Genomic DNA, 57441 nt, shown 5'->3' with positions numbered 1-57441 from the left:
AGAACCGCGCATGCGTCACTCGATGGAACTCGATCGATAGTTCAATGCGAACGTCCGCAGTTTTACACATGCCATTCCGCAAAACTGCACCCCCCTATGCGGACTCGCTCACTTAGAATCCTCCGCATGCCGATGACTTGCGGTTGTCCTCCAGCCCCCCTGTCAACCGTCTCTCGCAGGCCATCGGCTGAATTCCAGCCAACCCATTCACTCCACGAGGACCGAGTAATGAGCATCCAAGCCATCGCCAAACCCGCTGCTTCCCTTCTGAGCCCCAACGACCACGCGCTGGTCCTGATCGATCACCAGGCGCAGATGGCATTCAACACGAAGTCGATCGACATCACCAATCTGCGCGCTAACGCAGCCATTCTTGCTCACACCGGCAAGGGCTTCAACGTGCCGACGATCATCTCGACGATCTCGAAGGACAGCTTCGCTGGCCCGCTCTTCGACGAAATCACCGACGCGTTTCCGGATGCGGAAGTCACCGACCGCACGACGTCCAATGCATGGGAAGACGAGAACTTCATCGCCCGTATCAACGCAACCGGCAAGAACCGCCTGGTCATCGCCGGCCTGTGGACGTCGGTTTGCTGCAACGGCCCCGTGATTTCCGCGCTCGAGCAAGGCTTCGAAGTCTATGTCGTCACCGATGCATGCGGCGACGGCTCGGTCGAAGCGCATGAACGCGCAGTCGCACGGATGATCCAGGCCGGCGCGCGTCCGATCACGGCACTCACCTATCTGCTCGAACTGCAACGCGACTGGGCACGTACCGAAACGTACGACGTGACGACCGGCATCGCCATGAAGTTCGGCGGCGCATTCGGCGTGGGTATCGAGTACGCGAAGGCGATGCTCGGCGCGCACTGATATCGCCAACGTCAAGCTTGATTTCCGCTTGATGACGGGGCCGCGTCACGGCCGCACGCCTGCACGAAGCAGCGCGCGCGGCGCGCGATGCGGCCCCGCTTCCGTCAGCGCGCCTTGAATCAAGGTATCGATTCGATGCACTGGCTCAAGCATTTATTTGAACATTCATCTGGACGATAAGCCCGCCTGCGGCAAAGTCGTTCGTTCATCGAAACACCGCGGCAAGCATTGCATGAAATCCTATCTCCTGTCGCTCGCTGCCGGTCTCCTCGTGGGCCTCGTCTATTCGCTGCTGAAAGTGCGCTCGCCGGCACCGCCGCTGATCGCCCTGGTCGGCCTGCTCGGCATCCTGATCGGCGAACAGGCGCTGCCCACCGTGAAACGGCTGATGTCCGAATCCAGCGCCGCGACGAGCGTACACGCCCGTAGCGAGCAGACAACGTCGGGGCAGGTGACAGGACTTGCGCCGCGCCCGACGCGCGCGAATGAAGATACCGCTGGCCAGCACCAGCCTTGAACCGGCTTTGACCCAGCCTTGACCCGCAACGAGACCCCATCATGAATACGGCTGCCGATTCGCCGCTCAGGATTCCTATTTTCAGGGCGCTGTGGATCGCCACCATCGTTTCGAATATCGGCACGTGGATGCAGGATGTCGGCGCGGGCTGGCTGATGACGTCCCTGTCGCGCGACCCGCTGCTGGTGGCGGCGGTGCAGGCCGCGACCACGCTGCCGATGTTCGTGCTGTCGATGCCCGCCGGCGCGCTCGCCGACATCGTCGACCGCAGGCGGCTGCTGCTCGCCACGCAATGGTGGATGGTGGCCGGCGCGGCCCTGCTCTCGATCTTTACGTTCGCCGGCCTGTGCACCCCGTGGCTGCTGCTGGCGATGGTCGCGGCAATCGCCACCGGCATGACGCTCAGCGCACCGGCTTTCCAGGCGACCATCCCCGAACTGGTGCCGCCCGCGAGCCTGCCGCGCGCGATTGCGCTGCTCAGCCTCGGCATCAATATCGCACGCGCGATCGGGCCGGCCGCGGGCGGCCTCGTGATCGCCGCCGCCGGCGGCCCGGCGGCGGTCTTCGCGCTCAATGCGCTATCCAGCATCGGCGTCGCGGTAGTGCTGCTGCGCTGGCAACGCACGCCGCGCAAATCGGGCCTGCCCGCCGAACACTTTCTCGGCGCCTTGCAAGCCGGCGTGCGTTACACACGGCAGTCGCCCGCCATGCTGACGGTACTGCTGCGCAGCGCGGCGTTCTTCGTATTTGCGAGCGCGCTCTGGGCCTTGCTGCCGGTGATCGGCCGGCGCGATCTCGGCTTGAGCTCCATCGGCTACGGCGCGCTGCTCGCCTGCCTCGGCTTCGGCGCCATCGCCGGTGCATTGCTTCTGCGCGTGCTCTCCGGACGGATTTCGTGCAACGCGATGATGCTCGCCGCGTCGCTGCTGTTCGCGGCGGCGACTGCATTGCTCGGCATGGCCTCGACCTTTGCCATGGCCGCGCCGGTCATGTTCGCGGCGGGCGTCGCATGGATCACGATCATGTCGTCGCTCACCGGCGCGGCGCAGATGGCCGCGCCCGCCTGGGTCAAGGCGCGTACGCTCGCGCTCTATATGCTCGTCTCGCAAGGCACGATGACCGCGGGTTCGACCTTCTGGGGATGGGTCGCCGCGCATGCAGGCGTGCAAGTAGCACTGCTCGCGGCCGGCGCGGCGCTCGGCATCGCGCAGTTGCTCGCCTTGCGTTTCCCGCTCGACGCCGCCGCGAAGCTCGACCTCACACCCGCGGCCGACTGGCCCGCGCCGCATGTGGAAGGCGACATGCAGAACGATCGCGGCCCGGTGCTCGTCACGATCGAATATCGCATCGCACCGGCGAGTTCCGCCGACTTCACGCTCGCGATGGCACGGCTGCAAGCCAGCCGGCGCCGTGGCGGCGCCCTCTCCTGGGGGTTGTATGAAGATGCGGCGCAGGCGGGTCTGTTCGTCGAGACCTTCGTCGTCGAGAGCTGGATCGAACATTTGCGCCAGCACGAACGTGTCACGCGCGCCGACCGCGAATGCGAGGAAACCGCCCGGCAATTTCATATCGGCACCGAGGCGCCGCGAATCCGTCATCTGATTGCGCCTGCGTGACGGATGGCTCCGGCGTTTCGATAGGGAATCCGAAGCTCTCCCGACATCGGCATGAAGCTCGCGAATACCGTTTTGGTGTTTCAGGATCAGTACGATTCAATTCGCACAAAAGCGTCGATCAGACCCATGAAAGCCGGGAACCACCCGGCGACGGCGAAGCGCCAACCGAATGTCCCCGATAGACGGCCCTGCCCTCGATCAATTCGCGCCGCCCGATGATCGCCTCGGCGCAGTGCGCCATAAACGCGCTCACCCGGCCGGATTTGCGGATGTCGGGATGCGTCAGAAGCCACAGCTCGTCATACACCTCGGGTATCACGGGGCTCAATCGGGTGATGCCGGTGACCAGGTCGCCGTACATGCAGGGCAAAAGACCGATGCCGATCCCCGCGGTAATGGCGGAGACCACGCCGATAATAGAGTCGCTTCGATAGACGATATTACAGGGGTCGACGTGTTCATCGATAAAACTGAATGCCTTGAGCCCGCTCAAGTCCCGGCAATAGGACACCCACGGTCGACGATCGATGATGTCGCCCGCGGGAGAGCCGTTCGCGCTATCGGCCGCGCGGCCATAAATCGCCCATGCGACGGTGCCGAGCTTGCGTCCGAACAGGTTTTCCGGCGGCGCCAGCGTGGCTCGAATCGCAATGTCGGAGTCGCCGCGCGCGAGGTTCAGAGGCTTGTTGCCGACCATCATCTCGATCTGCACACCCGGGTTGCGAGTGCGGAAATCCGCAACGATCGGGATAACGAAATCCCGCACGAGCGCATCGCTGGTCGTAATGCGCAGATTGCCTTTTTGACTGTCGGCGTGGCTGGACACGCGCTTCGTCATACTAAGAATATCCAGCTCGATACGACTGGCCAACGCAATCACTTCTTCACCCGCCGCGGTCGGCCCGTAGCCGCTGCGGCGCCGGTCGAACAACACGGCGCCCAAGGCCCGTTCGACCGCGGAGAGCCGCCGGGAAACCGTCGAATGGTTGAGCCCGAGCGCTGTTGCGGCGGCAACGAGGCTGCCGCCCTCTGCGATAGCTTTGACGATACGCAAATCATCCCAAAGTGGATTCGCGGAAGTGTCTGTCACAATGGTCCTTCAGATGCGTTCTGGAGAAACCGCGGTCCGCGACGAGTTTTCAGTCACCACTTTGCAGCCATACTTCATGCTTCCGGCACCGCATTTCTCTCAACAATGCCTTTGATGTCCGATACACAACATTCATATGATCCAGCGCCGCGGTCTCTCTTCGAATTCGCCGTGGAGCGGGTTTATTATGTGAGGTTACCTGCAAGAAAACAAACGACTAATCTTTCTCGCATCCAGCATTTGTCCTGCTAGACAGATGCGATCATACAGGATCGCATCTGTTTTCATGCGCGACGCATACAATCCGCCTGACCGGCCGGGAACGCGGCAACGTACTGCTTGCTGCCCGCTTCCCGTCGCTTCCCGTTCAAAGCGCCGCTCGCACCGCCACATGCAAGGCATGCACAACAGCGGCAACCGGTCATGACGGCACGCCCCGCCAACGCGTTACTTCTTCTCGCTCGCGAGTCGTGCAAGCGCCGCTTCGATACCCGCGGCATAGTCCGGATCGGCCTTGGCGCAATTGCCGATGTGACGCTGCTGAATGTCCTTCGACACGCCGGCAAGCTGCCGCGCCGTGTTATCGAACAGCGTCTGCCGTTGCGCCGCATTCATGCTTCTGAAGAGAATGCCCGGCTGCTGATAGTGATCTTCGTCGACGCGATGATCCCAATGAGCGGCCGCGCCGTCGAGTTCGAGCGGCGGCTCGTTGAGTTGCGGCTGATCGATCCAGACGCCCTTGCTGTTCGGCCAGTACGACGGCGTGCCGCCGAGGTTGCCGTCGGTGCGCATCGCGCCGTCGCGATGATAGCTATGGAACGGGCACTTCGGCGCATTGACGGGGATATGGTTGAAGTTCACGCCGAGCCGGTAGCGTTGCGCATCCGGATACGAGAAGAGGCGCGCCTGCAGCATCTTGTCCGGCGAGTAGCCGATACCGGGCACGATGTTCGACGGCGAAAACGCGACCTGCTCGGTTTCGGCGAAGAAGTTCTCCGGATTGCGGTTCAGTTCGAAATAGCCGACTTCGATCAGCGGATAGTCGCCCTTCGGCCACACCTTCGTCAGATCGAACGGATTGAACTGGAATGCCTTGGCCTGCGCATCCGTCATGACCTGAATGAGCAAGGTCCAGCGCGGAAAATCGCCGCGCTCGATGCTGTCGAACAGATCGCGCTGATGCGTCTCGCGGTCCTTGGCAATCAGTGCTTCCGCTTCCGAATCGCTCAGGTTCTCGACGCCCTGCTCCGTGCGGAAATGGAACTTGACCCACGTGCGTTCGTTCTCGGCATTGATGAAGCTATAGGTGTGGCTGCCGAAACCGTGCATATGGCGGAACGTACGCGGAATACCGCGCTCGCTCATCACGATCGTGACCTGATGCAGTGCTTCGGGCAGCAGCGACCAGAAATCCCAGTTGCTCTCGGCGCTGCGCATGCCGGTACGCGGATCGCGCTTGATCGCGTGGTTCAGATCGGGGAACCGCAGCGGGTCGCGGAAAAAGAACACCGGCGTGTTATTGCCGACCATGTCCCAGTTGCCTTCGTCGGTATAGAACTTCAGCGCGAAGCCGCGAATGTCGCGCTCGGCATCCGCCGCGCCGCGTTCGCCGGCCACCGTCGAGAAGCGCGCGAACAGCGGCGTCTGTTTGCCGACTTCCGCAAACATCTTCGCCTTCGTGTAGCGCGTGACGTCGTGCGTCACCGTGAACGTGCCGTAAGCGCCCGCGCCCTTCGCATGCATGCGGCGCTCCGGGATCACCTCGCGATCGAAATGCGCAAGCTTCTCGATCAGCCAGACGTCCTGCAGCAGCGCGGGGCCACGCGGGCCGGCCGTCTGAATGTTGACGTTGTCGCTGACGGGAGCACCGGCCGCATGGGTCATGTTCGGTTCCGTCGATTTTTGGACCATGGTTGTTTTCCTTGAAACCCTATCAATGGGAAGCTGCAGCGAAACGACGAGCGGCGATACGCCGCGATCATCATTCGCTGCATCGGATCTACTGCGTGGGGAATCTATACAGGCAAGGCAGGCTCAACCGAAGGAGCGCATCGTGCGAAGGCGCGGGCGCATCGCATGCGATGACGGCCTATCCGTGGACATCTCCGCGAAAAAACCGCCCCGATGCGCTCGCCCGAGCCGACGCCCTTTACTGCCGATGCTCCCGATCGGCCAATATCGATGCGAGCACGCAGCCGCCAATCAGGCCGATATGCTCGAAGAAGGCGTTACGGTCGGTGAAGCGCACGATGGTATCGGGGTCGGCCCAGAACGGATAAGCGATTGCGGCGGCACTGGCGGTGAATACGCCCAGCGCGCCGGCGGCGAGCCAGGTCAGGCGGCTGCTGATGACGGCCAGCGAAGCGCCGAGTTCGATAAAGATCGTCACCGCGATGATCGGTACGGCAGGATGCAGACCCAGGGCGTGAGCCTCGGCCAATGCGCCCTTCAGATTGAGTAGTTTCGCAATACCGCTTGTCCAGTACGGAAAGGTCAGAGCGATACGTGCCAGCAAACCAAACCATCGATTTTCGAGCAGGCGGACAATGGGCGCAGGTGTCAAAGCGAATATCTCCATCAATGCGGCGGCGAGTCCGCGAGTGCGGACTCATGCGAATAGCGGCCCGTGCGTGCGGTGAAAAAAGCGGCGCACAGCGGCCTCGTACCCAACGGGAAATGCCTTGTGGCTTTGCCGATCCGGCGGGCGGTTCAGCGCTATGGGTGCGCTAATTGTAGGGGGACGGCCGTGCGCAAACCGCGCATTCCAACGGAACCGTTCGTGCAAATATGCGGATATGCGCGTGAATGCCGAGTGCCTGCATCGATGCGCGACGAACTCGCGAGAAGCTTGCTCAGCGGGAGAGAGACAGTACTGTCGAACTCAATTTGAATTCGATAAAAGACCGGTTATCAAAGACAGAAAATCTGTATTGACGATAATGCAATGACGTTATGCGATACGCCGCCGCTATCTCCGTCGGAGACGCGAGCGGCTGCCGTCTGCAAGATAGCAAGCCCGCAAGCTCGCGGCGGCAACCGCCAATGCAGCCGCAACGCGGGCGCAACGTAGATGCAAGAAAGCGCCCGCGAAAGAGCCGCCTCAGGCCTGCCGCACGAATGGCAGCGTGCGGCCTTCCCTCGCGCTTTGCATCGCGAGGTCGATCAGCGTCATGACGTCGATAACGTCCTGCGGGCTCACCGGGAACGGCTTGCCTTCGCGAACTGCCGCCGCAAGCGCGCGATACAGATCCGCATAATTGCCGGCGGCATTGGGCACTTCGCGATCGGCCGGCTGGCCGTCGTCGCGCAACACATGCAACTGGCCGACTCCGTTACCTTCGCCGAAACCGGGCTGGCCCGGGTACAAGCCGGCCTTGAGCTGCGCTTCCTGCGCATCGAACCCGTGCTTCAGATAGCTGCCGCGCGTGCCATGAATCGCGAACCGCGGCGCATACGTGGCGAGCGCGCTGGCGTGCAGCACGGCGTCGTGGCTCGGGTAGCGCAACACGAGGTGAGCAAAATCGGGCGCACCCGCCTGCTCGCGACGCGTCTGGACGAACGCGGCGACCGACTCGGGCGCGCCGAACAGCGCGAGCGCCTGATCGATCAGATGCGGACCGAGGCCATAGAGCAGGCCGCCGCTACGCGCGGCAGCCTGGCGCGCGCCCAGGCCGAGGCGGTCGAAATGCGACTCGTAGCGTGTGATGCGGCCCAGCTCGCCGCTCGCGACCAGTTCGCGCACGGTGAGGAAGTCGCCGTCCCAGCGGCGGTTGTGGAACGGCGCGAACACGAGGCCGCGCTGCTTCGCGATGGCCGCGAGCGTGCGCGACTCCGCGGCGCTCAGCGTGACCGGCTTGTCGACGAGTACATGCTTGCCGTACTCGAGCGTGCGGCGCGCGAGGTCGAAGTGCGTGTCGTTGGGCGTCGCGATCACGACGCATTCGACAGCATCGAGCGCGAGCAGCGCGTCAAGGCCGGCGACGATCGCCGCCTCGGGGTAGTCGGCCTGGGCACGTTCGCGCTGGCTCGTCGCGATCGCGGCCAGTCGCGCCGCACCGCTATGCGCGATCACGGGCGCGTGAAAGAACTGGCCGGAGAAGCCGTAGCCGATCAGGCCGATTTGCAACGGTGCAGTCATGGGGCGCTTTCTCCTGTCAGCGGATGGACGGCGCAGCGCAAGCCGCTGCCGCGAATGGTGCGAGTGGCGCAAGCCTGTCATGCAAGGCATGGGCGCTCGCGCGCCACGCCGGGTGTGCAGCCCGCATCGCTAGGCGAGGATCTGGTCGACGATCACCTGATTGTTCAGCGAGCTTTCGAGCGAAAAGGCCACGTCCTCCTGCTCGCCGAATACCGTCCGCGCGAAGTCTTCCACCATCAACTGATACTGATCGACGCCGTCGAACGTGGTGATGTGGGTCTCGCCGGTGCGATCGTCGCGATGCCGCACCACGGACGGACCATAGACGCCCGGATTGAACGGCGCATCGAGACTCATCCAGCCATGAGTGCCATGAAACGCCATTTCCTGCCGGCGCGCTAGCTGGGTTCCGCAGTAGAACTGCATCGAGAAGCCGGGAAACTCCAGCGTGCCGCTCGTAAAGCAATCGGTGCCGAAACGCGGATCGATCACCACATCCGCCTGCACCGAAGTCGGTTCGAGCCCCGTTGCGATGCGCGTCGTGACCACCGGATAAACGCCGATGTCGCGCACGCCGCCGCCGCCGAGTTCGCGGTTGTTGCGAAATGCGTTGGGGTCGTCGTTGAAATAGGTAAAGCATCCTTCGACGCGCTTCAGTTCTCCCAACAGGCCCTGCGCGAGACTGTCGCGCACGAAGGCCCATTGCGGATGATGCGCGACCATGAATGCCTCGGCGCACACGAGCCCCGTCGCGTCGCGCAAGGCGATCAGTTCGCGGACCTCGTCCGCTCGCAGCGCGATCGGTTTTTCGCAGAGCACGTGCTTGCCGGCCGCCAGTGCTTTCTTGCACCACTCGAAGTGATGCGCCGTCGTCAGCGGAATATAAACGGCGTCGACGTCGTCGCTCTCGACCACTGCTTCGTAGCTGTCGAGCACCTGATCGATCTGATGCTGCCGCGCAAATGCTTGCGCGCGCGCGGCATCGCGGCTCGCGACGGCGGTGACGCGGGCGTTGCCCGAATTCCGGATCGCGGGCACCACGCGCTTATCGGCAATTTTCGCGGCGCCCAATACGCCCCAGCGCAAAATTTGAGTCATCGCTATTTCCATTCACTTGAATTGATTACCCGGTAACGAAACGGCGGGCGCGGATGCCTGCGCAGCATCCGCGCCCGCGCGCCCTGGTCAACGAGATGACGGCTGGTCTTTCATGGCTTCGTTTCACGGCAGCGGCTTCACTGCCATGACTCACAGCCATGATTTACTGCCGCGATCCACGGCCGTCATTCACCACAGCCGCCATGCACAGCCTCAATCCAGCTTCGGAATCTCGATCACGCGATTTTCCTTGATGGACTGCTCGGCCGCCAAGCCGATCATCACGGCCTTCAAACCGTCCTGCAACGAGACTTCGACCGGCTTGCCTTCGAGCACCGCACGCTGGAAGCCGAGATGCTCGAAATACGTCGAGCCATGGTGCGCGCCGATGCTGAGCAGCTTCTCGTCGACCTCGACCGTGCGCCGCACCGGCCCCTTCGGATCGCGCGGGCTCACCACCAGTTCGGCCTGCTGCTCGCCGCGGCCGGGCCAGTGCTTGCTTGCGCCCGGCACGAGGCACTCCACCTTACCCTGGTCGCCGACCGCCGCAAAGACTTCCTGCCAATACTCGCCGTCCGCGAACATGCAGAGGTCGAGGCTCGCGCGCCGGCCGCTTGCAAATTCGACGATCACATAGGCGTGGTCGATGATGTCGGGCGTCTTGCCGTCATACCGCTCGTCGCGATGGTTGACGTCGGCGCCGCCCGAGGCGAACACGCGCACGGCTTCGTCGCCGACGACGAGACGCATCAGGTCGAAGAAGTGGCAGCACTTCTCGACCAGCGTGCCGCCCGTGCGCTCGGAAAAGCGGTTCCAGTCGCCGACCTTGGTCAGGAACGGATGACGATGCTCGCGAATCGAGAACATCCGCAAATCGCCGATCGTGCCCGCGCGAATCTCGTCGATCATCGCCGTCATCGGCGGCATGTAGCGGTACTCCATGCCGACCCACAGCGGCGCGCGATGCGCCTTCGCGGCGGCGGCCAGATGCCGGCAATCTTCCATCGAGGTGCACAGCGGCTTTTCGACCAGCGTCGGGAAAGCCTTCGGTGCGGCGAAAATATCGTCGAGCACGGCCCGATGCGTATCGTTCGGCGTCGCCACGACGAGCACGTCGCAAGCGTCGCTCGCGAGCAGATCGCGATAGTCCGCGAACACCTTCACGTCGTCGCGCCCGGCCGCCTGCTTCGCGCCGGCAATCGATTCCGCATGCGGATCGGCCAGTGCCGTGACGACCGCGTTCGGCAGCAGCGCGATATTGCGCAGGTGTTCCTGTCCCATCATCCCGGCGCCGATCACGCCGTATCTAAGCGGTGCATTCATACCCTTCTCCTTGCTTGATAAAAAACGATTCGATGCGCGTTGCGCGTGTCGTCGCGACTTCGCTCAGCGCATGCGAAACTCAGAAAGACGTGCGCAAGCCGGCCGTCACCACCCACGGATCGAAGCCCGGCGTCACCGTCGCATAATTCGGGTTCAGCAGCCCGAACCCCTGATTCGAATGGCTATTGTTCGAGATCATCGAAGCATAGCCATACAGTTGCGTGCGCTTCGACAGGAAGTACACATAGCCCACGTCATAGGCCATCGCGCGCGCATTCGCGCTCTGGATGCGCCGCGAGACACCGAGTTCGATGTCGCCGTGTCCCGCCGGAATCTTCGCGTTGACGAGAAACGCGGACGCAAACCAGTTGGTCGAATCGGTGCGCTTCGAATAGACGTAGTTGGTGCCGATGAAGTTGCCGCCATAGCCATACGTTGCGGCAACGACCTGCGTCAGTTGCGACGACGGCGTCAGCGTGGTCGTGTTCGCGTAGTACTGGTAGCGATTGACCGCGTAGCCGAGCATCATGCCGAAGCGCTGGTACATCACGTTCATGCCGACGTTGCGGCCGTCGGCCGTCTGCCCCGAAGCGTTCTGCGAGCCGAACGAATAACCGATTTCACTCGACAGCCCGTAGTAGTTCGGCGTGCGGTAACGCACGGCGTTCGGATAGAAGCCGCCCGTGCCCGACTTGCCGAGCGTCGACGAGTGTTCCAGCGACATGATCGCGGCCGGGTTCGAAAGACCATAGGTCGAGACGTCCGAAGCCAGAAACACCCAGTAAATCGGCAGATACATGTAGCCCGCGTCGACGCTGCCGTACTGCGTGCTCGACAACCCGACCGACGCGCCGCGATTGAACAGCGTCGAGCCGCCGGCCACACCCGTATACGTGCTGAAGCCGGTTTCGAGCTGGAAGTTCGCCCGGTAGCCGCCGCCCAAGTCTTCGCTGCCGCGAAAGCCGAAGCGCGAGGCCTGCAGGTTGCCGCTCGCGGCCATCGCCGTCGGGCTCACGTTGTCGTTGAATTTGCCGTACTGCAAGGCCGAATCGACGATCCCATACAGCGTCAGCGTCGATTGCGCCCACGCGGTGGAATGCCCCGCCGCAGCAAGCGCTGAGAACATTAATCCATTTCGCAGGCACGAGCGTACCCGCGCGCCCTTTTTCAGGCGCTTTTTCGTGTAAAGCATCAGAGATCTCCAGAGATGTTTATTTTTTACTTCGGGTCTGCTTACCTATTGAACGCACGGGAACCGCCGCTACCCTCCTATCCGACTACCGACACCTGAGCGAGTCCCGCGTCGACGACCAGGTTCTGTCCCGTGATCGCCATCGCCTGCGGGCTTGCGAGAAACAACGCAGCGTCCGCGACATGCTCGGGCACGACGCGATATTTCAGACACTGCAAATCGAGAAACTGCTGATCGGCGGCGGGATCGCGCCACAGCGCCGTCTGCCGTGGCGTGACGACGGCGCCCGGCAGCACCGCGTTGACGCGGATGCCGTGCTCGCCGAGCTCGCGTGCGAGCGTGCGCGTGATCCCCGAAATCGCCGCCTTCGAAGCCGTGTAGCCGATCAGGTTGGGACGCCCGCGCAGCCAGGAGATCGAGCCGAGGTTGATGATCGAGCCGCCGCCCGCCTCGCGCATGCCGGGCGCCACGCGCTGCGTCGCGAACACGTGGTGCGTCAGATTGACGGCCAGCATCTCGTGCCACATCTCGACCGAGAGATCGTCGAGCGCATGGCGCGTATCGCGGCCCGCGTTGTTGACCAGCGTGCGGATCGTCCCGAGCTGGCGCGCCGCCACGTCGAGCACGGCGCGATAGGCGTCGATGTCGCGCACGTCGCAGCGCGCGAACCACGGTCGCAGGCGCTCGACCGCCGCGCTCGGCGCCGCGTTGCCGAGGCGCTCGCAGAGCGCGTGGCCGGCTTCTTCGTCGAGATCGCAGAAAGCCACCTGCGCGCCCTGCTCCCAGAACGCTTCGACGAGGGCCGCGCCGATGCCCGACGCGCCGCCCGATATGAACGTCACCTGTCTGGCGAGCGCCGGATACAGCGGACGGTTTGAATTCATGCTTGTCTCCTGTTGCCGAATGAGGCGGCGAATGTGGCCGGAAGTGCCTGCAATGCGATCGACATGTGCGCCTCGAGCGCGTCGCCGGGCGCGAGCACATGCATCGGCGGCGCGTTGCCGTTCAGCGCGTTGTTCGCGTGGCTCACCGGCTCGAAGGCGAAAAACGGCTGCCCGGCCGGGCGAAACAGCACGGCACAGCGCAGCGTGTCGCCCGCTGCAATCGCGATCCGGTGATGCGGCGTGTCGATCGTCGCGGCACCGCTCCAGCCGGTAAAGCAGTTGTCGACGACGGTGTCGTCGAGCGCGCCGAACGCGGACGGCGACACGCTCGCGCACGGCAGATCGTCGGCGTCGGTCACCAGCATCGCGGCCCATTCAGTCGCGAGCGTGGTCGGCCCCGCCTCCGTGTCGAGCGGAAAGAACGGATGCCAGCCCGCGCCGCACGGCGCGGCCTCGGCGCCGGTATTGACGATGCGCAAGCTCAGCCACAGCACGTCGCCGTCGATCTCGATGCGCTGCCGCGCGTCGAATGCGAACGGCCAGTGTTCGTCGGGCGTGTGCACGAGCCGCATATCGAGCGCGCTCGCCTCGCTCTCCGTCACCTGCCAGGGCTGCTGAAAACCGACGCCATGAATCGCGTGCTGGATTCCGGCCAGGTTATTCGTCAAGGTGTACTGCGTATCGCCGAAACGAAACGTGCCGAACGCGATGCGATTCGAAAACGGCACGAGCGGATAGCACGCGCTCTTGCGCACGTTGCGTGCCGAAAGCTCGGCGTCCGGCATCGGGCGCAGCACATCGCGGCCATGCCAGCGCGCATCGACGATCGCGCCGCCGAGCGAGGGCGCGATGCGCAGCTGCCATGCGTCGCTACGCAGCGCGAACAGTTCCGGAGTGCCTGGCATGGTTAGTACGGCCCGCCCGCGTTGGCGCTGACCTGAACCTTGTCCAGCGCGGCGATGAAAGCGCCGGCCTGGCGCATCATCATGCCGAGGTCGGACGCGATCGCCACGTAGTCGTAGCCCATCGCGACGAACTCGCTGACCATCTCGGGCGTCGGTCCGACGATGCCGATCGGCATGCCGATCGCATTCGCCCGGCGCGCGCAATCGGCCAGCGCGGCACGCACGTCCGCATCGGCCAGATTGCCGATCTTGCCCATCGCCGCCGACAGATCGCCGGGCCCGACGAACAGCGCGTCGACACCGGGCACGGCCGCGATCTCTTCGAGCCGCGTAATGGCCTCGGGTGTTTCGAGTTGCACGATGCAGGCGGTCGCTTCATTGGCGCGCTTGCCGAACTCGCTCCAGGTGCCATAGCGGCTCGCGCGATGCATCGCCGCGAAACCGCGCGTGCCGAGCGGCGGGAACTTGATCGAGGCGACGGCCGCGCGCGCCTCTTCGGGACTCTGCACATACGGGAACATCAGCGTGGCCGCGCCCATGTCGAGCGCCCGCTTCGCGAGGGTCGCGTCGTTGCGCGCGAGGCGCACGATCGACGCCGCGCCGCCGCATTCGACGGCTTGCAGCATATGCAGCACGTCGGTGAATTCGAGCGGCGCGTGCTCCATGTCGATCAGCAGCCAGTCGAAACCGGCGTGGCCGAGCGCCTCGGCGGTCGACGCCGCGCCGGACATCAGCCAGGTGCCGAGCGGATGCGCGCGCATCGTGCTGTCCGCGGTGCGCTTCAGCGCGTCGCGAAACGCGTTGCGCGACGGGTCCTGCTTGCTTCGGTTGCTCATCATGTGCGTCCTAGAAAATGGGTGGCTCGACGGGTTCTTCAAAGCCCGTCAGAAAGTCGAAGTCGCAGCCCTTGTCCGCTTGCGAAACATGCTCCACGTACAGGCGGATATAGCCGCGCTTGCGCGGCTTCGGCGGCGCGTGCCAGTCGGCGCGGCGACGCGCCAGTTCGTCGTCGGTCAGCAGCACGTCGAGGCGGCCGGCTGCCACGTCGAGTTCGATCGTGTCGCCGGTGCGGATCAGCGCGAGCGGGCCACCCGCCGCCGCTTCGGGCGCGACGTGCAGCACGCAGGTGCCGTAGTGGGTGCCGCTCATGCGCGCATCCGAGATGCGCACCATGTCGCGCACGCCGGCCGCGAGCAGCTTCTTCGGAATCGGCAGGTTGCCCCACTCGGGCATGCCGGGCGCGCCGACCGGGCCGCCGCCGCGCAGCACGAGCACGGTGTCCGCGTCGACGTCGAGTGCGGGGTCGTGAATCTTCGCGTTCATCTCGGCGATCGAATCGAACACGAGCGCGCGGCCGCGATGCTTCATCAGATGCGGGCTCGCCGAGCTCGGCTTGATGACCGCGCCGCTCGGCGCGAGATTGCCGCGCAGCACGCCGAGCGCACCGCGTTCGCTGACCGGATCGGTCAGCGGCCGGATCGCGTCCTCGCCCTGCGGACGCTGCCCCGCTTCGAAGCGCGCGAGGTTCTCGCCGAGCGTCGCGCCCGTGACGGTCATGCAGTCGAGCGACAGATGCGCCTTCACGACGCCCAGCAAGGCCGGGATGCCGCCCGCGTAATAGAAGTCTTCCATGAGCCGCTGGCCGGACGGAAACACGTCGGCCAGCACCGGAATGCGCTTGCCGACGCGCTCGATGTCGTCGAGCGTGAGCGGCACGTTGCCGCGTCCGGCGATCGCGATCGTGTGAATCGCCGCGTTCGTCGAACCGCCGAGCGCCATGTAGGTCACGATGCCGTTCTCGACCGACTCGTGCGTGAAGAAGCGGCTCGGCTTCAGGTCTTCCCAGACCATTCCGACGATGCGCTCGCCGCTCGCGGAGCACATCCGCGTATGCGAGGCGTCCATCGCCGGAATGCTCGTCGCGCCCGGCAGCGTGAAGCCCATCGCCTCGACGATCGAGGTCATCGTGCTGGCCGTGCCCATCGTGTTGCAGGTGCCGGGCGCGCGCGTCATGCGCGCTTCGAGCGAAATCCATTCGGGCTGCTCGATATTGCCGGCCACGTATTCGTCCCAGAACTTCTTCGTGTGCGTGCCCGCGCCGACCACCTGGCCGCGATGCCGGTCGCTGAGCATCGGGCCGGCCGGCACGAAGATGCACGGCAGGTCCGCCGACAGCGCGCCCATCATCAGGCCGGGCGTGGTCTTGTCGCAGCCGCCCATCAGCACCGCGCCGTCGATCGGCAGCGAGCGCAGCAATTCCTCGGTTTCCATCGCGAGAAAATTGCGGTAGATCATCGTGGTCGGCTTGACCATCACTTCGCCGAGCGACATCGCCGGCAGTTCGAACGGCATGCCGCCCGCCTGCAGAATGCCGCGCTTGACGGCTTCGGCGCGCTCGCGCAGATGCGCATGGCACGGCGACAGATCGCTCCACGTATTGATGATGCCGATCACCGGGCGCGACATGAATTCCTCGCGGCGCAACCCCATCTGCTGCAGGCGCTGACGATGCGCGAACGAACGCATGTCGTCGGGCGCGAGCCAGCGCTGGCTGCGCAATTCGCTGAGTTGTTTGAGTTTTCGTTGCACCATGTTCAAGCCGTGAGGTTGCCAGATTGATAAATAAGCGCCGCCGTCTTCGCGTGCGCCGCCGTGCCGGCGCCGGTGATGGCCGGCGCGACGAGACTGCCGCCCGCGATCGCCAGCAGCACGAAGACCACGCGCCGCACCGCGACCGGAGACCAGTTCGGCGGATACCGGCGCGCGAGCCAGGTGACGACCAGCACGACCGGCAGCGCCTCGAGGCTCAACGCCACCGAAGCCGCGTCGAAACGGTGCTGGGCCAGCACGATGATGAGCCGCAACACGGCGTTGATCGCGAACAGCAGCACCAGCGTATCGCGCACGACGATGCGATCGAGCGGCTGGCGATACAGATGAAACACCATCGGCGGACCCGCGCTCGCGAACACGCCGCCCATTACGCCCGAAATACCGCCGTAAAACACGAAGCTGGCGGTCGAGCCGAGCTGCGCGCGCGGCTTCGTCTGCACGACCAGCAGCACGCTGCACGCCAGAATCGCCACGCCGAGCGCGAAGCGCACCGCGCCGATCGCGTTGTCCGACAGCCACGCCAGCAGGCACGCGCCGATCGCCACGCCGACGAGGCTGCTGCCATACGACGGCACCAGCAGGCTGCGCGGCAGGGCCGGTACGCGGCGCACCAGCATCGCGGCATTGGCCAGTATCATCATCGTGACGACATTTGCCGCGACCGGCAACGGCGCGAGATGGAACACCGCGACGAGGCCGAGCAGCACGAGCCCGAACGCGAAGCCGGTCAGGCTCTGCGTAAACGTCGCGGTCGCTACGCAGACCGCGAACAGCAGATGATGCAGAAACGCGCTCACTTCGCGTCCTTCCCGAGCGCCAGCAATTGCGCCTCGCGCGCGGCGCCGTGGCGCACGAAGACCGGCGGCTCGCCGAGCGGCGCGGCGACCTCGACATGCTGGCCGCCTTCGTAGCGCGTGCCGCTCCACAGATGCGTCCACGCATCGCCTTGCGGCAGGTAGACGCGCCATTGCGTGACGTCGGCCGCATGCACCGGCGCGACCAGCAGATCGCGGCCGTACAGGTAGTGGTCCTGGATCGCGTAGGTCGCGCGATCCTGCTCGTAGTGCAGGAACAGCGGACGCTGCAGCGGCAGGCCGCGCGACGCCGCCTCGTCGACGAGTTCGCGCACGTACGGCTTCAGCGCGACGAACACGCGCGTCATGCGCGCGAAGTGCGCGAGCACCGCGTCGTTCTGCCAGAACTGGAAGTTCTCGTCGGGCCGGTTGCCTTCGTGCGTGCGCATCATCGGCGTGAAGGCCGCCATTTCCGCCCAGCGCTGGAACAGCTCCGGCGTGCGCGTATTGCCGAACAGGCTCGTGTAGCCGCCGATGTCGCTATGGTGATAGGCATTGCCGAGCAGCCCCGACGACAACGCGCCGCAGATTACGGTCTGCAAGCCGTCGTGGCGCGTGAAGTCGACCGACTGGTCGCCGGCCCACAGCAGCGGGCAATGCGCCTGCACGCCGGTATAGCCCGCGCGCATGAAGAACACCGCGTCGCCGGTGCGGCCCGCCGCCGCGATCGCGCGCGCGTTCGCCTCTGCCCACAGCGTGGGCCACGCGTTGTGCATCAGCTTCGCATCGACGCCGTTGGCGAGCGTCACGTCGATCGGCAGGTATTCGCCGAAATCCGCCATCCAGCCGTCGAGGCCCTGGTCGAGCATCTCGCCGCGAATCACCCGCTCTTCGAACCAGCGCGCCGCGGCCGGGTTCGTGAAATCGACCACGCCGCAATCGAACTCGCCGAAATCGACCAGATAGTCGCTGCCGTCGGCGCGCGTCGCCAGATAACCGGCGGCCTTCGCCTCGGCGTACAGCGTGCCGTCGTTGCACAGATACGGGTTGACGTAGCCGAGAAAGCGCACGCCACGCGCGTTAAGCTGCTTCACCCATTCGGCGTGGCCGGGGTAGCGCGTTTCGTTCCAGCGCCAGTCCCAGAAGAGCCGCTTGCCGAACGAGGTCTGACGAATGCCGACCCAGTCCTCGCACCACAGGCCGCTCACGGCCAGGCCCGCCGCCACGCTTTGCTCCATGATCCGCTGCGCGTGGTCGCGGCCGTTCTTCAGGCCGAGAATCGCGCCGTCCATCACCCACGCGGGCAGCGCGGGCTGGCGGCCGAAGCGTTGCGAGACGCGCTCGACGAGCGTGGGGTAATCGTCGGCGAGGATGAACTCGAAGCGCTCGGGAATCGCCCAGAATTGCAGTTCGTGACGCTCGGCATGACGGAAATCGAAATCGGCATAGGCCGTCGTTTCCGCGTGCAGGCAGTACTTCTGCGACGACACGAAGGTTGGCTGCGGATAGTTGGTGTGGTAGTAATCGCCGCCCGCCTTCGCGGTCGTGTCGGCCTGCCACGTCAGATAGGTGTGCTTGTCGCGGCCCACGCCGGGCTCCGAGGTCCAGAGCGGGAAATGGCGGCCGCGCAGATCGAAATACGACATCTGCTCGCCGCAGCCCCACACGTGCTCGTCGTGCTGCGCGGGCACGCGCCACCACAGGCGGTTGATGCCGTCGCGCGCCGACAACTCAAGCTGCACGCCGTGCGCCGACTGGCTGGCGACGATCGTCAGTTCCGGCTTCGCCTGCGCGTCGCGGGCCAGCTCGATGCGCGCGCCGCCGTCCGGCAGCGGCGTGAGCCGCGCGTCGCGCAGCGCGACGCGCTCCTCGACGTAATCCTCGATGTCGAAGTTGCCGCGATACATGTCCATCCGCTCGACGCCGCATCCCACGAATACGGCCGGCGCATGCGGCGTGTGCTCGAACAGCGTGCGGCCCGCCACGCGCAATACCAGCTTGCCATCCGCTTCTGTCTGCCAGTTCATCGGTTTTTTCCTTGCCTGTTCTGTTCGTTGGGTCGATCCCGGTCCGTCAATGTCCGCCCGATTCGTTCGCCGAACTGTTCCATTCGAGGCGCCGCTCATGAGCCAGCGTCCAGCGGCGGAACACCGCCATCAGCACGAGCGCGACAGCCCATGTCAGCGCGATAAAGACCTGGTACTGGACCGTGACGCCGCCGTGGCGCGCGACGCCGAGCGGCGACATGGTGAGATAGATGGTCACGAGCATCGCCATCAGGAACACGCTCATGGTGCTGGCGTGACGCCACGGCGTCATGTCGCCGGTGCGCCGCAGTTGCGGCTCGTAGGCCGTCGCGCGGCGGTGGCGCCGGCCGAGCACCAGCATCAGCGAGACTTCGAACACGAACAGGATGCCCATCACGTGCACGAAGTTGATGCCGAACTTCTTGTCGAGCTGGAACAGCAGGATGCCGAACGCGTAGATGAGCACGTGCAGCAGCAGCACGATCTTCGCCGGGAACGCGCCGACCCGCTTGCTGAAGAAGCCCACCAGCACGACCGCGATGATCGGAATATTGTAGAAGCCGGTGAAGCGGCGCATCAGGATGTAGATGCCGTCCGGCGCGTACATCAGCAGCGGTGCGATCAGCAGCGAAATGACGGCGATCGCCACGCTCGCGCTCTTGCCGACGCGAATCAGTTTCTCGTCGCTGGCATCGGGCTTCCATGCGCGATAGAAGTCGAAGGCGATCAGCGTCGCCGTGCTGTTGATGACCGCGTTGAAGTGGCTCATCACCGTGCCGAACAGCACCGCGACGAAGAAGCCTTTGGCCCACCACGGCAGCACGTCCGCCACCAGTTGCGGATAGGCGAGATCGGGACGGCTCAGCGGATGGCCCGCATACAGATGGAACGCGATGATGCCCGGCACCATCATGATGAGCGGCACGAGCAGCTTCATCATGCCCGACAGCAGCACGCCCTTCTGGCCTTCGGCGAGGTTCTTCGCCGCGAACGTGCGCTGCACGATCGACTGGTTCGTACACCAGTAGAACAGGTTGGCGAAGATCATGCCGGTAAACAGCGTGCCGAACGGCACCGAATCCTTCGGACCGCCGATCGCCGAGAGTTTCTCCGGCGCCTGGGTCGTGATGATGTGCACGCCGGAGAAGAAGTCGCCATGTCCGAGCGCGAGCAGGCCGAGCACCGGCACCATCAGGCCGCCGATCAGCAGGCCGATGCCGTTGATCGTGTCGGACACCGCCACCGCCCGCAAGCCGCCGAACACCGCATACATCGCGCCGATGATCCCCGACATCCAGACCAGGATCGTGATCGTGCTCGCGTACGACATGCCGAACAGCGCCTGCACGCCGAACACCTGGTTGAACGTGATCGCGCCGAGATACAGGCCGGCCGGGTTCACCACCAGCATGTAGCCGACCACGAAGAACGCGCTCACCACGCGCCGCGTGGTCGCGTCGTAGCGTTCCTCGAGAAACTGCGGCAGCGTCGAAAAGCCGCCGCGCAGGTAGCGCGGCAGGAAGAACATCGCCAGCGCCACGGTCGCGACGGCCGCCGTGCATTCCCAGGCCATTGCCGAGAGGTTGTTCGCGTAGGCGTCGCCGTTCAGGCCGACCATCTGCTCGACCGACAGATTGGTCAGCATCATCGAGCCGGCGATGAACCAGCCCGTCAGCCCGCCGCTCGCCATGAAATAGCCGCGCGCGCCGTGATCCTTCGCGCGACGCGTGAACAGGTACGACACGAAGCCGACCAGCGCGGTGAAAAACGCAAAGCTCAGTATGGTGAAAATCATTGTCTCCTCATCTCTCTCTGAGGCCGCCGGCGGACTTGTATTGAGGCTTTTCCGGCCGGCAACCCGCGCGCCGCTTTTCGCAGCGCTGCGATTTTTGCACGAGACGTTCGTGCGAGATCATGCCGTTATGCCACCTGCATGCACAAGTACTTCATTTCCAGATACTCGTCGATGCCGTATTTCGAACCCTCGCGTCCGAGGCCGGACTGCTTGACGCCGCCGAACGGCGCTTCCGCTGTCGAGATCAGCCCCGTGTTGATGCCCACCATGCCGAATTCCAATGCTTCCGCGATGCGCCACACGCGCGCCATGTCGCGCGTGTAGAAATAGCTGGCGAGACCGAACTCCGTGTCGTTGGCGAGCGCAATTACGTCCTGTTCGTCGGTGAAGCGCATGACGGGCGCGACCGGGCCGAAAATCTCCTCGCGCGCGACACGCATGCCGGGCGTGACGTTCGTCAGCACGGTCGGCGCGTAGTGGCGCGCGGTCGCGCCGTCGAATGCCAGCGGCTCGCCGCCGCACAGCACCTGCGCGCCGTGCGCCTTGGCATCGGCGACCAGCTCGCCCACCTTGGCGAGCGCGCGATCGTCGATCAGCGGGCCGATCTGCGTCGACGCGGCACGGCCGTCGCCGCAACGCAGCTCGCGCACGCGCGCCGCGAGTTTGTCGACGAAGGCATCATAAATGCCGGCCTGCACGTAGAAGCGGTTCGCGCACACGCAGGTCTGCCCGGCATTGCGGTACTTCGAAATCAGCGCACCTTCGATGGCGGCGTCGAGATCGGCGTCGTCGAACACGATGAACGGCGCGTTGCCGCCCAACTCCAGCGACAGCTTCTGGATATGCCGCGCGCCCTGCTCCATCAGGCGCGCGCCGATGTCGGTCGAGCCCGTGAACGACAGCTTGCGCACGATCGGGTTGCCCGTCAGTTCCTCGGCGATCCGCTGCGCGTTGCCCGTCACGACGTTGAGCACGCCGGCCGGAATGCCCGCGCGCTCGGCCAGCACGGCCAGCGCGAGCGCCGACAGCGGCGTCTGCGAGGCGGGCTTGAGCACCATCGTGCAACCCGCCGCGAGCGCCGGCCCCGCCTTGCGGGTAATCATCGCCGCCGGGAAATTCCACGGCGTGATGGCAGCGCAAACGCCGACCGGCTGGCGAATCGTGACGAGCCGGCGGTCGTTCGACGGCGTGGCGATCACGTCGCCGTCGACCCGCCGCGCCTCCTCGGCGAACCATTCGATGAAGCTCGCGGCAAACGCGATCTCGCCCTTCGCCTCGGCCAGCGGCTTGCCCTGCTCGGCCGTCATCAGCAAGGCGAGGTCGTCCTGGTGGGCGAGCATCAGGTCGTGCCATTTGTGCAGCAGCACCGCGCGGGCTTTGGCCGTCAGCGCGCGCCACGACGGCAGCGCCGCCTGCGCCGCGGCGATCGCCTCGCGCGTTTCGGCGGCCGCCATCGACGGCACGCTGGCAATCAGCTCGCCCGTCGCCGGGTCGGTGACGTCGAGCGTGCGGCCGTCGTGCGCCGCGCGCCATGCGCCGCCGATCAGGCATTGCGTGCGCAACAGGGAAGGGTCTTTCAGATCAGGCATGTCGGGTTCCGTCAATAAAAGATTCAAGCGGATGCGCGCCAGCGTGGCTCGGCCAGGCCGGGCACCTCGGTGCGCAATGCAAAGATGCCGCCTGCCAGCGGCTCGCGGTCGAGTTCGTCGGCGCCGCGCCCCGCGCGCGCCGACGTGATGTAGAGCGTGCGCAGATCGTCGCCGCCGAATGCGCACATGGTCGGGCAACGCGCCGGCAGCCGATGCACCGCATCGACCTGGCCGTCGGGCGTAAAGCGCACCACCCGCCCGCCTTCGTAGAACGCGCTCCAGTAGTAGCCTTCAGCGTCCACGGCGGCGCCATCGGGGCGGCCGCGGTCGTCCGGGGTCGGCTCGATGCGCGCCCACACTTCGCGCGTGCCGCATTGGCCCGTCGCGGCGTCGTACGCGCTGCGGTAAATCGTGAAGTTGGGCGTATCGGAGTGATACAGCCAGCGCTGGTCCGGGCTGAACGCAAGACCGTTCGACGTCAGGAGCCCCGCGCTCAGCGCGTCGAGCCGGCCGCTCCCGTAGCGATAGAGATGCGCGTTGCCGCCCGCCTTCGGCTCGTCGATCGTGCCGGCGAAAAAACGGCCCGCGGCATCGCAGCGGCCATCGTTGAAGCGGCTCGTGCACACGTCTTCGGGATTGGCGGCGAGGCATTCGAGCGGCCGCGCGTTCTCGTCGAGCGTCCAGATGCCCGAGCGCAGGCCGGCGATGAAACCGCCCGCCTCGTTCAGCGCGAAGCAGCCGATGTGCTCCGGCATGGCCAGCGCTGTGTCGACGCCGGTGGCCGGATCGAAGCGATGCAGCGCCGGTTCGAGAATGTCGACCCAGTAGAGCACGCCGGCCCGCTCGTCCCAACGGGGGCATTCGCCCAGTTGGGCGCGGACATCGAGCACGCAGCGTAAATCGGATGAAGGCATGGGGGCACCGTGTTCCTTGTTCAGGCCGTGCGACTGAAATCGCAGCGCTGCGAAATAATAGCGCTATTAAATTTGCAAGTGTTACCAGGGTTAGTACGGCTTCAATAACCCGTTGCGCTGCGTCGAATGCCGTCGGGTCAATTACAATTGGGGTTTGCGCCCACCGCGGCGCGTGTTTTTTCGACCGTTTGCAGCCTATGCCACAGACAACAATCAAGGCACCGCGCACCCGGCGCAGCACCAACCGTGTCACGATGGAAGACGTCGCCGCTCGCGCGCGCGTCTCCGCCAGTTCCGTTTCGCTGTTTCTCCGCAATCCCGAGGCCGTTTCGTCGCGCATCGCGCCGCGCATCAGCAAAGCCATCGAAGTGCTCGGCTACGTGCCGAATCTGCTGGCGGGCAGCCTCGCCGCCGCGCGCACGCGCGCGATCGGCGTGGTGGTGCCGTCGCTCGGCAACGCGTTCTTTTCGGCGACGGTCGGCCGCATGCAGAAGGAATTCGACCAGCACGGCTACCAGCTGCTGCTCGGCGCATCCGAATACGACCCCGGCCGCGAGGCGGACCTCGTGCGAACCTTCCTGTCGTGGTCGCCGACCGCGCTGGTCGTGACCGGCTGCCGGCACGGCGACGAAACACGCGCGCTGCTGCGCACCGCGCGCCTGCCGGTCGCGGAAATGTGGGAACTGGGCGAACAGCCGTTCGATCTGCAAGTCGGGTTTTCCCATTACGAGGCAGGCGCCGCGATCGCGCAGCATATGCTCGACATCGGCGCACGCCGTGCCGCCTTCATCGGCGCACGCATGACGAGCGACGTGCGCGCCCGGCAGCGCTGCGAAGGTTTCCGCATGGCGATGCTGAAAGCGGGCCTCGACGTGCGCGTCGAAGACATCCCGGGCGACGCCACGCCGCGCGCGGGGGCGCGCGCGTTGACGGCGGTGCTGGACGGCATGCCCGACGTCGATGCGCTCGCCTGCTCCAACGACGTGATCGCGCTCGGCGCGCTGTTCGAAGCGCAACGGCGCGGCATCCGGATTCCGCAGCAACTGCGCGTCGCCGGTTTCGGCGATTTGCCGTTCAGCGAGGAATGCGTGCCGCCGCTCACGACGGTTCAGCCACGCGCGGCCGAGATCGGCCGGCGCATCGCCGAGGAACTGATCGCGCGCGTGGAAGCGCCCGAAGACAACGACGAGCCGCGCATCGTCGATGTCGGCTTCGAACTGGTCGTGCGGGCCAGCACGCAAAGCCCGGCGGCGGATTAGCGGGTGTTGTGGGCTTGCGTTGCGGTGCCGCGGAAGCATCCTTCGAGGTCGGCTTTGGGCTCGCTTCTGAACTCTCTTCTGAGCCCGCATCAGAGCCCATAAGCGCTGGCGCCGCACGGCGAGTTTCGCGCGACGTCCGTCGTCCGGTCCCATGCAGCATGGCCGCCGCGACAGACGCCAACCCAGGCTCAACCGCATCAACGCACCCACGCGCCGCCATCGGCTTCGTCGCCGCGGCGGCGCGCGCGGCACTTACATCTGCGCGCCGATCATCCAGGGCACGAATTCCTCGTTACCCACGCCGAGCGCTTCGCTCTTGCTCTTACCGCCCGACGCGACCTCGACGATCATGCGGAAAATTTCCTCGCCCTTCTGCTCGACGCTCGCCGTGCCTTCCATGATCTCGCCGCAATTGATGTCCATGTCGTCGACCATGCGCTTGTACATCGTCGAATTGGTCGCGACCTTGATCGACGGCGCCGGCTTCGCACCGAAGCACGAACCGCGGCCCGTCGTGAACACCACGAGATTCGCACCACTGGCGATCTGGCCGGTCGCGCCCATCGGGTCGTAGCCCGGTGCATCCATGAACACGAGACCATGCGTATCGACCGGCTCGGCGTAGCGATACACGCCCATCAGCGGCGAGGACCCGCTCTTCGCCACCGCGCCCAGCGACTTTTCCAGAATCGTCGTGAGACCGCCGGCCTTGTTGCCCGGCGTCGGGTTGTTGTCGATGCTGCCCTTCTCGCGCTCCGCGTAGGACTCCCACCAGTGAATGCGCTCGACGATCTTCTCGCCCACTTCCTTGCTGATCGCGCGGCGCGTGAGCAGGTGCTCGGCGCCGTAAATCTCGGGCGTTTCCGTCAGAATCGCCGTGCCGCCGTGCCGCACGAGCAGGTCGACGGCCGCGCCCAGCGCCGGATTCGCGGTAATGCCCGAATAACCGTCCGAGCCGCCGCATTGCAGCGCGATATTGATGTGCGAAACCGGCAGCGGCTCGCGCACGGCCTCGTTGGCCACCGGCAGCATCTTCTCGACGGCGGCGATCGCGGCATCCACGGTCTTTTGCGTGCCGCCTTGCTCCTGCATCACGAGCGGCACGAGCAGCGGGCCCGGCTCGACACCTTCGGCGATGAACATCGCGCCCATCTGGTTCGCCTCGCAGCCGAGGCCGATGATGACCACGCCCGCGAAGTTCGGATGCTTGACGTAGCCGCCGATGGTGCGGCGCAATTGCTGGATGCCCTCGCCGTGGTGGTCGATGCAGCAGCCGAAGCTATGCGTGAGCGGCACCACGCCGTCGACGTTCGGATAGGCCTTCAAGGCGTCGGGCGTGGAGAAATGTTGCGCGACGAGCTTGGTGACCGTCGCCGAGCAGTTCACCGTGCTGATGACGCCAATGTAATTGCGCGTCGCGACGCGTCCGTCCGCGCGCCGGATGCCCTGGAACGTGAGCGGCTCCGGCGCGGGCACGACGGCCTTGACGTCCTCGCCGAACGCATAGTCGCGCGCGAACTCGCCCATCGACATGTTGTGCACGTGCACATGGTCGCCGCGGTGAATCGCCTGGGTGGCGAAACCGATGATCTGACCATAGCGCCGCACCGGCGCGCCCTGCGCCACCTCGCGGCAGGCGATCTTGTGAGCGGGCGGAACGTCGGCAGCGACGACGAGGTTGTCGAAATCCGCGAGCGTCGTGCCCGCGGCAATCGCGCCGCGGGTAATCAGAACGTCGTCGTTATCGTGCAGTTTGATTACCAATGAAGTTTGGCTCATCATGGCCTCCTGTATGTGGGTAGCTCCGCCAAGGGGCGTCGAACCTGCGTCGCGGGCGCTTGCCGGATTGGCTTGCATCATGCGGCCGGTCGAACGCCACGGCAAATTGGTCAGGCCACTTTTCGGCCGGGTCGGCGTGAGCGGTTGCATGAGGGGCTACATGAAGGGCTGCATGAGAGTTGGAAATGGACAGTCATTCGAAAAGCGTGAGCGTGATCGCTCAAACGGTCAGACGAATCGAGACCGACATCAAGGCAGGCTGCTGGCAGGAGAACGAACGCCTCCCGTCCGAGCGGGCGCTGGCCGAGACGCTCGGCGTATCGCGCGCGACCGTGCGTGAGGCGATCGCGCGACTGGCGAGCAAGGGGCTTGTCGAAACGCGGCGCGGCAGCGGCGTGTATTTGCTCGGCAGCAGACCGGCCAGGCTCGTCGCGCCGTGGCTGCAATTGATTGCCGATACGCAGCCGCTACGCGAGGAGATGTTCGAGTTCCGGCTGGTCTTCGAGTGCGCGGCGGTGCGCTTTGCGGCACAGCGTGCATCGCGCCGCGATCATGAGCGGCTGGAGAGCATTCTCGCGAAAATGCGCGACGCGGTCGCGCGGGCCGACGTCGATTCGGAAGCCGCGACCGACGTCGAGTTTCATGCGGCGCTGACGGCCGCATGCCGCAACCGGCTCATCGAGCAGTTTTATGCCAGCGCCGTGACGGTGTTGCGCGAGCACATCTCGAGCAACACCTATGACGCGACGCTCAACAATAAGAATGCCGTCTCACAGGCCCGCGCCCGATTGCGCCAGCATGAATCGATCTACTTCGCCGTGCGCGACGGCGATCCCGATGCGGCGCAAGGTGCGATGCTCAAGCACATTCACTATGTCGAGAAGCAGTTCTCCATGTAGGCGCGGCACCAGGCACCGTCGTACTGAATGCTGCGGCAATTCCGGAGATCAGCCAAGGTCAGATAAGGGGCCGGGCCTATATATAGTAAGGCCGGCCCCTCGACGCGCATCGCGCCCAGCTCAGAACTTGTGCCGTAGCGCAAGCCGCACGAACAACTGATGGTTCGACGACGATTCGCCGAGCGAATCGATGTTGGCCCTGGCCTGGCCGCCGAGCGAGTTCGTGCCGCTGGCGATCTGATAGATGCCCTCGAAGTAGATATCGGTTCGCTTCGAGAGCGTATCGTTCACGAGGAAGCCGAACTGGTTGAAGTGCTGGTTGCCCAGATCGCCGACAACCGAATTGCCTTTCGTATAGCTATACACGAGGCCGAGGAACCAGGCCGGATTGAACTGCACTTTGCCGTTGACTTCGATGGTGTTGAAGACCGCCGAGGCGCCGTTCAGGTTGCCGATGTTCCCGTATCGCACGTTCGAGTAGTTCGCGCCGATGGCGAAGCGATCGAACGTATAAGCCGCGCCCGCGACGATATCCTGCCAGGAGCCGGCCGGATGGGCGCCCGCCAGGTAGCCCGAGTTCAGCGGCGAATACGCGCCGGTGGTGGCCGGCGGCGCCGCATTCGCGTTGCTGTTCAACGGCGCCCCGACATTCGACGGGTTCTTGACGAATTCGTACGCGGCACCCGCGACAAGCGCGTTGCGCGAATACAGCACGCCGAAGGTGTAGGCGCTGCTCTGCGAGAAGTCGCCCGCGACACCGCCGAGCGTGCCCGTGGCATTCAGCGTGAAGCCGGCGAGATTCGGGCTCGTGTATTTGATCGTGTTGTTGAAACGGTACGAGCGAATCATGTTGTCGATATCGCCGGGATGCCCCGCGCTCGTGCCCCACGCGGTCTGCGGACCGAAGGCCGCCGACATGTCCGAGACGCTGTCGTATTGCCGGCCCAGTGTGATCGTACCGAGACGATCCTGCGTAATGCCGACGAAAGCCTGACGGCCGAACATCGTGCCGCCCTGCGCGAGCGCACCGTTGTTGAGGTTCATGCCGGATTCCAGCGTGAAGATCGCTTTCCAGCCTCCGCCGAGATCTTCGGCGCCCTTCACGCCCCATCTCGATCCCCACGGACCGCTTACCGAATCGAGACCGATCTGGCTGCCCCCGACGGTTTTACCGTTGACGACCTGCTTGACGTTGTTGAGGTACTGCACCCCTTCGTCGATGACCCCGTATAGCGTGACGCTGCTTTGTGCGAACGCCGTGGTGGAAAGACCTGCCAAACCGATAGCGAGAAGCTGTCGTTTCATTTTTTTAGACCCTTGTTGTTTAGCTTGCCAATATTTAAGTTCTACAAATCAATACGCCAACGCGTTCCCTGCTGCGGGAATGATCTGGCGTATGGAACCACACACACCATCGGAACCACACCGTCCGGCCTTGGCGCTCACGCCACGCGAACGCAGTCGAAACGCTCCCGTGCGGCAAGGCGGGAAAACTCGATGAACCTTGTCGGGCAAATCCCCGGCAGCCGGTCAGATGTCGCGAAACGTTCCACCAATGGACAAATGTTTGTTATGTGGAATATATTAGCGTTGTCGAGAAAAAGTTCAAAAACAAATTCCGTTGGGGTTTACATGTAAAGCCGCAACACGCGTCACTATGCTTGGCTCATCGTTTTTCCCGCTATTTCGTTCTACTTTTTCTTCTCGCGCCGTTCTCGTTGCGGGTTTCCCCTGATGCGGAAAACAAGGCTTTTTTTATTCCATCACGCTACGATTGTGCCACCTGAAAAATAGCGTTTCATTCACGGAACAAACAGGAACCCAATAGAGCGCGTTCAACGACGCCCTCCGCCGCGCGAGCGGCGGCCCATGGAGTAACGCATGACCCCCGAATTGACGGGCACCGCATCCGACACGCAGGAAGATCGCAGCGACACGAACTATCGCGTACCCGCTCTCGAACGGGGCCTGCGCATCCTCACCGAATTCTCGCTGCGCGAGCCCGTACTGGGCGTGTCCGAATTGTCGAAGCGGCTCGGCATTCCTCGCACGACGGTATTCCGGCTGCTGCAAACGCTCGAAGCCCACGGGTTCGTCGAGCGCACCGATACGGATCGCAATTGCCGGCCTGGCGTCGCGGCGCTGCGTCTCGGTCTCGAGTATCTGGGTTCGCTCGAACTGACCGAACTCGGCCAGCCGCTTATCGACCAGTTGCGTGACGACACCGGTTTTACCGCGCATATCCTGGTTCGCGACGAGCGAGACGTGGTGTTCGTCGCGAAAGCGCAAAGCCATGCCGCACCGTTCAGCTCGGTGAGGGTCAGCATCGGCACGCGCTTGCCCGCCCATGCGTCGACGCATGGTCACGTGCTGCTCGGCGATCTGGATGCCGACGAACTGCACGCGCTCTACCCCGAACGCACGCTCAAGCGCTATACGCAACACACGCCGGCAACCGTCGATGCCTTGCATGCCCTCGTACTCGCCAACGCGCGGCGCGGCTTCGCCATCGGCCAGTCGAGCTTCGAGAGCGGCATCTCGGTGGTAACGGCGCCAGTGCGCGACGCGACCGGGCGCATCGCGGCCGTCGTCACGACGACGATTCTGAGTCCGCAACTCGCCCCCGCTTTATTCGAGTCGAATCTCGTCGACAAGGTGCGCTTTACAGCCGATCAGCTGACGCAGCGACTCAACGACGGCCGCGTGCCGGGGAGCCGTGGCGCGAGTTCATCGGCTCGTCACGACTTCGTCAGGACACACGAATGACGACGATTCCGCAGTATCGGGCGACGTCATGACGTCGAGGCGAACGAAATCGCAAAAGCATTTGCGACAGGTTTTTTTAGCGCAGTAGAATCGGGCGTAGATCGAATTAGAAACAACGTTTCATAGACGAAACGCCAATACCCATATCAAAGAGGTGACCGATGAGAAGTAGACGTGTGTTCAAACCGTACTCCGCTGGCCGTGGCATTGCGCGCGTCGCCGTCATGGTCGGCAGCATTCTCGCCAGCACGCTCGCGCATGCCGATCCGGCCTCGCTGCGCGTCGGCATCGGCGGCGCGGGCGAGGAACAGCTCTGGCTGCTGCATGCGAAGCCGGCCGTCGCCCCGGGACAGGGCAAGGATTACACGCTCGACATCACGCGCTTTGCCGGCAACGACAAACGCTTCCAGGCCTTCGAGGCCGGCGCGCTCGACTTCATCACGACGAGTGCGAACGCGGCGCTGCTGGCCGCTTCCGAAGGCGCGAAATTCAAGGTCATCGCCTCGCTGTCCCGCGAAAGCGCGAACGGTTTCCAGACCACCTACCTCGTGAGCGACAGCACGCCGATCAAGAGCATCAAGGATCTGAAGGGCAAGAAGATCGGCATCGATGCGCTCAATAGCTCGACGCACCTGTGGGCCAAACTGGTGCTGGAAAAGAACGGCATCGATCCGAATCGCGACGTGACCTTCGTGCCGGTCAGCTTCCCCGCGCAGGGCCAGGCGCTGCGCTCGGGCATGATCGACGTCGGCGTCTTCCCGCAGCCGTTTGCCAGCTCGGAAGAAACGCACGGCGGCGTGCGGCCGCTGTTCACGTCGCGCGACGCGGTGCCGTTCGATCAGGAGCTGATGCTCGTGATCGCCTCGCCGGACGTGCTGAAGAACCAGCCGGCCGCCGTGCACGCATTCCTGAAGGACCTCAAAACCGCGACGCGCTTTTACGACGATCACACCAAGGACGCCCGTCAGGCCCTGATCGACGCTCACGACGTGCGCGTCACGCCGGCGGTGTATCTGTCGATGTCGGACTACTATCGCGACCCGACCGATCGCGTCGACGTGCAGACCCTCGCGAAAATGCAGGACATCCTCATCAAGAACGGCATTCAGCGCAAGCCGGTGGATGTGAATCAGCTCGTCGACATGTCGTGGCTACCGAAGGAATAAGTGCAATGCCGATTCTCGAAGCACGCGGTGTGCGCAAAGTCTTTGCGACACCGAAAGGTCCCGTTGCCACGCTGGACGGGTTCAATCTCGCGGTCGAGGAAGGAGAATTCCTCGCGATCCTCGGCCCTTCGGGCTGCGGCAAGAGCACGTTCCTGCATATGGCGGGCGGCTTCGATCAGCTCTCCGGCGGCGAGATACTCGTCGACGGCAAGCCGATCGATCGCCCGGGCCGCGATCGCGGCATGATGTTTCAGGGCTACTCGCTCTTTCCGTGGGCCACCGTCGCCGAGAACATCGCATGGCCGATGCGCATCGGCGGCGTCCCTGAACGAACGCGCGCGGCCCGGGTCAGCGAATTGCTGACGATGATCGGCCTGCCGGAAGGCGGCGGCATGTATCCGGCGCAATTGAGCGGCGGCATGAAGCAGCGCGTCGCGCTCGCCCGCATGCTCGCGCTCGAACCGCGCATCATGCTGATGGACGAGCCGTTCGGCGCACTCGATGCGCAAAACCGCGAGCTGCTGCAGGAAGAACTCGGCAACATCTGGGCGAAGCATCGCCGCACCGTGCTGTTCGTCACGCACGACATCGACGAGGCCGTGACACTCGCCACGCGCGTCGTCGTGTTCTCCACGCGGCCCGCGCGCATCAAGCTCGATCTGCAGGTGGACCGCGAAGGTCTCGACTTCGTGTCGTTCCGCAAATCGCAGCGCTTCTTCGAGTTGCGCACGACGTTGTGGGAAGCATTGCGCGAAGAGGTCATCAAGGCACGCGAAGTGGAGCGGGTCGCATGAGCGCCGTTCTCGATGTGCCAGCACCGCCGCGCCGCGGCGGATGGCGGCGCCTGCCCTACATGGCCGGCCGCGCCGCGGTGCCGATCGTGGTGCTGGCGCTGTGGCAGTGGTTCGGTGCGAGCGGCAAGCTGCCGCCCTATCTGTCGTTTCCGAGCGACATCGTCAGCGCGACGCGCGAGCTGGCCGGCGAAGGCGAGCTGTGGACCTACCTGCGCGACAGCCTGTTGCGGCTGATCGGCGGTTTCGCCATCGGCTCGGCGATCGGCGCGGCCCTCGGGCTGGTGGCGGGCCTGTCGAAGCCGGTCGGCGAATTTGCCGATCCGCTCGTCGCGTTCGTCTATCCCGTGCCGAAGATCGCTTTTCTGCCGATCATGCTGCTTATTTTCGGCCTCACGAGCGCGACGCAGACGGCGATCGTCGCCTTGAGCGTGTCGTTTCCGGTGTTTCTCGCCGCGCAGCATGCGGTCCAGCAAATGGACAAGCATCTGGTATGGGTCGCGCGCAACTTCGAGACGCCGTTCCCGACGCTGCTGTTGCGTGTCGTATTGCCCGCGACGCTGCCGGGCATTTTCGCGGGCCTGCGCGTGGCGCTCGCGCTGTCGTTCGTGTCGCTGTTCGCGGCTGAACTGATCGGCGCGAAAACGGGTTTGAGTCTGCTGATTACGGAAGGCCAGGACTGGGTGCGCTACGACATCATGCTGACCGGCGTGGTCGCTTACGGGCTGCTCGGCTTCGTCGCCGATCGCCTGCTCATGGCGGTGCGCAAACGCGCGTTGCGCGGCGTGCTGCTCGGCACCGAGGAGGCTCAGCGATGATCGCACTCAAACGTATGTGGTCCGGCACACGCGCCTGGTACTCCGTGCCGCTGATGCTGCTGCTCTGGCAATGCGTCGCGCTGTCCGGCCTCATTTCGGCGCGCGTGCTGCCGCCGCTCGGCGCGGTGTTCGCGGCCTTCATCAACGACACGATGTCCGGCAATCTGCCCTATCACGTACTGGTGACCACGGGCCGCACCTTCGCCGGCTTCGTGATCGGCTCGGTGGCCGGGGTGCTGGTCGGCTTCGGGCTCGCCCGCGTGCGCTGGTTCGAATACCTGTTCGAGCCGGTGTTTTTCGCGGGCTATCCGGTGCCGAAGATCGCGCTGTTTCCGATCTTCACGTTCCTGTTCGGCATCGGCACGCCGTCGAAAATTGCCTTTGCCGCGCTCGAATGCCTCTACCCGGTCGTGGTCGCAACGCATCTGGCGAGCCGCGCGACGGGGCGCGAAATCGTCTGGGCCGGCCAGAACATGGGCATGACCCGCGGCACGCTGCTGCGCCACGTCCTGATTCCGGCGGCGCTGCCCGGCATTCTGAACGGTCTGCGCATTGCGCTGCCGATCGGCATGACGGTCGTGATCGTGACCGAAATGATCGGCGACACGCACGGTCTCGGCTTCTATATCGCGAACTCGGGGGCCACGTTCCGCTACGACAAACTGTATGCGGGCATGCTCGCGATCGGCCTCGTCGGTCTCGTGCTCGACCGTGCGCTGGTTTTCATTTCGCGCCGCCTCTCGCATGGCATGCGCTGAATACGCTTTGCGCGCGACCCTTCTTATTCGCGGACCTTATCCGCTGACGTATCGATTGACGAGACATACATGATGGACATGAACGAAAATCTCAAACGCGCACTCGACCGGCTCGCACTCGGTTGCCGCATTCTGGAACTGGAAGGCCACGGCGACATGTCGCTGGGACATCTGTCGCTGCGCGATCCGCAAGGTCGTGGTTTCTGGCTCAAACGTAATCGCATCGGCCTCGAAGAAGTACGCGGCGCCGAGGATTTCGTGCTGGTCGACTTCGAAGGCAAGCAGATCGCCGGCAGCGGCGGACGCCATTCGGAGTGGCCGATCCACAGCGAAATTTTTCTCCAGCGTCCGGACGTGCTGGTCGTGGCGCATACGCATCCGCGCCACGCCTCGATCCTGTCCGGCTGTCTCGAACGCTTCACGCCTTATACGCTCGACGCCGACTACTTCGGCGAATTGCCGGTCATGCGCGAAACGGCCGCCTTGATCGTCAAGCCGGAAGAAGGCAAGGCGCTTGCCGAAGCAATGGGCAGCCACGACGTGGTGATGATGGCCAACCATGGCGTGACGTTCTGCGGGCGCTCGATCGAGCACGCGATCTGTGTCGGCGTGTTCCTCGAACGCGCCGCGCGGATCGAGGTGCTCGCGCGCTCGGCGGGGCTGCCGCAGACGGCACTCGCCCCCGAGGCACGCGCCAAACGGATGGCGCAGATCATGACGCCCGTGCATTGGGAGCACTCTTTCGAGTACTTCGCGCGGCGGGCCGAAGCGCAAGGATAAGACCGGCGCTTCGCCGGCGCTGCTCGTATCGAATGAACAAGGGGCGATCTGCTTGCGCAGATCGCCCCTTGTTTTTTGCAGCCTGAAAATCGCCGGCAACCGGCTCACAGCATTGGAATCCTAAATTATTGAAACCAATGCTTAAATCCGCGCGACGGTTTTAGAAACGATGCCGTATCGCCAGCGAGAACGTCGTGGCCGATCCCTTCGAGGCGATCTTGTCATACAGACACACGGCATAGACATCGGTGCGCTTCGAGAGCAGGTAGTCGTACGCGAGCGCGCCGGTGTTGCGAATCCACCCATGCGAGGCCGGGACCGTGTCGTAGTTCGTGCGGGCCCACTCGGCGAGAACATAACCGAACGGTCCGGTCGGAACGGCCGCACCGGCCTGATAGGTACGGCTCGACGAGCGCAAGCCATACGTCTGACTGCCTTCCATCGCGCCGTACAGCGTGACGAACGGCAGCTTGTAGCGCATACCGGCGAGCCACGCATCCTGTTCGGACACCGGCGCGGTGACAGGCGTGCGCACACGCTGCAACGACACGCCGGCATAAAACGGCCCCGACGAATAGTTCGCGTGCAAACCGAGGTTCGCCACGCCGGGCTGCCCCGCCACGCCGCCGACGCCGTAAATGCCCGTCACGGCCAGGCCCTTCAGCGAGGGAGAGCTGTACTGGATCGCGTTGTCCCACACCGTATCCCCGATCAGGACGCCGTTATAGGTCGAGACGAACGATTGCAGCACGATCGGCGAGAACACGACCGAGGCCCCGAACGGATTCAGTTCCTGCATGTTGACGTAGGTCGGGTTCGTCTGACGCCCGAACGTCAACGTACCGTACTGCGTGCTGAATCCCATATAGGCATTGCGGGAGAAGAACGGATCGGTCGGCTTGCGGCCCAAGGCGCCCGTGGAAGGCTGAAAGAAGCTCTCCAGGCTGAATATCATCGCATTGCCGCCGCCCAGGTCTTCGCGACCGCGAATGCCCCAGAACGACGTCGTCAAGCCGCCGCTACCTTCCACGAAGGCGGCCTTCGGATCTCCGGAGCGCTTGGACGTACCGATATAGGTTCCGACGGTTCCGTATAGCTGCACGAACGAGTCGGACGCGCCCGACTGCATGCTGCTCTGGGCATTCGCCCCATGCATTGCGGTCAGCGCCAGGCACGAGGCGGCCGAAACCGCCAGTCTGCGACGAAAGCGATTGCTCTGCAAGATAGATCTCCAATTTAATTAGTATGACTATTTATAAGAAACAGCAATGCGCGGCCTGTTTGACGAGGCCGCGTTTCCCAGCGCGCCGCTCAGTAGCGGCGAATCAGCGGCAGCATCATCACCGCGCCGACGAGGCTGCCCAGAACGATGACCAGCAGACCGGTATTGAAACTCCCCGTCGTGCTGACGATCCAGCCGATCAGAACCGGAGCGAGCGCCCCCATCAGATTGCTGCAGCCGTTCTTGACCCCGATGCCCGCCGACGTGACCGAGACGGGAATGATGTCCATCGCGAGCGCGTATTGGGCCGGCAACCCGAGACCCCAGCAGCCGGCGCTCAGCGCGATCACGATCGCCGCCACGTGCGGATCCTGAATCTGCGTGCCCGCGAAGAGCAGCAGGCCCGCGCCGGCAAGACCGATGAAGCAGAGAATCGCGCGCTTGCCCAGACGGTCGGCCAGCAGGCCCGAAAACACTTCGCCGATGAACATCAGAATGAACGGCAGCGACGAGTAGATCCCCATCTGCCCGAGGTTGAAGTGTCGGACGCGCTCGAGATAGGTCGGCAGCCAACTGTTGAGCCCCCACAGGTACATCAGGAGCCCGCAGCCGTATGCGGTGACGAGCCAGAACCGGTAGTCCTTGAGGAACAGACGCAGATCGACCTTCTCCTTGGCCTCGACGGCCACGGCCTGGCGCGAGCTTTCCGGGTCCGCATAGCGCGCGCGGTCGCGGGTCGTGAAGAAGATCAGCGGCGCCATGATGAACAGGCTGATGACACCGAAGATATAGAACGATGCGCGCCAGCCATACGCGTGCACGAGCCAAAGCGTGAGCGGAAAGCCGACGGCCGAACCGATCGGGCTGCCCACCATCCACACCGCATTGGCGCGGCCCCGCTCTTCGGGCGGGAACCAGCGGTGCACGATCTTCGCGATCAGCGAGAATTGCGGCCCTTCCATGATGCCGAGCACGACGCGCCCGAAAATCATCGTGCCGAAGCTCTGCGCGGCGCCCATGCCGAGCATCACCACGCCCCAGATCACGGCCGACACCGAGAGTGCCTTGCCGGGCTTGAACACGTCACCGATGATGCTCAGCACGACTGACGAAATACCGTACGCGATCAGGAACGCCGTCATCAGGAATCCCAGCTTGGTGGGATTGAAACCGACATTCAGGGCGTTATAGAAGTCGGGATTATTGAAAAGAACCGCTACGCTGATCCGGTCGAAAAAGCCGACCAGAACCGAGCCGAACAGGACCAACACCACGATCCAGCGCATGCGCGACGAATGCCTGGCCACGAGGGGCAACGGCTTGCTGATATCCGACATTTAAAGTCTCCTCCATCCATGAAGCGCCAGCCCCGCTGACGCCGTGCTTTTCGTTGCGGGTGGGCTGTTACGCCACCTGCACGCAGACGTACTTCGTCTCCAGGTAGTCGTCCATGCCGTATTTCGAGCCCTCGCGTCCGAAGCCGCTTTCCTTGATGCCGCCGAACGGGCCGACCTCGTTCGAAATCAGCCCCGTGTTGACGCCGACCATGCCCGTCTCGAGCGCTTCGGCCATGCGGAAGAAGCGGGACATATCGTTCGTGTACAGGTACGATGCAAGCCCGGTTTCGCTGGCGTTGGCGATCTCCACCGCTTCCTCCTCGGTCGAGAAGCGCAGCACCGCCGCCACCGGCCCGAAGGTTTCCTCGTGGAAAATCTGCATATCGAGCGAGGTGTTCACGAGCAGCGTCGGCTCGAAGAAGTTGCCGCCCAGCGCCGAGCGCTTGCCGCCCTGCGCGATGTCGGCGCCCTTGCTGCGCGCGTCCGCCACGTGTTCCTCGACCTTGCTGAGCGCCGCGGCGTCGATAAGCGGACCCTGGCTCGTGCCTTCCGCCATGCCGTCGCCCACGCGCAGATTGGCGATCGCGGTCTTCAGCTTCGCCGTGAACGCATCGTAGACGCCGGCCTGCACGAGGAAACGGTTCGTGCAGACGCACGTCTGCCCCGTGTTGCGGAACTTCGAGGCGATGGCGCCCTGCACGGCGGCGTCGAGATCCGCGTCGTCGAACACGACGAACGGCGCGTTGCCGCCCAGTTCCATCGACAGCTTCTTCACCGTCGACGCGCATTGCGCCATCAGCACCTTGCCGATTTCCGTCGAGCCCGTGAACGACAGCTTGCGCACGATCGGGTTCTCGCAGAGTTCCGCGCCGATCTCGCGCGCGGAGCCCGTCACGACGCTGAACACGCCGCGCGGCACGCCGGCGCGATGCGACAGCTCGGCCAGCGCGAGCGCCGTGAGCGGCGTTTGCGAAGCCGGCTTGAGCACCATCGTGCAGCCCGCCGCGAGCGCCGGTGCGGCTTTGCGCGTAATCATCGCCGCCGGGAAATTCCACGGCGTGATCGCCGCGCACACGCCGATCGGTTGCTTGAGCACCATGATCCGCTGCGCCGCATTGGGGCTTTCCAGCATGTCGCCCTCGATGCGCTTGCCCTGCTCCGCGAACCACTCGATGAACGAAGCCGCGTACGCGATTTCGCCCCTCGATTCCGTGAGTGGCTTGCCCTGTTCGGCGGTCATGATGCGCGCGAGGTCTTCCTGATGCGCCATCACGAGGTCGAACCACTTCCTGAGGATGCCTGCGCGCTCCTTGGCGCTGCGCCGGCGCCAGGCCGGCAACGCGGCCTGGGCCGCCGCAACGGCCTTGGCCGTCGCCTCGCGGCCGAGCAACGGAACCGTCGCGATCGGCTCGCCCGTGGCCTTGTTGGCCACGGTGATCGTCGCGCCGTCCGGCGCTTCGAGCCATTCGCCGTCGATCCATGCCGCCGAACGGATCAGCGACGGATCGGCGAGCTGCGGCCGGGTAAATGAATGAGCCATGCCATCGGTCTCCGTTAGCATCACTGAATGGCTTGCGACTTGCGTACGCTGTCGATCAGCGACGTGCGCAGCAGGAACGCGCGGTGACGCGCCGGGTCGGCGGCCGTCGCGGCGAGGTCGGCCAGATGCTGCGCGCGCACCGCCGGATCGGTCTCTTCCAGACGCTTCTTGTTCGCCACGGTCTGCTGCTGAACGAACTCGATGTTCAGCGAGCGGCGGCGACGCTCGTAGCGGTCCAGCACCGGACGCTCGGCATTGCCGTCCGCTGCCTCGGCGAGCGTGTTGGCCAGTTCCAGCGCGTCGTGAATCCCGCAGTTGAGCCCGAGCCCGCCGATCGGATTGTTCACGTGGCTCGAATCGCCCGCGAGGAAGATGCGCTGACGGCGGAACGAAGCCGCCACGCGCTGATGCACGCGGTAAATATTCTTGTGCAGCAGCGGATACGTCGCGCCGTCTTCCAGCGGGAAAATGCGGTTCAGGCGGCGTTGCGCTTCCTCGTCGCTCATCACGAACTCTTCCGGCACGTCCACCGGCGCCGGGAACACCGCGCGCCAACGGCCCTTCATGTCGTCGCCGGCGACCTTGAACAGGTTGCCCCACTCCTTCGGATCGGCGAGGTAGGCGCGATACGAACTGCCGAGCGCTTTCTCGAAGTCGAACGAGGTGGTCAGCACGAGGAACTGCTCCGGCCACGTGTAGCCTTCGAATTCGATCTCGAGCTTCTTGCGCACGGTGCTGCGCCCGCCGTCCGCGCCGACCAGGAACGTGCCGCTCAGCTTCTCCTCTACGCCGTCGCGGTCGATCGTCACGGTCACGCCGTTCGCATCCTGCTCGACGTCCACTACCGGCACGCCGAAATGCACGTCCACGTCGGACATCGTCTTCAGCTTCGCCGCGATGATGTTGACGAGCTTGTGCTGCTCGGTCTGCACGACGAACGGGAACTTCGTATCCTCGCGCAGCAGGTCGTGGTCGAAGCGCGCGATCAACTCGCGCTTCTCGCGGTCCCAGAAGTCGAAGTAACGCGCGACGAGGCCCGCGGCGATGAATTCGTCGATCACGCCGAGGCTGTCGATCATCTCGAGCGTGGACGGGTGCGTCGTGGCCGCGCGCGGATTCGTATCGACCGTCTGCGCCGCTTCGAGAACCGTGACGGCGAAGCCGCGTTGCGCGCAGGCGAGCGCCGTCACCATGCCGACGGGGCCGCCGCCGACGACGATTATCCTTTTCTGTTCAGCCATGCCAGTTCTCAATGTTTAGGTGCCGCGAAATCGTTCATGATGCGGGACTTGATAACCCGCACGTTCTTCTCCGAAGCCGGCGTGTTGCGGCTGCGGCCGACGAAGCGCGGCACGCCGTCCGTGACGACCGCCGCGACCGAGGCGATATCGCCATTGGCCAGCGCATCGAGAGCCGTATGCTTGGTGCCGCCCACGCACGAGTCGAGAATCACGACGTCGGCGTCGCGGCCGACCTGCAGGAAGCCCGAGTTGATGCCGTAGGTGCGCGCGTTGTTGCCGGTCGCGGCGCAGATCGCCTGCTCCGGTGCCATCTTGCCGAGGCTCGCGAGGTGCGTGATCGTGTACATCATGCCGAGCGGCATGATGCCGCTGCCGGTCGGCGTGTCGGTGGCGATCAGGAAGCGGTCGAACTTGTCGGCCTGCACGGTCATCTCGGCGATCATCAGCAGCGTGCGCAGATTGCCGGCGGTGCAGACCTGCATCGCGATTTCGCTTTCGTTGAGAATGCGTCCGAAATCCTGATCCGGCATCGCCACGGGGCCGCCGTTGATATGGAACGACACGTGCGGCTGCATCGCGATCAGATGTTCGGCCCAGATACCCGACGAACCCGGAATCGACGAGCCGCCCGTATGCACCGTGGTAATCATGCCGTGCTTCTTCGCCCAGCCGATCATCGGCGCGTAGTCGAACGGCGTCTTGACCGCGCCGAAGCCGGCCTTCGCGAGCCACACGCCTTGCGAGGCGATGTCGCGCAGATCGTCCTCGACCAGTCCTGGTTCGAGAATGATGGAGCCCGCGAACACGCGCATGCCGCCCGGGCGATAGTTGGCGAAGCAGCGCTGCGCGGCCACGGCCAGCGCCTTCACGCCTTGCGGATCGGTCGGACGGCCCGGCACGTGCACTTCGGACGCGCTGATCGCGGTCGTCGTGCCGCCGTGCACGTAGCTTTCGAGGAAGCCGACGGTTTTCTGGCGCGGCGTGTAATCGCCGAACGTGTTGTGAATCTGCGAGTCGATCAGACCCGGAATCGCGGTCGCGCCGTCGGCGTCGATCACCACGTCGCAGGCTTCGAGCTGTTCGGCGCTCAGGGTGCCGATCGCTTCGATCTTGCCGTCCGCCATCAGGATGCTGTCGCCCTTTGCGAACGGATCGCGCCACTCTCCGGTGACGATGGTCTTCAGATTGACGATTGCCGTTTTCATTGCATCTCCTCCATAAGGAAATTGTTTAGACGAGACCGTCTTCGCCGACTGCCTCGGATACCTTCAGGCCGCCCACGCGAGCGGTCAGACGGCCGCGGTTCGCGAGGCAGAAGATCACGGCGACTTCGTCGGGCAGCGGGCCTTCCGGGATCGCAACGGTCATGCCGTCATAGTGCGAACGCACATAGAGCGCATCCTTGTAGGCGAGCGGCACGTCGATCGCGACGCCAGCCGGAGCCACCTTCGTGTACGAGGGAATCCATGCCTTGCCGCCGACGGCCGCGCGGATCGGCTCGGCGAATGCGCTCGTCAGCAGCGCGTTCGCGTGCTCCTGTTCGCCGGCGGTGCCGACGATGCCGCCCTTGCCGTAGCTCTCGACTTCGTACGGGCCCATCGCGTCCTTCGCGAGTTGAGCCAGTTTTTCGCCCAGTTCGACGCTGGCCTCGATCATTTCGGAGAGGTCGTTGCGGAACTCGCCAGCATACGGATTCTTGACGACGGCGATGACCGCAACCTTGTGCAGCGGACGTTGATCTTCGGCATTCGCCGGTGCCGGTTGGTGCTGAACGTACGTGTAGAGGGACTTGACTTGCAGCTTCATATCGGAGACTCCAGGGCCGGTAGTCCGGCGGTTAAAAGTATCGGTTTGACAAACAATACGATTGTCGTACAATCCAGTCAACAACTTTTTTTTGAGAGGAGATCGAGATGAGCCGTCGCACGGTGCTGTTTTCGGAAATGACTCCCGACGCAAGCTGGGAGCAAGACTTCAACGACTGGTACGACACGGAGCACATTCCGGCGCGTATGAAGGCGCCGGGCTTCACGTCGGCGCAGCGCTACCGCAATGTCGACGGGCCGGCCTACCTCGCCATCTACGAGATGGAATCGAGGGATGCGCTCTCGACTCCGCAGTACAAGGAGATCAAGGGCAATCCGGGCGAGCGCTCGCGGCGCATGCTCGGCGGCGTGTCGGATTTCACCCGCTACATCGGCGAGGAAATCGGCTACTGGCATCAGGACGGCGCGCGCGCGAGCTCGCCGTTCGACGCGCAGTTCGTCTACGCCGTGTTCTTCACCGTGCCCGAGGCGCGCAGCGACGAATTCAATCGCTGGTATGAACAGGACCACATCCCGGCGCTGCTCGAATGCGAGGACTGGCTTGCCGTGCGGCGCTTCGATATCGTCGACGGAGACCCTCAACGCTTCACCCATCTTGCTCTACACTATCTGGCAAAGCGGGAAGCACTTGAGTCGGACGCGCGGGAAAAAGCGCGTGGCACGCCGTGGCGCGCCCGCCTCGCGGCGGAAGAGTGGTTCAAGGGCCATTACTGCGTCTTCGAAAAAATCGGTCAACGCTTCCTCGCGCAAGGGTAAGCGGCACGGGCCGGGCATCCGGAGCGCGCGCCTCGCGCGGCGCTCCGCTGGCCGGCCGCCGCATTACAAACTGAAAAGATCAAGGGAAGGGGACGTTATGGCTGTGGATCTGAAAGTCACACCGCAGACCGTGCTGTTTCAGACCACGTCGAAGTTGCGGGAAGCCATCATGCAAGGGCAACTCGCGCCGGGCGAGCGGCTCGTCGAAACGACGCTCGCGGAAACGATGGGCGTGAGCCGCACGACGCTGCGTGAAGCGTTGCGGCGGCTCGAATCCGAGCGTCTCGTTCACAACGCGCCGAACCGCGGGCCTTCGGTGGCGACGATCTCCATCCAGGAGTCGGTGGAGATCTATCACGTGCGCAAGCTGCTCGAAGGCGAAGCGGCCGCGCTTCTGGCTCAGTCGGCCACCGACGAGCAGGTCGCCGCCCTCGACCGGGCGCTCGCGCAATTCCAGGAAGCCGTCAATAACGACAATGCGCTCGATCGGCTCAAGTCGACGGGCGAGTTCTACGACGTGATTCTGCTCGGCTGCGGCAACCACATCATTCGCGAATTTCTGGAATCGCTGTTTGCGCGCATCAATCTGCTGCGCGCGAAGTCGATGGCGAATCCTGGCCGCGCGAGATTCAGCCTGCTCGAAATGCATAGCATCCGCGACGCCGTCAAGGCGCGCGACCCGGTCGCCGCCCGAGCCGCGGCCGAGGCTCATATTCTTGCGGCGCAGCAGGCGGCGCTTCATCCCGAAGAAGTGACGAAGCCGGCAATCGAAAAACCGCGTGCGCGCACGCGGTCACGTTCGGTCGCCGCGTGAGATCGGGCAAGTCCGGATAGCGGAAGCGACTCCCGCCATCCGTGACGCCCGAAAAGCGTTCGCTCATCGAGGCCGGCAGCGCCTTGGCCTCGGGCCTCATCTCGCTCATCTCGCCTTATTCCGCCGCCCTGCGCGCGCACCCATCGGGACACCTGGCGCACGCGAATAAGGCGAACGGGTTCATTCGGGCACGCGAGGCGCCGGCAGCGTCCTGAGCGCGTCGAGCGCGCCGCCCACCATGCGCCGCAGCGTCGGCTGAACCCGCTCCGCGCGCTCGGGCAGATAGGCAAACGGCGCCGCTTCGTCCATATAGGTCGACTGGCACATCTCGAGCTGGATCGCGTGAATGCCTTGCTGCGGCGCACCGAAGTGACGCGTGATGTAGCCGCCCTTGAAGCGCCCGTTCGCAATCCACGTGAATTCGCCCGCCGCGGCGCCAGCTTCGGCTGCGGCCTGAAGCGCCGGCGCCGCGGTGCGTCCGTCCTGGGTACCCAGATTCAGATCGGGCAGCTTGTTTTCGAAAAGCCTCGGCAACACGCTCGCGATCGAATGCGCTTCCCACAGCAGCACATGGGGATGCAGCGCGCGCAGACGCGCCAGCTCCTCCGCAAGCGCGGCGTGATAAGGACGCCAGCAGGTCTCCACGCGGCGCTGCTTCTCCGCCGCATCCGGTTCACAGCCCGGGCGATACACCGCTTCGCCATGAAACGTTTCGGTCGGGTACAGGCCAGTCGTCGTCTGTCCCGGATACAGGCTCTCGTCGTTCGGCGGCCGGTTCAGGTCGATCACATAGCGCGACACTTTCGCGCCGAGCAAGGTCGCCCCCATCTCGCGCACGAACGCGTAGAGCCGGTCCAGATGCCAGTCGGTGTCGGCCAGCGTCAGCGCCGCGTCGGAATACAGAGGGCGCAGCGTGTCGGGAATCTGCGTCCCGAGGTGCGGAATCGAAACCAGCAGCGGCGCGTCGCCGCGCTCGAGCGAATACAACTCGTTCATCGTCAAACTCCTGTCGTGATGGATCACTGCACGGCGTCGGCCGGCAGTTCCGGCAAAGCCTGCGCCAAAGCCGGACAAATCGAATGGTCGAGCACCGATCGCGTGAGCGCAACGATGTCGGCGGCAAAGTCGCCCCACGCGCCCTCGCGGTGCAGCAGAAAAAAATCGCGCCGCCCGAGCCGGCTGGCCGGCAACGGCAGCACCGCGATGTCGTTCAGATAGTGGCGCGCCTGCCAGAGGCACAGCGGCGTGGAGATCGCAAAGCCGAGCCGCGCGGTCACGAGGCTCAGGAGCGGATCGGTCGCGTCGAATTCGTAGCGTTGCGGGCTCACGATGCCGAGATGCCGGGCGAACCGCTCGACCTGCTGGCCAATCACGGAGCGCCGGGTATAGCGGATCAGCGGCAGATCGTGCGCGAGGCTGCGCCAGTCCGCGTCGCGCCGCTCATGCAGATAGCTTTTCGCGACGACCGCGACAAAGGCCTCGGAAAACAGCGGCACTTCGACGATGCGCGCATCGTCGAGCGTGGTCTGCGTGCAGACCACCATATCGAGTTCATGATCGTGCAGCATCCGGCTCAGCCCCGGGGTGAGCCCCGACCACAACGAAATCTGCCGCGGCGTGCCGGACACGGCGCGGATCAGCTCCGGCCCCACCGTCGCCGCGAACGAATCGACGCAGCCAAGGCGCACCGGCAGCTTGCCCACCTGCGCCGCGTCGCCGATGCGCGCGCTCACGGTCTGCGCATGCTCCAGCAGCGGGCCGGCCAGTTCGAGCAACGCGCGCCCGGCCAGATTGGGGCGCGGCGGCCGGCTGTCGCGATCGAACAGCACGAGACCCTGGTCGCGCTCCAATGCCGAGATCGCCTGGCTGATCGCGCTTTGCGTCACGCCGAGCTGCCTCGCCGCCGCGGTCATCGAGCCGGTTTCGCAGACGGCGATAAACGCCTGTAGCGCCCGCAGATCGATCGGAGCCTGTGTCCGTCCCATTGCCTCATCCTGTGGTTCGTCTCCACCAGCCTGCCCCCTCGCGATCGTTGATCGACGATCGGCGAGAAAGCGCCATGGTGCCTGTACCCGCCCGTGGCGTCAGTTTCATCAGCACCAATACGGGGGCCTCATTAGTTTATCTAATAAAAAATCGTCTGCCGCGGCTCGTCCCTACAATCCGCCCATTGCCATTCTGGAGAGTCCACATGAGCCACTATGATTTTGTCGTGATCGGCGCGGGCGTAGTCGGCGCATCGGTCGCTCATCACCTTGCCGCGCTCGGCGCAAAGAGCGTACTCGTGCTCGAACAGGGCACCATCGGCGCGGGCACGACCTCGCAGTCGTCGGGGCTGCTGCGCACGCACTACTCCGTGCGCCAGAACGTCGAGCTGGCCCGCGCGTCGTGGTGGGCCTTCAACAATTTCGCCGAATACGTGGGCGACGAAGAGGCCTCGTGCGGGCTCGTCAAGTGCGGCTACATGATCTGCGCGCCCGAAGGCGACAAGCTCGAACCGTTGGGCGCGTCGCTGCGCGCGCAGCAGGACATGGGTATCGAGGTCCAGTTGCTGTCGCGCGACGAAGCGCGCGAACGCATGCCGATCGCCCGCTTCGACGATGCCGCGCTGATCGGCTTCGAGCCCGAAGCCGGCTTTGCCGACGCCTACCTCGTCGCGACCAGCTTCGCCCGCTCAGCCCGCAAGCGCGGCGTCAAGATCATGGAGAACACGCGCGTGACCGGCGTGATTCGCGACGGCCGCCGGATCACCGGCGTCGAGACGACGGCCGGCACCTTCAGCTGCGGCACGCTCGTCAGCACGCAGAACATCTGGACGCCGGAGCTGGCCGGCTGGATCGGCGTGACGCTGCCGGTCAAGCCCGAGCGCCATACGGTGCTGGCGCTCGAATGCGAGGCCGAATACACGTTCGCGATGCCGGCCTTCAAGGACCTCGCCTCGCCGGGCATGCTCTATTACCGCAGCTATGGCGGCAAACAGATGCTGGTGTCCGAAGGCGTGGTCGGCGAAACGCTGAACGCACCCGAAACCGAACAGGGCGATATCTCGCTCGACTACGTCGCCGAAGTCGGCGCGCAAGTTGCCGAGCGCTTCCCGGCCTACGAGACGGCGGGCCTCGCCTCATCGTGGACCGGCGTCTATGACGTGACGCCCGACTGGAACCCCGTGCTCGGACCGGTTGCCGATATCGAAGGGCTGACCGTCGGCTTCGGCTTTTCCGGACACGGCTTCAAGCTTTCGCCGGGCGTCGGCAAGCTGCTCGCGCAGCATGCGCTCGGTCTGCCCACCGACGTCTCGCTCGCCCCTTACGCGCTGAGCCGCTTCGAAAGCGGCGCGCTGCTGGTCGGCAAGTACGGCTCGGGCGCCGTGTCCTGACTTACCCTGATTTCCCGGAGAACACCTACATGGCTATCAGGATTCTGGTTCCCGTCAAACGCGTCGTCGATCCCAACGTGCGCGTACGCGTCAATGCCAGCGGCGCCGTCGATACGACGGGCCTCAAGATGTCGCTCAATCCGTTCGACGAATGCGCGCTGGAGAAGGCGCTGCAACTGCGCGAAGCCGGCGTGGCAACGCACGTCACCGTTTTGACCTGCGGCCTCGCGACAAGCCAAGACGTGCTGCGCACCGCACTCGCGATGGGCGCGAACGACGCGGTGCTGATCGACACGGCCGAGGCGACACCCGCACTCGATTCGCTCGGCGTCGCACGGCTGCTGCACGCTTATCTGGCGACCCACGACTACGGTCTCGTGCTCTGCGGCAAGCAGGCGATCGACGACGACATCGGCGGCGTCGCCGCGATGCTGGCCGGCCTGCTCGACTGGCCGCAAGGGCTCGACGCGAGCGCGCTCGACGCCACGGCCGAGGGCTGGCGCGTGACCTGCGGTGACGACAGCGGCACCGCAACCTGGGAACTGGGCGGCCCGTGCGTGGTAAGCGCGGACCTGCGGCTCGCGGAACCGCGCCGCGTCACGCTGCCGAACATCGTCAAGGCGAAGCAGAAGCCGCTGGAGATCCTCGGCTATCGCACGCTCGGCGTGGAGCCGGCACCGCTCGCGCGCATCGACGCGCTGAGCGAACCGCCCGCGCGCAAGGCCGGCATCCAGGTGCCGACCACCGCCGCGCTGATCGACGCGCTCGCGGCACGCAACGTATTCGGAAACACGGGAGTCGCCGCATGAGAACGCTCGTCCTTGCAGAGACGGAAAACGGTCAGGTCGCGGATGCTGCGCTTCGAACCGTATCGGCCGCCAGCGAGCGCGGTCTGCCGGTCGATCTGCTGGTGCTCGACGCGAGCGCGGCGGAGTCTGCCGCGCGCGTCGCCGGAATCTCGCGCGTCCTGGTCGCGGCCGCCGCTTCGGTGGACATCGCGCCCGAAACGCTCGCCGCACGGCTCGCGCTTCTCGCGAGCGACTATTCGCTGATCGCCGCGGCCCATCGCACGCTCGGGCGCAGCGCGTTGCCGCGCGCGGCCGCGCGTGCCGGCGGCGCGTTTCTGTCCGACATCACGGCGGTTGCAGGCGCGAACCAGTTCGTGCGCGGACTCTATGCGGGCAGCGTCGTGTCGAACGTCAGCACGGCAGCCGCCACGACGTTCGCCACGTTCCGCGCCTCGTCCTGGCCCGCTGCCGGCTCGGGCGAACAGGCAGCGGACATCGTCGTGCTGCCCGTGCTCGACAGCTTTGCGAAAACCCGTCTCGTCGAACGGCACACCGCCAACCAGTCCGGCCAGGACCTCGCTTCGGCGCGCATCGTGGTGTCGGGTGGCCGTGGTCTCGGCTCGCAGGAAAACATGGAGCGGCTCGGACACTTCGCCGCACAGATCGGCGCGGCGCTCGGCGCCTCGCGCGCGGCCGTCGACGCGGGCTATGTTTCCAATGCCGCGCAGGTCGGCCAAACCGGCAAGACCGTCGCACCCGATGTGTATTTCGCGTTCGGTATTTCCGGTGCGATCCAGCACCTCGCCGGCATGAAGGACTCGAAAGTGATCGTTGCGATCAACAAGGACCCGGACGCGCCGATCTTCTCCGTGGCCGATATCGGGCTCGTCGGCGATCTGTTCGAGGTGCTGGGCGAACTGGAGCGGCATGCCGGAGCTGCGCGATGAAGCCTGAAGCGGCTGCGCCCTCTTCCGCGGCCAGCGCCGCTCAGGTTGCCGTGCGCCGCTTCGAGTACGCCCAGTTGCAGGCGGAGCCGTGGGCGAACGGCAACGGCATCACCCGCACCATTGCTCGCGGCAGCGCCGCCGGACACGGCGAGGACACGGACTGGCGCGTGAGCCTCGCAACGCTGAACACGTCCGCGAGGTTCTCGCAGTTCGCCGGCTTCGAGCGCACCTTCGTGCTGCTCGACGAGGGTGTGGTGAAGCTGCGCTCGCAAGAGGTCCGCATCGACGCACAGCGTGGCCAGCCCGTGCATTTCTCCGGCGACCTCGATCTGTGGAGCACGCTCTCCACGGCGCCCGTCAACGCGCTGAACGTGATGACGCGCCGTGGCCGCTGTGGTTCGTCCGTCGGCATGCTGTCCGGTTCGTCGAGCATCGCGGCGGCGCCGATCCGGTTGCTGATCGGCCTGTCCGGTCAGTGGAGCGTGCGCGGCGGGATGCTCGACGGCGTCTTGCTCGGTCCGCTGCAAGGCATTCTCATCGAGCGTTCACGCGAACCGCTCGATCTCGTCCCCCTCGGCGCCGGCGCTGAATTGATCTCGATTGCCATCGCTCCCCTCTCCCTCTAATTGCGCGATCTGACGTCGCGACCTGACCTATGCTTACTTCGCAATTCGGCCCGCGCGAGTCGATGGAATACGACGTGGTGATCGTCGGCGGCGGCCCGGCCGGGCTGTCGGCGGCGATCCGCCTGAAGCAGCGCGCCGCCGCGCAGGGCGTCGAGCTTGGCGTGTGCGTACTCGAAAAAGGCTCGGAGATCGGGGCGCATATCCTCTCGGGCGCGGTCATGGACCCGCGCGCCATCACCGAACTGATCCCCGACTGGAAGGACAAAGGCGCGCCGCTGGACGTTCCCGTCACCGAGGACCGTTTCCTGTTCCTCACCGCAACCGGCGCGAAGGCCGTGCCCAACTGGGCGCTGCCCGATAACTTCAAAAACCACGGCAACTACGTCATTTCGCTCGCGAACGTGACGCGCTGGCTGGGTCAGCAGGCCGAGGCGCTCGGCGTCGAAATTTTCCCGGGTTTTCCCGCCGCCGAAGTGCTCTATAACGAAGACGGCTCCGTTAAGGGCGTCGCGACCGGGAACCTCGGCATCGGCAAGGACGGCGAGCCGACCGAAAATTTCCAGCTCGGCATGGAACTGCACGCGAAGTACACACTGTTCTGCGAGGGCGCGCGCGGACATCTCGGCCGTCAGCTGAACGAGAAGTTCAAACTGCGCGATGGCGTCAATCCTCAGGTCTACGGCATCGGCATCAAGGAACTGTGGGAAATCGATCCCGCGAAGCACAAGCCGGGCCTCGTGATGCACACAGCCGGCTGGCCGCTCGAGAACGATACGTACGGCGGCTCGTTCCTTTATCACCTGGACAACAACCAGATCGTGGTGGGCTTCGTGGTCGGCCTCGGTTATTCGAATCCGTACCTGTCGCCGTTCGAGGAGTTCCAGGGCTACAAGACGCACCCGGCGATCCGAGCGATTCTCGAAGGCGGCAAGCGCGTGTCGTACGGTGCGCGGGCGATTACGGCAGGCGGGCTGATGTCGCTGCCGAAGCTCGTGTTTCCGGGCGGTGCGCTGGTCGGCGATGATGCGGGTTTCCTCAACGTCTCGCGTATCAAGGGCTCGCACGCGGCGATCAAGACCGGCATGCTCGCCGCCGACGCGGCCTTCGATGCCGTGCAGGCCGGTCGCCAGTCTGATGAACTGACTGCGTATCCGGAAGCCTTCAAGACCTCATGGCTTCACACCGAACTGTATCGCGCACGCAACTTCAAGCAGTGGATGAGCAAGGGCCTGTACCTCGGCACGCTGATGGTCGGCATCGAGCAGAAGCTGCTGGGCGGCAATGTGCCGTGGACGCTGCATCACCAGCATTGGGATCACGAGATGCTGAAACCGGCATCGCAGTGCAAGCCGATCACGTATCCGAAGCCCGATGGCAAGCTCACGTTCGACCGGCTTTCGTCGGTGTTCATTTCGAACACGAATCACGAAGAGAACCAGCCCGCGCATCTGACGCTGAAAGACCCGACCGTGCCGGTCAACGTCAACTGGCAGACCTATGCGGGTCCGGAGTCGCGTTACTGCCCTGCTGGCGTGTATGAATTCGTGAAGAACGATGACGGCAACGAACGGCTTGTGATCAATGCGCAGAACTGCGTGCACTGCAAGACCTGCGACATCAAGGACCCGACGCAGAACATCGTGTGGGTCACGCCGGAAGGTGGCGGCGGGCCGAACTACCCGAATATGTAACCAGCCGCTCTCCTGAAACGGGAGAGCAGGATCGATCGTGCCACGCAAATAGCTCGTGCTGCCGCGCGCTGCCTGAACTCGCAGCGCGCGGCAGCACGTCGCCTCGTCATGGCCCTGCTCCGTTCCGCACGGGCACCGGTTTGCACCAGATCCAATCGCACTCCCAGCGCTCATGACAGCGCCGCCGCACGAACCTCGGCGACGACGCCGTCTTCGATGCCGAGCGTCCTAGAAGCGATGCCGGATACCGAAGTTGATGTTGAACTGCTTATTCGTCGTCGACGCCGGCAACTGCCCGATCTGCATGCGCGTCGCGTCACCGCCCGCCGTGCCGTAGATCGCCCACATATAAAGATCGGTGCGCTTCGACAGATAGTAATCGGCGACCAGGTTGTACTGCTGATAGCGCGGATGCTGGCCCAGCGAGCCGATGTTCCCGTACACGAGGTCCACCGCCGCGCCGAGCCGGATATCCGAGCGCATCCAGTAGTCGGCCTGCGCCATATAGATATTGAACTGGGCGTCCGCGCCGTTGATCGATTGGGTCAGATCGGAATGCGACATCCCGACACGGCCGATCAAATTGCCGAACTTATATGAAACGCCGCCTGCCGCAATGTTGAGAGCACGCGCGTTCGGCAGATAAGCGCCAAAGATCAGGATATTGGACGCACCGGTGCTGTCGAACCACGTCGCATACGGATTGCGCACCGACGTATACGCCGCGCCGACCTGCAACGGACCGCCCGTATAGCCCGCGCCCGCGCTCACCACGCTGTTGGTCGAGAACTGACCCGGCACGCCGCCGAACGCATACAGCGCGCCGGCGGAAAATCCGTGGAAAGTCGGCGTCGTATACTTGACGGAGTTGCTGGTCTGCCAGTCATTGCCCGTATTGTCGATGTCGTAGGCCGGCGCGCTGCCCCGTCCGTTCGCCATGATCGGGCCGACATAATCGACCACCATGTCGTACTGGCGGCCGAACGTCAGATTACCGTAGGGCGTGCCGAGCCCCAGATACGATTGACGGCCGAATTGCCGGCCGTTCTGCCCGAGTTTGCCGGTATTCAGATCAAAACCGTTTTCGAGGCGGAAGAAAGCCCGGTATCCGCCGCCCAGGTCTTCGTTGCCGGTCAGCCCCCACTGGGAACCCACCCACGTGCCGCTGCGCATGCGCACCGAAGCGCCGCCGCCCGCATTGTTAATGTAGGCGATTGCCTCGTCGATCTGACCGAACAACGTCACCGAGCTTTGAGCCGATGCGTAATCCGATGCAGCGAGAAGCGCGATCAACATCCATGCCTTCTTCATTTGACCTCCTAACCAATTTATATTGTAAGAATTTTTTCATGAAACCTGTACCACCTACTTCACATCCCCACCAACAGATTCGACATCCTGATTAAATAAGACGAAACCGGGGCGCGACAGCCGCGCCCCTTGCCTCAACCGGCCGCGCCCTTTTCATCGGACGAAGGAACGATCACCGCCAGTTCCTCGACCTTCGAATACGGGTTGTCGCCGCCGATCGGCGGCAGCGAATCCCGGTACGCTTCCCACCCGGCGCAATCGCTCTCGCTGCGCCAGCCCGTGACCGAGGTCAGGCAGTCCGGCATGCCGGCGCGTGCGCCGACGTGGCGGAACATCAAGCCATCGCGGGTACCCATGCGCCGCGTGACTTCCCCGATTCGCCTGTGCGCCGCCTCGTGCTGTCCCGGCAAGACGAAATGATGTACGACAACTATCTTCATGACTGTGTCCCGTCTGGATAAAATCAACCCGCGCCTTCGCGCGAACGCTCGGACGTGCGGATCAGGCTTCGGTCGGCGAAGCGCATCAACCGCTCCCATTCGTCACGCGGGATCGGCCACCCTTCGGCCATGGCCCGCGCCTTCAGCGCGCTCAGGTGCTGCGAATCGATGGCGTACGCGCAGGCGTCGCCGATAAAACCGCTCAAGCTCCGCGCCGGCGCCGCAACGACGACGGCATCGTTCCCCTCCAGCCATGCGAAGTCGCGCACGTCTTCGCGCGAATTGCCGCCGGTTTGCAACAACGCATCGAACGCCGCGCGCGGCGGCGCGCCGTGCTTCAGCGCCGACAGCAGCGAGCAGGCAGCACCCGGCACAGCCATCGGATCATGCGCGGCCCGATACTGCCAGCCGTCGTCTTCGGCACTGGCCACACTGAACACGATCCCGCTTCCGTCACGCTGCCCCGCGCCCGCCGCAACCCCGAGGCCCGTGGCGACACATCCCGCGTATCCGCGCCGCGCGAGCCAGTACGGGATCGCATGCAGATCGGCGGCATGGGCAACGTTGCGCAGCGCGACCACGACCCGCCCGCTTTGCGCCGCCCAAGCGCCCAGCCAGTCGGCCAGCGCGGCGCCGAAGAACAGCGCGGAGCCGCCGTTCGCCTCGCATAGCGCATGGTCTTCGTGCTCGGCGACGATATCGGGCGCGCGCCACATCGACGCATCGAAGGCACCAAGTTCGCGCGCGAGCCGGCTCAAGCGCCGCCAGCCCGCCAGTTCGCCGAATTCGACGGCCTCCGCCGCGCCGGCGCTCGCGCCCCACGGCATCAATGCCGTCCCGAGCACGCGCACGGCCAAGCCCGGCACCTCTTTGCCGGACAGGCGCACCGAAGCCGACAACAGTTCATTCTCCAAGAAGCGGTTCCTCCGTCAATTCGTAGCCGTGCGGCACGCTCGGCAGCAAACCGTCGCCGGCATGGCCGGCCGCGAGTTCGCGAGGCAGCCCCGCGCCCTGGAACAGCGTCGCGCGCAGCCACGTGCGCGAACGCGGGCGGAACTTCAACATGCCGTAGGTCGCCAGCTGGAAACGCATGATGCGCAGCGGGGAAAAGTCCTTCGTGAGCAGATCCGTGCGCGCAATCGCGTAGTGGGAATCCGCCAGCGTGCTGACCCAGCCGACCATGAAGCGCATGTCCGGATGCGCGATCAGAAAGCGGCCGAGCGTCTGCTCGGGCGGCACGGCGCGTAGACGGGACAGCAGCTCTTCGACACGGCCCATCACGTCGACGGGCAGCGCATATTGCTCGCCCTCGTCGATGTCGCGGCTGCCGCGCCGCGGCTCCATGTTTTCCTCGGATGCGTACCAGAAAAAAGGCCGCTCGCCTTCCACGGTGAAACGGCTCACCCAGGCCAGATGCGTCTCGATCAGGTCCTTCAGCGCACCGGCCTTCTGCGTGGGATCGAACGGCAGCGATTCGTCGGCATGCAGCGTATTCGCGTCAACGTTGCCGCCTTCGTGGCATTCGAGCAGCAACGAGTTCAGCAGCTCGCCCGTCTCCAGGCAGCAACGCCCCCGCCAGCTGACGAGCAGTTCGGCCAGCGGATTCGAGCGGCTCGCGCCGGCCTTCCACCCGGCGCGCAAGTGGGCGAACTGCTCGCGCACCTGGAGCAGCTCGGCATGAATCGCCTCGCTCGGCGCGAACTCGTCGAGGTCGCCGGTCGGCTCGTGCGCGAAATACTCGATGGCGCGTTCCAGTTGGCGATCGAACTCGTCGCAACGCGAATCGTCCGCTTCGAAGCGCTCGCGGTACATCTCGGCCAGAGCCTGTTCGCGTGCGCCAATCCAGCGGTCGAGCAGGCGCGGATGCCGGACCACGAACGGCACGAGCCCGATGCCCGACGAGTTGCCGACGCCGACGAAGCGCCGCGATTCGTCGGAAAGATCCACGGCGGCGGGATTACGCACGCGCGCGAGGTGCAGTGCGAGGTCGTAGCCGAACTCGCGCCACAGGTAAGCCGCCATCATTTGCGCGTGATACGGCGCCTGCAACGGATGGCCGATCTGGCGCAGATACGCGTAATCGTGCATGCCGTTGCGGCCATTGCCGCTAAACCCGGTGGTGCGGATCAGATAACCGATCTGGTTCAACTGGCGCGGATCGGGCTGCTGTCCGGCCGCGAGCGACGCCACCACATGCTCGAACAGGCGCGCGCTGCGGTTCGCCCGCGACCAGGCGAGCGTGCGCGGCGCGGCGCGCCCCCACGTCACCTGCTGGATCTGCTCGCGCGACTGCTCGATATCCCCGGCCGACGGCTCGCCGATAAAGAGCGCCGCCCATGCGTCCCAGCGCGTCGCAATGATACGGTCCTGCTGCTGATGCTCCGGCAGCGGGTCGGAAAACACCACGAACGTCATCGTGTGTCCGTCGAGCCGCGCCCGGTAGGCGATGTGGCCGCGGCCGGCATCGTCGAGGCGCAGCTCGCTGATTTCGCACGAGAAGTCCATCCGGCACACCGTGCGCAGGAACGAATGCGCGAAGCTGAACTTGGTAGGCCAGATCGCACCGAGGTGCGTCAGCTCCATCAGGTCCGCGCCTCGGGACGGCAAGGAAACCGGGAGATTCGCCATTGCCGTCACATCCCGAATGCGCTGCCGGCTTCCGCGGCGCGCGCGATACGCACCGAGCGGTTCCAGCGCGCCATCGGCAGTTCGAGCAGACCCACCGCATAGAACAGCACGATGCCGACCAGCGTCAGCACCACGACGCAGGCAAACACGAGCGGCGCGTCAAAATTGCCGGTCGCCAGCATCATGTAGTAGCCGAGCCCCGCCCGGCCGCCGACGAACTCGCCCACCACCGCGCCGACCACGGCCAGCGCAATCGCCACCTTGAACCCGGCGATCATGCTCGGCACCGCATGCGGAAAGCGCACCTTGCTGAACACGGCCGCCTTCGTCGCGCCCATCGAGCGCATCAGCTTGAGCGTATCGCGATCGACCGAGGCGAGACCGGTGACGGTATTGACGACCACCGGAAAGAACGCGATCAGGAACGCGACGATGATCTTCGGCAGGATGCCGTAGCCGAGCGCGACCAGCAGGATCGGCGCGAGCGCGACCTTCGGCACCGACTGCGACGCGATCAGGATCGGATAGACGATCCGGTCGAATACGCGCGAGTAGACGATCAGCGCCGCGAGCGGCACGCCGATCGCGATGCTCAGGCCGAAGCCGGCCAGCGTTTCGATCAGCGTGACCCACATATGCGCGAGCAGATTGGCGCGATGATCGACGAGCGACACCCAGATGCTGCTCGGCGGCGGCAGCAGATACGAGGGCACGTGGCCGATATCGACGCCCGCTTCCCACACGGCGACGATCGCGACCAGCACGATCAGCACCGGAAACCGGGCCCATAGCGCGCTGAACACACGGCGCACGGAGCCTTGCGATGTCGAACTCTGATTCATGACCGGCGCTCCTCTTTCAATACGCCCATTTTTTCGAAGATGCGGCGGATATGCCGCGTATAGCGCGTGAATTCCGCCTCGTCGCGAATGTCGACGTGCCGCTCGCCGGCCAGCTCGATCGGCACGATCTCCTCGATGCGGCCGGGCCGCGGCGACATCACGACGACCCGGTTCGACAGGAACACCGCCTCGGTGATCGAGTGCGTGATGAACAGCACCGTCTTGCCCTGCTCGCGCGACAGCTGGTGGAAGTCGAGGCACATCTGGTCGCGCGTCATCGCGTCGAGCGCGCCGAACGGTTCGTCCATCAGCAGCACACGGGGATCGTGCATGAGGCCGCGCACGATCGCCGCGCGCTGGTTCATGCCGCCCGACAGTTCGTCGGGGAAGCGCTCGGCGAAGTCGCCGAGGCCCACCCGCTTGAGCAGTTGCTGCGCGCGCGGCAGATACTCCGCGCGATTCAGATTGCGGACTTCGATCTGCAGCAGCACGTTGTTGAGGATCGTGCGCCACGGCAGCAGCAGGTGCTGCTGGAACACCACGCCGAGTTCATGCACGGGCCCCTTTACGGGCTTGCCCAGCACCTCGATGCGGCCTTCGCTGACCGGCATCAGGCCTGCGATCATATTGAGCAGCGTGCTCTTGCCGCAGCCGCTCGGACCGACGATCGAGACGAATTCGCCGCGCGCGATCGTCAGCGAGGCGTCGCTGACGGCCTGCACGTCGCCCTTCTTCGAACCGAAGCGCTTGAACACGTGATCGACGTTGATCGCGGCGGTGTTTGCGGCAGTGTTCGCCTGCGGCGCACTGGCACGCTGCCCCGTCACCAGTTCGAGCGGCCGCGCCTCTTCGATTTTCAACGTCTGGCTCATGATGCACGCTCGTCCGCCCACGGCGAAAGCCGATCCGGGCTGTAAAGAATGTTGATCAACGCGGGGCCGTCGTGCGCGAGCGCCCGTGCGAACGCCTCGGCGAATTCGGCATTGGTGCGCGCGGTGAAGCCTCGCGCGCCCATCGACTCGGCGAGCATCGCGAAATCGATCGCGCCCAGTTCCGTCGCGACGGCGCGGCCCGGAAACTCCCGGCGCTGATGCATCGTGATCGTGCCGTAGTTGTTATTGTTGAACACGAGCGCGACGAATCCCTTGAGGCGCAGACGCACCGCCGTTTCCAGCTCGCTCATCGTCATCGCGAAGCCGCCGTCGCCGGAGAACGAGACCGCCGGTTCGTCGGGCCGCGCCATCTTGGCGCCGATCGCCGCCGGCAGCGCGTAGCCCATGCCGCCCGCGGTCGGCGCGAACAGCGTGCGCGGATGCTTCCAGCGGTAGTAGCGCATGAGCCAGCCACCGAACGTGCCGGCATCGCTCGCGATGCTCGCGCGCTCCGGCAGCAGCCGCAGAATGTCGTGATACACGCCTTCGAGGCTGATCATGTTCTGCGGCGCGCCCGCATCGAACGCGCGCGGCGTCGTGCGCTGCGCGTAACGCGCCCGGAGCGGCGCGATCGCGTCGAGGCGCATGGGCTGCCACCAAACAGCAAAAAGCTGCACGCTGGCTTCTTCGGGCGCGAGCCGCATGAGTCCCTCGATCGCATTGCGCGCGCGGTCGAGCGAGCGCGCTTCGATCAGCTCGGCGATCGTGAACAGCACCATCACCATCGCGGCCTCGGG

General features: G+C 64.8%; 52 protein-coding genes (1 of these 52 only partly in view). 19 read left to right on the top strand and 33 right to left on the bottom strand.

Going from position 1 to position 57441, the window contains the following annotated elements:
- The 4 genes from F3J20_RS15530 to F3J20_RS15515 all read left to right on the top strand — a co-directional run.
- Positions 1 to 40: the end of a LysR family transcriptional regulator gene (locus F3J20_RS15530; RefSeq protein WP_167041400.1), read on the top strand. Its footprint begins 902 nt before the window's first position; only the last 40 of its 942 coding nucleotides appear in the window; its start codon lies off the left edge, out of view; it ends in the stop codon at positions 38 to 40.
- A 188-nt stretch (positions 41 to 228) separates the two neighbouring features.
- Complete coding sequence (locus tag F3J20_RS15525) at positions 229 to 876, top strand: hydrolase (RefSeq protein WP_167041397.1); 648 nt, start codon at positions 229 to 231, stop codon at positions 874 to 876.
- 232 nt (positions 877 to 1108) lie between these two features.
- Positions 1109 to 1393, top strand: a complete 285-nt coding sequence (locus F3J20_RS15520; RefSeq protein WP_167283848.1) for a DUF1427 family protein — start codon at positions 1109 to 1111, stop codon at positions 1391 to 1393.
- A gap of 41 nt (positions 1394 to 1434) precedes the next feature.
- A complete protein-coding gene (locus F3J20_RS15515; RefSeq protein WP_167283810.1) occupies positions 1435 to 3009 on the top strand; it encodes an MFS transporter in 1575 nt (524 codons plus the stop codon).
- 118 nt (positions 3010 to 3127) lie between these two features.
- On the opposite strand, the gene F3J20_RS15510 is transcribed toward F3J20_RS15515, so the two are convergent.
- From F3J20_RS15510 to F3J20_RS15435, 16 genes are all read right to left on the bottom strand, one after another.
- Positions 3128 to 4099, bottom strand: a complete 972-nt coding sequence (locus F3J20_RS15510) for a LysR family transcriptional regulator (protein WP_205192799.1) — start codon at positions 4097 to 4099, stop codon at positions 3128 to 3130.
- 447 nt (positions 4100 to 4546) lie between these two features.
- A complete protein-coding gene (locus F3J20_RS15505) occupies positions 4547 to 5983 on the bottom strand; it encodes a catalase (protein WP_167283847.1) in 1437 nt (478 codons plus the stop codon).
- Between the two features lie 265 nt (positions 5984 to 6248).
- On the bottom strand, positions 6249 to 6677 hold the full coding sequence (locus F3J20_RS15500) for a DoxX family protein (protein WP_167041388.1): 429 nt from the start codon (positions 6675 to 6677) through the stop codon (positions 6249 to 6251).
- A 522-nt stretch (positions 6678 to 7199) separates the two neighbouring features.
- Positions 7200 to 8237 carry a Gfo/Idh/MocA family oxidoreductase gene (locus F3J20_RS15495; protein ID WP_167283809.1) on the bottom strand — a complete coding sequence of 346 codons (1038 nt, stop codon included), beginning with the start codon at positions 8235 to 8237 and terminating at the stop codon, positions 7200 to 7202.
- 129 nt (positions 8238 to 8366) lie between these two features.
- A complete protein-coding gene (locus F3J20_RS15490; RefSeq protein ID WP_205192795.1) occupies positions 8367 to 9335 on the bottom strand; it encodes a Gfo/Idh/MocA family oxidoreductase in 969 nt (322 codons plus the stop codon).
- 213 nt (positions 9336 to 9548) lie between these two features.
- A complete protein-coding gene (locus F3J20_RS15485) occupies positions 9549 to 10658 on the bottom strand; it encodes a Gfo/Idh/MocA family oxidoreductase (protein ID WP_167283808.1) in 1110 nt (369 codons plus the stop codon).
- Between the two features lie 79 nt (positions 10659 to 10737).
- Complete coding sequence (locus F3J20_RS15480) at positions 10738 to 11784, bottom strand: porin (protein ID WP_167041379.1); 1047 nt, start codon at positions 11782 to 11784, stop codon at positions 10738 to 10740.
- A 143-nt stretch (positions 11785 to 11927) separates the two neighbouring features.
- A complete protein-coding gene (locus F3J20_RS15475) occupies positions 11928 to 12734 on the bottom strand; it encodes an SDR family oxidoreductase (protein ID WP_167283807.1) in 807 nt (268 codons plus the stop codon).
- Positions 12731 to 13639 carry an aldose 1-epimerase gene (locus F3J20_RS15470; RefSeq protein WP_167283806.1) on the bottom strand — a complete coding sequence of 303 codons (909 nt, stop codon included), beginning with the start codon at positions 13637 to 13639 and terminating at the stop codon, positions 12731 to 12733. The genes F3J20_RS15475 and F3J20_RS15470 overlap by 4 nt, the downstream gene beginning before the upstream one ends.
- A 2-nt stretch (positions 13640 to 13641) precedes the next feature.
- Positions 13642 to 14478 carry an aldolase/citrate lyase family protein gene (locus F3J20_RS15465; protein WP_240162812.1) on the bottom strand — a complete coding sequence of 279 codons (837 nt, stop codon included), beginning with the start codon at positions 14476 to 14478 and terminating at the stop codon, positions 13642 to 13644.
- Between the two features lie 7 nt (positions 14479 to 14485).
- Complete coding sequence (gene araD, locus F3J20_RS15460; protein WP_205192793.1) at positions 14486 to 16231, bottom strand: L-arabinonate dehydratase; 1746 nt, start codon at positions 16229 to 16231, stop codon at positions 14486 to 14488.
- Between the two features lie 2 nt (positions 16232 to 16233).
- On the bottom strand, positions 16234 to 17049 hold the full coding sequence (locus F3J20_RS15455; RefSeq protein WP_345889889.1) for a TSUP family transporter: 816 nt from the start codon (positions 17047 to 17049) through the stop codon (positions 16234 to 16236).
- Positions 17046 to 19172, bottom strand: a complete 2127-nt coding sequence (locus F3J20_RS15450; protein ID WP_167283805.1) for an alpha-glucosidase — start codon at positions 19170 to 19172, stop codon at positions 17046 to 17048. Before F3J20_RS15450 ends, F3J20_RS15455 begins: the two co-directional genes overlap by 4 nt.
- Positions 19120 to 20868, bottom strand: coding sequence for a solute:sodium symporter family transporter (locus F3J20_RS15445; protein WP_167283804.1), 1749 nt, complete (start codon positions 20866 to 20868; stop codon positions 19120 to 19122). The genes F3J20_RS15450 and F3J20_RS15445 overlap by 53 nt, the downstream gene beginning before the upstream one ends.
- 125 nt (positions 20869 to 20993) lie before the next feature.
- Positions 20994 to 22457, bottom strand: a complete 1464-nt coding sequence (locus tag F3J20_RS15440) for an NAD-dependent succinate-semialdehyde dehydrogenase (RefSeq protein WP_167283803.1) — start codon at positions 22455 to 22457, stop codon at positions 20994 to 20996.
- Between the two features lie 23 nt (positions 22458 to 22480).
- A complete protein-coding gene (locus tag F3J20_RS15435) occupies positions 22481 to 23371 on the bottom strand; it encodes an SMP-30/gluconolactonase/LRE family protein (RefSeq protein WP_167283802.1) in 891 nt (296 codons plus the stop codon).
- A 197-nt stretch (positions 23372 to 23568) separates the two neighbouring features.
- Between F3J20_RS15435 and F3J20_RS15430 the strand changes: the two genes are divergently transcribed.
- Positions 23569 to 24630 (top strand): LacI family DNA-binding transcriptional regulator, encoded by a 1062-nt coding sequence (locus tag F3J20_RS15430; protein WP_167041355.1) that lies wholly within the window; start codon positions 23569 to 23571, stop codon positions 24628 to 24630.
- Between the two features lie 252 nt (positions 24631 to 24882).
- Here the strand turns inward: F3J20_RS15430 and F3J20_RS15425 are convergent, their stop codons facing one another.
- Positions 24883 to 26409 carry an altronate dehydratase family protein gene (locus tag F3J20_RS15425; protein ID WP_167041969.1) on the bottom strand — a complete coding sequence of 509 codons (1527 nt, stop codon included), beginning with the start codon at positions 26407 to 26409 and terminating at the stop codon, positions 24883 to 24885.
- Positions 26410 to 26594: 185 nt separating this feature from the next.
- Here F3J20_RS15425 and F3J20_RS15420 point away from each other — a divergent pair, with 185 nt between their 5' ends.
- The gene (locus F3J20_RS15420) at positions 26595 to 27308 is read left to right on the top strand and encodes a FadR/GntR family transcriptional regulator (protein ID WP_167041352.1); all 714 of its coding nucleotides are present in this window, start codon (positions 26595 to 26597) and stop codon (positions 27306 to 27308) included.
- Positions 27309 to 27428: 120 nt separating this feature from the next.
- On the opposite strand, the gene F3J20_RS15415 is transcribed toward F3J20_RS15420, so the two are convergent.
- On the bottom strand, positions 27429 to 28613 hold the full coding sequence (locus tag F3J20_RS15415) for a porin (protein WP_167041349.1): 1185 nt from the start codon (positions 28611 to 28613) through the stop codon (positions 27429 to 27431).
- Positions 28614 to 29189: 576 nt separating this feature from the next.
- Between F3J20_RS15415 and F3J20_RS15410 the strand changes: the two genes are divergently transcribed.
- From F3J20_RS15410 to F3J20_RS15385, 6 genes are all read left to right on the top strand, one after another.
- A complete protein-coding gene (locus F3J20_RS15410) occupies positions 29190 to 30074 on the top strand; it encodes an IclR family transcriptional regulator (protein ID WP_167283801.1) in 885 nt (294 codons plus the stop codon).
- Between the two features lie 161 nt (positions 30075 to 30235).
- Positions 30236 to 31240 (top strand): ABC transporter substrate-binding protein, encoded by a 1005-nt coding sequence (locus F3J20_RS15405; protein ID WP_167283800.1) that lies wholly within the window; start codon positions 30236 to 30238, stop codon positions 31238 to 31240.
- A 5-nt stretch (positions 31241 to 31245) separates the two neighbouring features.
- Entirely contained in the window at positions 31246 to 32034 is a 789-nt protein-coding gene (locus tag F3J20_RS15400) for an ABC transporter ATP-binding protein (protein WP_167283799.1), read from the top strand.
- A complete protein-coding gene (locus F3J20_RS15395; protein WP_167041337.1) occupies positions 32031 to 32849 on the top strand; it encodes an ABC transporter permease in 819 nt (272 codons plus the stop codon). Before F3J20_RS15400 ends, F3J20_RS15395 begins: the two co-directional genes overlap by 4 nt.
- On the top strand, positions 32846 to 33607 hold the full coding sequence (locus F3J20_RS15390; protein ID WP_167041334.1) for an ABC transporter permease: 762 nt from the start codon (positions 32846 to 32848) through the stop codon (positions 33605 to 33607). The genes F3J20_RS15395 and F3J20_RS15390 overlap by 4 nt, the downstream gene beginning before the upstream one ends.
- A 69-nt stretch (positions 33608 to 33676) precedes the next feature.
- Positions 33677 to 34387 carry a class II aldolase/adducin family protein gene (locus tag F3J20_RS15385; RefSeq protein ID WP_167283798.1) on the top strand — a complete coding sequence of 237 codons (711 nt, stop codon included), beginning with the start codon at positions 33677 to 33679 and terminating at the stop codon, positions 34385 to 34387.
- Between the two features lie 160 nt (positions 34388 to 34547).
- Here F3J20_RS15385 and F3J20_RS15380 read toward each other — a convergent pair whose 3' ends face one another.
- The 6 genes from F3J20_RS15380 to F3J20_RS15355 all read right to left on the bottom strand — a co-directional run bounded on the left by F3J20_RS15380 (position 34548) and on the right by F3J20_RS15355 (position 41533).
- Positions 34548 to 35609 (bottom strand): porin, encoded by a 1062-nt coding sequence (locus F3J20_RS15380; RefSeq protein WP_240162811.1) that lies wholly within the window; start codon positions 35607 to 35609, stop codon positions 34548 to 34550.
- 89 nt (positions 35610 to 35698) lie between these two features.
- Entirely contained in the window at positions 35699 to 36946 is a 1248-nt protein-coding gene (locus tag F3J20_RS15375; RefSeq protein ID WP_167283797.1) for an MFS transporter, read from the bottom strand.
- Positions 36947 to 37013: 67 nt separating this feature from the next.
- Positions 37014 to 38486, bottom strand: a complete 1473-nt coding sequence (locus F3J20_RS15370; protein ID WP_167283796.1) for an NAD-dependent succinate-semialdehyde dehydrogenase — start codon at positions 38484 to 38486, stop codon at positions 37014 to 37016.
- A gap of 20 nt (positions 38487 to 38506) precedes the next feature.
- On the bottom strand, positions 38507 to 39727 hold the full coding sequence (locus F3J20_RS15365) for an NAD(P)/FAD-dependent oxidoreductase (protein WP_167041322.1): 1221 nt from the start codon (positions 39725 to 39727) through the stop codon (positions 38507 to 38509).
- An 8-nt stretch (positions 39728 to 39735) separates the two neighbouring features.
- Positions 39736 to 40932, bottom strand: coding sequence for an amidohydrolase family protein (locus F3J20_RS15360; RefSeq protein WP_167041319.1), 1197 nt, complete (start codon positions 40930 to 40932; stop codon positions 39736 to 39738).
- A 25-nt stretch (positions 40933 to 40957) separates the two neighbouring features.
- Entirely contained in the window at positions 40958 to 41533 is a 576-nt protein-coding gene (locus tag F3J20_RS15355; RefSeq protein WP_167041316.1) for an amino acid synthesis family protein, read from the bottom strand.
- A 107-nt stretch (positions 41534 to 41640) separates the two neighbouring features.
- Between F3J20_RS15355 and F3J20_RS15350 the strand changes: the two genes are divergently transcribed.
- On the top strand, positions 41641 to 42309 hold the full coding sequence (locus F3J20_RS15350) for a DUF4286 family protein (protein WP_167041313.1): 669 nt from the start codon (positions 41641 to 41643) through the stop codon (positions 42307 to 42309).
- 97 nt (positions 42310 to 42406) lie between these two features.
- On the top strand, positions 42407 to 43123 hold the full coding sequence (locus F3J20_RS15345; protein WP_167041310.1) for a GntR family transcriptional regulator: 717 nt from the start codon (positions 42407 to 42409) through the stop codon (positions 43121 to 43123).
- Positions 43124 to 43303: 180 nt separating this feature from the next.
- On the opposite strand, the gene hutG is transcribed toward F3J20_RS15345, so the two are convergent.
- Together hutG and F3J20_RS15335 are read right to left on the bottom strand one after the other, a co-directional pair.
- Positions 43304 to 44119 (bottom strand): N-formylglutamate deformylase, encoded by an 816-nt coding sequence (gene hutG, locus F3J20_RS15340; RefSeq protein WP_167283795.1) that lies wholly within the window; start codon positions 44117 to 44119, stop codon positions 43304 to 43306.
- Positions 44120 to 44142: 23 nt separating this feature from the next.
- Positions 44143 to 45108 carry a LysR family transcriptional regulator gene (locus tag F3J20_RS15335; protein WP_167041304.1) on the bottom strand — a complete coding sequence of 322 codons (966 nt, stop codon included), beginning with the start codon at positions 45106 to 45108 and terminating at the stop codon, positions 44143 to 44145.
- A gap of 206 nt (positions 45109 to 45314) precedes the next feature.
- On the opposite strand from F3J20_RS15335, the gene F3J20_RS15330 reads away from it, so the two are divergent.
- The 5 genes from F3J20_RS15330 to F3J20_RS15310 are packed head-to-tail and all read left to right on the top strand — an operon-like array spanning position 45315 to position 50551.
- Positions 45315 to 46499 carry an FAD-binding oxidoreductase gene (locus tag F3J20_RS15330; protein ID WP_167283794.1) on the top strand — a complete coding sequence of 395 codons (1185 nt, stop codon included), beginning with the start codon at positions 45315 to 45317 and terminating at the stop codon, positions 46497 to 46499.
- Positions 46500 to 46534: 35 nt separating this feature from the next.
- A complete protein-coding gene (locus F3J20_RS15325) occupies positions 46535 to 47308 on the top strand; it encodes an electron transfer flavoprotein subunit beta/FixA family protein (protein ID WP_167283845.1) in 774 nt (257 codons plus the stop codon).
- The gene (locus F3J20_RS15320; RefSeq protein WP_167041298.1) at positions 47305 to 48234 is read left to right on the top strand and encodes an FAD-binding protein; all 930 of its coding nucleotides are present in this window, start codon (positions 47305 to 47307) and stop codon (positions 48232 to 48234) included. Before F3J20_RS15325 ends, F3J20_RS15320 begins: the two co-directional genes overlap by 4 nt.
- Positions 48231 to 48860 (top strand): HutD family protein, encoded by a 630-nt coding sequence (locus F3J20_RS15315; protein WP_167283793.1) that lies wholly within the window; start codon positions 48231 to 48233, stop codon positions 48858 to 48860. The genes F3J20_RS15320 and F3J20_RS15315 overlap by 4 nt, the downstream gene beginning before the upstream one ends.
- A gap of 29 nt (positions 48861 to 48889) precedes the next feature.
- Positions 48890 to 50551, top strand: a complete 1662-nt coding sequence (locus tag F3J20_RS15310) for an electron transfer flavoprotein-ubiquinone oxidoreductase (RefSeq protein ID WP_205299307.1) — start codon at positions 48890 to 48892, stop codon at positions 50549 to 50551.
- A gap of 228 nt (positions 50552 to 50779) precedes the next feature.
- Here F3J20_RS15310 and F3J20_RS15305 read toward each other — a convergent pair whose 3' ends face one another.
- The 7 genes from F3J20_RS15305 to F3J20_RS15275 all read right to left on the bottom strand — a co-directional run.
- The gene (locus tag F3J20_RS15305) at positions 50780 to 51862 is read right to left on the bottom strand and encodes a porin (RefSeq protein ID WP_167041292.1); all 1083 of its coding nucleotides are present in this window, start codon (positions 51860 to 51862) and stop codon (positions 50780 to 50782) included.
- Between the two features lie 134 nt (positions 51863 to 51996).
- On the bottom strand, positions 51997 to 52302 hold the full coding sequence (locus F3J20_RS15300; protein ID WP_167041289.1) for a hypothetical protein: 306 nt from the start codon (positions 52300 to 52302) through the stop codon (positions 51997 to 51999).
- Between the two features lie 23 nt (positions 52303 to 52325).
- The gene (locus F3J20_RS15295; RefSeq protein WP_167283792.1) at positions 52326 to 53216 is read right to left on the bottom strand and encodes a hypothetical protein; all 891 of its coding nucleotides are present in this window, start codon (positions 53214 to 53216) and stop codon (positions 52326 to 52328) included.
- Positions 53206 to 54930 (bottom strand): hypothetical protein, encoded by a 1725-nt coding sequence (locus F3J20_RS15290; protein WP_167283791.1) that lies wholly within the window; start codon positions 54928 to 54930, stop codon positions 53206 to 53208. The genes F3J20_RS15295 and F3J20_RS15290 overlap by 11 nt, the downstream gene beginning before the upstream one ends.
- 5 nt (positions 54931 to 54935) lie before the next feature.
- Positions 54936 to 55772 (bottom strand): ABC transporter permease, encoded by an 837-nt coding sequence (locus F3J20_RS15285; protein ID WP_167283790.1) that lies wholly within the window; start codon positions 55770 to 55772, stop codon positions 54936 to 54938.
- On the bottom strand, positions 55769 to 56644 hold the full coding sequence (locus F3J20_RS15280; RefSeq protein ID WP_167283789.1) for an ABC transporter ATP-binding protein: 876 nt from the start codon (positions 56642 to 56644) through the stop codon (positions 55769 to 55771). The genes F3J20_RS15285 and F3J20_RS15280 overlap by 4 nt, the downstream gene beginning before the upstream one ends.
- Positions 56641 to 57441: thiamine pyrophosphate-dependent enzyme (locus tag F3J20_RS15275; RefSeq protein ID WP_240162810.1), on the bottom strand; the 801-nt coding region annotated here is incomplete at its 5' end. The genes F3J20_RS15275 and F3J20_RS15280, both read right to left, overlap by 4 nt.

The organism is Paraburkholderia sp. Cy-641, from assembly GCF_011752945.1.
Classification (GTDB): Bacteria; Pseudomonadota; Gammaproteobacteria; order Burkholderiales; family Burkholderiaceae; genus Paraburkholderia.
This window is presented reverse-complemented; position numbering and strand designations above follow the sequence as displayed.

What these genes read in the sequence shown, in the direction of transcription:
- F3J20_RS15525 (WP_167041397.1), top strand. Translation starts at nt 229, where the DNA reads ATGAGCATCCAAGCCATCGCCAAACCCGCTGCTTCCCTTCTGAGCCCC.
- F3J20_RS15360 (WP_167041319.1), bottom strand. Translation starts at nt 40,932, where the DNA reads ATGAAAACGGCAATCGTCAATCTGAAGACCATCGTCACCGGAGAGTGG.
- F3J20_RS15290 (WP_167283791.1), bottom strand. Translation starts at nt 54,930, where the DNA reads ATGGCGAATCTCCCGGTTTCCTTGCCGTCCCGAGGCGCGGACCTGATG.
- F3J20_RS15310 (WP_205299307.1), top strand. Translation starts at nt 48,890, where the DNA reads ATGCTTACTTCGCAATTCGGCCCGCGCGAGTCGATGGAATACGACGTG.
- F3J20_RS15470 (WP_167283806.1), bottom strand. Translation starts at nt 13,639, where the DNA reads ATGCCAGGCACTCCGGAACTGTTCGCGCTGCGTAGCGACGCATGGCAG.
- F3J20_RS15475 (WP_167283807.1), bottom strand. Translation starts at nt 12,734, where the DNA reads ATGAATTCAAACCGTCCGCTGTATCCGGCGCTCGCCAGACAGGTGACG.
- hutG (WP_167283795.1), bottom strand. Translation starts at nt 44,119, where the DNA reads ATGAACGAGTTGTATTCGCTCGAGCGCGGCGACGCGCCGCTGCTGGTT.
- F3J20_RS15435 (WP_167283802.1), bottom strand. Translation starts at nt 23,371, where the DNA reads ATGCCTTCATCCGATTTACGCTGCGTGCTCGATGTCCGCGCCCAACTG.
- F3J20_RS15430 (WP_167041355.1), top strand. Translation starts at nt 23,569, where the DNA reads ATGCCACAGACAACAATCAAGGCACCGCGCACCCGGCGCAGCACCAAC.
- F3J20_RS15280 (WP_167283789.1), bottom strand. Translation starts at nt 56,644, where the DNA reads ATGAGCCAGACGTTGAAAATCGAAGAGGCGCGGCCGCTCGAACTGGTG.
- F3J20_RS15320 (WP_167041298.1), top strand. Translation starts at nt 47,305, where the DNA reads ATGAGAACGCTCGTCCTTGCAGAGACGGAAAACGGTCAGGTCGCGGAT.
- F3J20_RS15445 (WP_167283804.1), bottom strand. Translation starts at nt 20,868, where the DNA reads ATGATTTTCACCATACTGAGCTTTGCGTTTTTCACCGCGCTGGTCGGC.
- F3J20_RS15490 (WP_205192795.1), bottom strand. Translation starts at nt 9,335, where the DNA reads ATGACTCAAATTTTGCGCTGGGGCGTATTGGGCGCCGCGAAAATTGCC.
- F3J20_RS15335 (WP_167041304.1), bottom strand. Translation starts at nt 45,108, where the DNA reads ATGGGACGGACACAGGCTCCGATCGATCTGCGGGCGCTACAGGCGTTT.
- F3J20_RS15440 (WP_167283803.1), bottom strand. Translation starts at nt 22,457, where the DNA reads ATGCCTGATCTGAAAGACCCTTCCCTGTTGCGCACGCAATGCCTGATC.
- F3J20_RS15410 (WP_167283801.1), top strand. Translation starts at nt 29,190, where the DNA reads ATGACCCCCGAATTGACGGGCACCGCATCCGACACGCAGGAAGATCGC.
- F3J20_RS15350 (WP_167041313.1), top strand. Translation starts at nt 41,641, where the DNA reads ATGAGCCGTCGCACGGTGCTGTTTTCGGAAATGACTCCCGACGCAAGC.
- F3J20_RS15375 (WP_167283797.1), bottom strand. Translation starts at nt 36,946, where the DNA reads ATGTCGGATATCAGCAAGCCGTTGCCCCTCGTGGCCAGGCATTCGTCG.
- F3J20_RS15505 (WP_167283847.1), bottom strand. Translation starts at nt 5,983, where the DNA reads ATGACCCATGCGGCCGGTGCTCCCGTCAGCGACAACGTCAACATTCAG.
- F3J20_RS15315 (WP_167283793.1), top strand. Translation starts at nt 48,231, where the DNA reads ATGAAGCCTGAAGCGGCTGCGCCCTCTTCCGCGGCCAGCGCCGCTCAG.
- F3J20_RS15305 (WP_167041292.1), bottom strand. Translation starts at nt 51,862, where the DNA reads ATGAAGAAGGCATGGATGTTGATCGCGCTTCTCGCTGCATCGGATTAC.
- F3J20_RS15500 (WP_167041388.1), bottom strand. Translation starts at nt 6,677, where the DNA reads ATGGAGATATTCGCTTTGACACCTGCGCCCATTGTCCGCCTGCTCGAA.
- araD (WP_205192793.1), bottom strand. Translation starts at nt 16,231, where the DNA reads ATGGTGCAACGAAAACTCAAACAACTCAGCGAATTGCGCAGCCAGCGC.
- F3J20_RS15415 (WP_167041349.1), bottom strand. Translation starts at nt 28,613, where the DNA reads ATGAAACGACAGCTTCTCGCTATCGGTTTGGCAGGTCTTTCCACCACG.
- F3J20_RS15355 (WP_167041316.1), bottom strand. Translation starts at nt 41,533, where the DNA reads ATGAAGCTGCAAGTCAAGTCCCTCTACACGTACGTTCAGCACCAACCG.
- F3J20_RS15300 (WP_167041289.1), bottom strand. Translation starts at nt 52,302, where the DNA reads ATGAAGATAGTTGTCGTACATCATTTCGTCTTGCCGGGACAGCACGAG.
- F3J20_RS15495 (WP_167283809.1), bottom strand. Translation starts at nt 8,237, where the DNA reads ATGACTGCACCGTTGCAAATCGGCCTGATCGGCTACGGCTTCTCCGGC.
- F3J20_RS15345 (WP_167041310.1), top strand. Translation starts at nt 42,407, where the DNA reads ATGGCTGTGGATCTGAAAGTCACACCGCAGACCGTGCTGTTTCAGACC.
- F3J20_RS15420 (WP_167041352.1), top strand. Translation starts at nt 26,595, where the DNA reads ATGGACAGTCATTCGAAAAGCGTGAGCGTGATCGCTCAAACGGTCAGA.
- F3J20_RS15515 (WP_167283810.1), top strand. Translation starts at nt 1,435, where the DNA reads ATGAATACGGCTGCCGATTCGCCGCTCAGGATTCCTATTTTCAGGGCG.
- F3J20_RS15330 (WP_167283794.1), top strand. Translation starts at nt 45,315, where the DNA reads ATGAGCCACTATGATTTTGTCGTGATCGGCGCGGGCGTAGTCGGCGCA.
- F3J20_RS15465 (WP_240162812.1), bottom strand. Translation starts at nt 14,478, where the DNA reads ATGATGAGCAACCGAAGCAAGCAGGACCCGTCGCGCAACGCGTTTCGC.
- F3J20_RS15385 (WP_167283798.1), top strand. Translation starts at nt 33,677, where the DNA reads ATGATGGACATGAACGAAAATCTCAAACGCGCACTCGACCGGCTCGCA.
- F3J20_RS15485 (WP_167283808.1), bottom strand. Translation starts at nt 10,658, where the DNA reads ATGAATGCACCGCTTAGATACGGCGTGATCGGCGCCGGGATGATGGGA.
- F3J20_RS15285 (WP_167283790.1), bottom strand. Translation starts at nt 55,772, where the DNA reads ATGAATCAGAGTTCGACATCGCAAGGCTCCGTGCGCCGTGTGTTCAGC.
- F3J20_RS15395 (WP_167041337.1), top strand. Translation starts at nt 32,031, where the DNA reads ATGAGCGCCGTTCTCGATGTGCCAGCACCGCCGCGCCGCGGCGGATGG.
- F3J20_RS15405 (WP_167283800.1), top strand. Translation starts at nt 30,236, where the DNA reads ATGAGAAGTAGACGTGTGTTCAAACCGTACTCCGCTGGCCGTGGCATT.
- F3J20_RS15520 (WP_167283848.1), top strand. Translation starts at nt 1,109, where the DNA reads ATGAAATCCTATCTCCTGTCGCTCGCTGCCGGTCTCCTCGTGGGCCTC.
- F3J20_RS15425 (WP_167041969.1), bottom strand. Translation starts at nt 26,409, where the DNA reads ATGAGCCAAACTTCATTGGTAATCAAACTGCACGATAACGACGACGTT.
- F3J20_RS15480 (WP_167041379.1), bottom strand. Translation starts at nt 11,784, where the DNA reads ATGTTCTCAGCGCTTGCTGCGGCGGGGCATTCCACCGCGTGGGCGCAA.
- F3J20_RS15450 (WP_167283805.1), bottom strand. Translation starts at nt 19,172, where the DNA reads ATGAGCGGCGCCTCGAATGGAACAGTTCGGCGAACGAATCGGGCGGAC.
- F3J20_RS15370 (WP_167283796.1), bottom strand. Translation starts at nt 38,486, where the DNA reads ATGGCTCATTCATTTACCCGGCCGCAGCTCGCCGATCCGTCGCTGATC.
- F3J20_RS15390 (WP_167041334.1), top strand. Translation starts at nt 32,846, where the DNA reads ATGATCGCACTCAAACGTATGTGGTCCGGCACACGCGCCTGGTACTCC.
- F3J20_RS15400 (WP_167283799.1), top strand. Translation starts at nt 31,246, where the DNA reads ATGCCGATTCTCGAAGCACGCGGTGTGCGCAAAGTCTTTGCGACACCG.
- F3J20_RS15365 (WP_167041322.1), bottom strand. Translation starts at nt 39,727, where the DNA reads ATGGCTGAACAGAAAAGGATAATCGTCGTCGGCGGCGGCCCCGTCGGC.